This window comes from Selenomonas sp. ND2010 (genome assembly GCF_000702005.1).
Classification (GTDB): domain Bacteria; phylum Bacillota; class Negativicutes; order Selenomonadales; family Selenomonadaceae; genus Selenomonas_A.
The window spans coordinates 1-57,671 of the sequence record NZ_JNKI01000016.1 but is presented as its reverse complement, the minus strand read 5'-3'; the positions used below and the strand labels follow the sequence as shown (position 1 = coordinate 57,671).

General features: G+C 46.9%; 57 protein-coding genes. 2 read left to right on the top strand and 55 right to left on the bottom strand.

Annotated elements, in window-relative coordinates:
* Positions 1-145 precede the first annotated feature (145 nt).
* The 50 genes from T504_RS0107555 to T504_RS0107315 form a co-directional block, all read right to left on the bottom strand.
* Complete coding sequence (locus tag T504_RS0107555) at positions 146-532, bottom strand: HI0074 family nucleotidyltransferase substrate-binding subunit (RefSeq protein WP_033170459.1); 387 nt, start codon at positions 530-532, stop codon at positions 146-148.
* A complete protein-coding gene (locus T504_RS0107550; protein WP_033170458.1) occupies positions 519-809 on the bottom strand; it encodes a nucleotidyltransferase family protein in 291 nt (96 codons plus the stop codon). The genes T504_RS0107555 and T504_RS0107550 overlap by 14 nt, the downstream gene beginning before the upstream one ends.
* Before the next feature lie 5 nt (positions 810-814).
* Positions 815-1,198: an HI0074 family nucleotidyltransferase substrate-binding subunit gene (locus T504_RS0107545; protein WP_033170457.1), complete on the bottom strand. Its 384-nt coding sequence runs from the start codon at positions 1,196-1,198 to the stop codon at positions 815-817.
* 284 nt (positions 1,199-1,482) lie between these two features.
* Positions 1,483-2,691 carry an RNA-guided endonuclease InsQ/TnpB family protein gene (locus tag T504_RS0107540; RefSeq protein ID WP_197018695.1) on the bottom strand — a complete coding sequence of 403 codons (1,209 nt, stop codon included), beginning with the start codon at positions 2,689-2,691 and terminating at the stop codon, positions 1,483-1,485.
* Entirely contained in the window at positions 2,645-3,277 is a 633-nt protein-coding gene (locus tag T504_RS0107535) for an IS607 family transposase (RefSeq protein WP_156033494.1), read from the bottom strand. Before T504_RS0107535 ends, T504_RS0107540 begins: the two co-directional genes overlap by 47 nt.
* Positions 3,278-3,511: 234 nt before the next feature.
* Complete coding sequence (locus T504_RS14785; RefSeq protein ID WP_231473878.1) at positions 3,512-3,655, bottom strand: hypothetical protein; 144 nt, start codon at positions 3,653-3,655, stop codon at positions 3,512-3,514.
* 209 nt (positions 3,656-3,864) lie between these two features.
* On the bottom strand, positions 3,865-5,898 hold the full coding sequence (locus T504_RS0107530; protein WP_033170454.1) for an LTA synthase family protein: 2,034 nt from the start codon (positions 5,896-5,898) through the stop codon (positions 3,865-3,867).
* 44 nt (positions 5,899-5,942) lie between these two features.
* Complete coding sequence (locus tag T504_RS0107525; RefSeq protein ID WP_156033488.1) at positions 5,943-7,019, bottom strand: hypothetical protein; 1,077 nt, start codon at positions 7,017-7,019, stop codon at positions 5,943-5,945.
* 15 nt (positions 7,020-7,034) lie between these two features.
* A complete protein-coding gene (locus T504_RS0107520) occupies positions 7,035-8,405 on the bottom strand; it encodes an MBOAT family O-acyltransferase (RefSeq protein ID WP_033170452.1) in 1,371 nt (456 codons plus the stop codon).
* Between the two features lie 13 nt (positions 8,406-8,418).
* Entirely contained in the window at positions 8,419-9,120 is a 702-nt protein-coding gene (locus T504_RS0107515) for an acylneuraminate cytidylyltransferase family protein (RefSeq protein ID WP_033170451.1), read from the bottom strand.
* A 4-nt stretch (positions 9,121-9,124) separates the two neighbouring features.
* Positions 9,125-10,303 (bottom strand): UDP-N-acetylglucosamine 2-epimerase, encoded by a 1,179-nt coding sequence (gene neuC / locus T504_RS0107510; protein ID WP_033170450.1) that lies wholly within the window; start codon positions 10,301-10,303, stop codon positions 9,125-9,127.
* Positions 10,303-11,310 (bottom strand): N-acetylneuraminate synthase, encoded by a 1,008-nt coding sequence (gene neuB / locus T504_RS0107505; protein WP_033170482.1) that lies wholly within the window; start codon positions 11,308-11,310, stop codon positions 10,303-10,305. The genes neuC and neuB overlap by 1 nt, the downstream gene beginning before the upstream one ends.
* Positions 11,311-11,358: 48 nt before the next feature.
* Positions 11,359-13,572: an ATP-grasp domain-containing protein gene (locus T504_RS14430; RefSeq protein WP_197018693.1), complete on the bottom strand. Its 2,214-nt coding sequence runs from the start codon at positions 13,570-13,572 to the stop codon at positions 11,359-11,361.
* 28 nt (positions 13,573-13,600) lie between these two features.
* Positions 13,601-14,677 carry a nucleotidyltransferase family protein gene (locus T504_RS0107495; RefSeq protein ID WP_051635260.1) on the bottom strand — a complete coding sequence of 359 codons (1,077 nt, stop codon included), beginning with the start codon at positions 14,675-14,677 and terminating at the stop codon, positions 13,601-13,603.
* Positions 14,670-15,848 carry a LegC family aminotransferase gene (locus T504_RS0107490; RefSeq protein WP_033170449.1) on the bottom strand — a complete coding sequence of 393 codons (1,179 nt, stop codon included), beginning with the start codon at positions 15,846-15,848 and terminating at the stop codon, positions 14,670-14,672. Before T504_RS0107490 ends, T504_RS0107495 begins: the two co-directional genes overlap by 8 nt.
* A gap of 18 nt (positions 15,849-15,866) precedes the next feature.
* Entirely contained in the window at positions 15,867-16,955 is a 1,089-nt protein-coding gene (locus T504_RS0107485) for a polysaccharide biosynthesis protein (RefSeq protein WP_197018692.1), read from the bottom strand.
* A gap of 163 nt (positions 16,956-17,118) precedes the next feature.
* A complete protein-coding gene (locus T504_RS0107480; protein WP_033170447.1) occupies positions 17,119-18,318 on the bottom strand; it encodes a polysialyltransferase family glycosyltransferase in 1,200 nt (399 codons plus the stop codon).
* Positions 18,319-18,422: 104 nt separating this feature from the next.
* Positions 18,423-20,156 (bottom strand): phosphoethanolamine transferase, encoded by a 1,734-nt coding sequence (locus T504_RS0107475; RefSeq protein ID WP_033170446.1) that lies wholly within the window; start codon positions 20,154-20,156, stop codon positions 18,423-18,425.
* 167 nt (positions 20,157-20,323) lie between these two features.
* On the bottom strand, positions 20,324-21,040 hold the full coding sequence (locus tag T504_RS0107470) for a nucleotidyltransferase family protein (protein ID WP_033170445.1): 717 nt from the start codon (positions 21,038-21,040) through the stop codon (positions 20,324-20,326).
* Positions 21,037-22,041 carry a GHMP family kinase ATP-binding protein gene (locus T504_RS0107465; protein ID WP_033170444.1) on the bottom strand — a complete coding sequence of 335 codons (1,005 nt, stop codon included), beginning with the start codon at positions 22,039-22,041 and terminating at the stop codon, positions 21,037-21,039. Before T504_RS0107465 ends, T504_RS0107470 begins: the two co-directional genes overlap by 4 nt.
* Before the next feature lie 26 nt (positions 22,042-22,067).
* On the bottom strand, positions 22,068-22,967 hold the full coding sequence (locus tag T504_RS0107460; protein WP_033170443.1) for a VirK/YbjX family protein: 900 nt from the start codon (positions 22,965-22,967) through the stop codon (positions 22,068-22,070).
* Positions 22,968-22,985: 18 nt separating this feature from the next.
* The gene (locus T504_RS0107455) at positions 22,986-24,065 is read right to left on the bottom strand and encodes a glycosyltransferase family 4 protein (protein ID WP_033170442.1); all 1,080 of its coding nucleotides are present in this window, start codon (positions 24,063-24,065) and stop codon (positions 22,986-22,988) included.
* A gap of 13 nt (positions 24,066-24,078) precedes the next feature.
* Positions 24,079-24,840 (bottom strand): glycosyltransferase family 2 protein, encoded by a 762-nt coding sequence (locus tag T504_RS0107450; protein ID WP_197018691.1) that lies wholly within the window; start codon positions 24,838-24,840, stop codon positions 24,079-24,081.
* Between the two features lie 180 nt (positions 24,841-25,020).
* Entirely contained in the window at positions 25,021-26,523 is a 1,503-nt protein-coding gene (locus tag T504_RS0107445; RefSeq protein WP_033170441.1) for an ATP-binding protein, read from the bottom strand.
* A gap of 122 nt (positions 26,524-26,645) precedes the next feature.
* On the bottom strand, positions 26,646-28,184 hold the full coding sequence (locus T504_RS0107440; protein ID WP_051635259.1) for an L-lactate permease: 1,539 nt from the start codon (positions 28,182-28,184) through the stop codon (positions 26,646-26,648).
* 48 nt (positions 28,185-28,232) lie between these two features.
* The gene (locus T504_RS0107435) at positions 28,233-28,769 is read right to left on the bottom strand and encodes a D-glycero-alpha-D-manno-heptose-1,7-bisphosphate 7-phosphatase (protein WP_231473877.1); all 537 of its coding nucleotides are present in this window, start codon (positions 28,767-28,769) and stop codon (positions 28,233-28,235) included.
* Positions 28,750-29,739 (bottom strand): ADP-glyceromanno-heptose 6-epimerase, encoded by a 990-nt coding sequence (gene rfaD, locus T504_RS0107430; RefSeq protein ID WP_033170439.1) that lies wholly within the window; start codon positions 29,737-29,739, stop codon positions 28,750-28,752. The genes T504_RS0107435 and rfaD overlap by 20 nt, the downstream gene beginning before the upstream one ends.
* Before the next feature lie 18 nt (positions 29,740-29,757).
* Positions 29,758-30,732, bottom strand: a complete 975-nt coding sequence (rfaE1, locus tag T504_RS0107425; RefSeq protein WP_033170438.1) for a D-glycero-beta-D-manno-heptose-7-phosphate kinase — start codon at positions 30,730-30,732, stop codon at positions 29,758-29,760.
* Positions 30,733-30,744: 12 nt separating this feature from the next.
* On the bottom strand, positions 30,745-31,914 hold the full coding sequence (locus T504_RS0107420) for a glycosyltransferase family 9 protein (protein ID WP_033170437.1): 1,170 nt from the start codon (positions 31,912-31,914) through the stop codon (positions 30,745-30,747).
* Positions 31,915-31,929: 15 nt separating this feature from the next.
* Positions 31,930-33,960: an LTA synthase family protein gene (locus T504_RS0107415; RefSeq protein ID WP_051635257.1), complete on the bottom strand. Its 2,031-nt coding sequence runs from the start codon at positions 33,958-33,960 to the stop codon at positions 31,930-31,932.
* Positions 33,961-33,977: 17 nt separating this feature from the next.
* Entirely contained in the window at positions 33,978-35,000 is a 1,023-nt protein-coding gene (locus tag T504_RS0107410) for a glycosyltransferase family 9 protein (protein WP_033170436.1), read from the bottom strand.
* Between the two features lie 7 nt (positions 35,001-35,007).
* Entirely contained in the window at positions 35,008-35,478 is a 471-nt protein-coding gene (rfaE2, locus tag T504_RS0107405) for a D-glycero-beta-D-manno-heptose 1-phosphate adenylyltransferase (protein WP_051635256.1), read from the bottom strand.
* Position 35,479: 1 nt separating this feature from the next.
* Positions 35,480-36,469 carry a bifunctional heptose 7-phosphate kinase/heptose 1-phosphate adenyltransferase gene (locus T504_RS0107400; RefSeq protein WP_033170435.1) on the bottom strand — a complete coding sequence of 330 codons (990 nt, stop codon included), beginning with the start codon at positions 36,467-36,469 and terminating at the stop codon, positions 35,480-35,482.
* Positions 36,470-36,511: 42 nt separating this feature from the next.
* The gene (locus T504_RS0107395) at positions 36,512-38,053 is read right to left on the bottom strand and encodes an LPS-assembly protein LptD (protein ID WP_033170434.1); all 1,542 of its coding nucleotides are present in this window, start codon (positions 38,051-38,053) and stop codon (positions 36,512-36,514) included.
* Between the two features lie 179 nt (positions 38,054-38,232).
* Positions 38,233-39,156, bottom strand: coding sequence for a hypothetical protein (locus T504_RS0107390; protein WP_033170433.1), 924 nt, complete (start codon positions 39,154-39,156; stop codon positions 38,233-38,235).
* A 100-nt stretch (positions 39,157-39,256) separates the two neighbouring features.
* Entirely contained in the window at positions 39,257-40,189 is a 933-nt protein-coding gene (locus T504_RS0107385; protein WP_033170432.1) for a cation diffusion facilitator family transporter, read from the bottom strand.
* A gap of 49 nt (positions 40,190-40,238) precedes the next feature.
* Positions 40,239-40,712 (bottom strand): hypothetical protein, encoded by a 474-nt coding sequence (locus T504_RS0107380; RefSeq protein ID WP_033170431.1) that lies wholly within the window; start codon positions 40,710-40,712, stop codon positions 40,239-40,241.
* Between the two features lie 97 nt (positions 40,713-40,809).
* A complete protein-coding gene (gene hypE / locus T504_RS0107375; protein WP_033170430.1) occupies positions 40,810-41,817 on the bottom strand; it encodes a hydrogenase expression/formation protein HypE in 1,008 nt (335 codons plus the stop codon).
* Complete coding sequence (gene hypD / locus T504_RS0107370) at positions 41,807-42,916, bottom strand: hydrogenase formation protein HypD (RefSeq protein ID WP_033170475.1); 1,110 nt, start codon at positions 42,914-42,916, stop codon at positions 41,807-41,809. The genes hypE and hypD overlap by 11 nt, the downstream gene beginning before the upstream one ends.
* On the bottom strand, positions 42,909-43,166 hold the full coding sequence (locus T504_RS0107365) for a HypC/HybG/HupF family hydrogenase formation chaperone (protein WP_033170429.1): 258 nt from the start codon (positions 43,164-43,166) through the stop codon (positions 42,909-42,911). Before T504_RS0107365 ends, hypD begins: the two co-directional genes overlap by 8 nt.
* Before the next feature lie 11 nt (positions 43,167-43,177).
* The gene (locus tag T504_RS0107360; protein WP_033170428.1) at positions 43,178-43,777 is read right to left on the bottom strand and encodes a HyaD/HybD family hydrogenase maturation endopeptidase; all 600 of its coding nucleotides are present in this window, start codon (positions 43,775-43,777) and stop codon (positions 43,178-43,180) included.
* Positions 43,770-44,432 carry a hydrogenase nickel incorporation protein HypB gene (gene hypB, locus T504_RS0107355; RefSeq protein ID WP_033170427.1) on the bottom strand — a complete coding sequence of 221 codons (663 nt, stop codon included), beginning with the start codon at positions 44,430-44,432 and terminating at the stop codon, positions 43,770-43,772. The genes T504_RS0107360 and hypB overlap by 8 nt, the downstream gene beginning before the upstream one ends.
* A 1-nt stretch (position 44,433) precedes the next feature.
* Positions 44,434-44,775, bottom strand: coding sequence for a hydrogenase maturation nickel metallochaperone HypA (hypA, locus tag T504_RS0107350; RefSeq protein ID WP_033170426.1), 342 nt, complete (start codon positions 44,773-44,775; stop codon positions 44,434-44,436).
* Positions 44,776-44,875: 100 nt separating this feature from the next.
* A complete protein-coding gene (locus tag T504_RS0107345) occupies positions 44,876-45,118 on the bottom strand; it encodes a hypothetical protein (protein ID WP_033170425.1) in 243 nt (80 codons plus the stop codon).
* A 38-nt stretch (positions 45,119-45,156) separates the two neighbouring features.
* Complete coding sequence (gene cybH, locus T504_RS0107340) at positions 45,157-45,858, bottom strand: Ni/Fe-hydrogenase, b-type cytochrome subunit (RefSeq protein WP_033170424.1); 702 nt, start codon at positions 45,856-45,858, stop codon at positions 45,157-45,159.
* 35 nt (positions 45,859-45,893) lie between these two features.
* Positions 45,894-47,807, bottom strand: coding sequence for a nickel-dependent hydrogenase large subunit (locus tag T504_RS0107335; protein WP_033170423.1), 1,914 nt, complete (start codon positions 47,805-47,807; stop codon positions 45,894-45,896).
* Positions 47,808-48,902, bottom strand: coding sequence for a hydrogenase small subunit (locus T504_RS0107330; RefSeq protein ID WP_033170422.1), 1,095 nt, complete (start codon positions 48,900-48,902; stop codon positions 47,808-47,810).
* A gap of 301 nt (positions 48,903-49,203) precedes the next feature.
* The gene (locus tag T504_RS0107325; protein WP_033170421.1) at positions 49,204-49,707 is read right to left on the bottom strand and encodes an NUDIX hydrolase; all 504 of its coding nucleotides are present in this window, start codon (positions 49,705-49,707) and stop codon (positions 49,204-49,206) included.
* Position 49,708: 1 nt separating this feature from the next.
* The gene (gene larE, locus T504_RS0107320; RefSeq protein ID WP_033170420.1) at positions 49,709-50,533 is read right to left on the bottom strand and encodes an ATP-dependent sacrificial sulfur transferase LarE; all 825 of its coding nucleotides are present in this window, start codon (positions 50,531-50,533) and stop codon (positions 49,709-49,711) included.
* A gap of 24 nt (positions 50,534-50,557) precedes the next feature.
* Entirely contained in the window at positions 50,558-51,616 is a 1,059-nt protein-coding gene (locus T504_RS0107315; RefSeq protein ID WP_033170419.1) for an FAD:protein FMN transferase, read from the bottom strand.
* Between the two features lie 183 nt (positions 51,617-51,799).
* Here T504_RS0107315 and T504_RS0107310 point away from each other — a divergent pair, with 183 nt between their 5' ends.
* Positions 51,800-52,075 carry a hypothetical protein gene (locus tag T504_RS0107310; RefSeq protein WP_033170418.1) on the top strand — a complete coding sequence of 92 codons (276 nt, stop codon included), beginning with the start codon at positions 51,800-51,802 and terminating at the stop codon, positions 52,073-52,075.
* A gap of 74 nt (positions 52,076-52,149) precedes the next feature.
* On the opposite strand, the gene T504_RS0107305 is transcribed toward T504_RS0107310, so the two are convergent.
* The 5 genes from T504_RS0107305 to T504_RS0107285 all read right to left on the bottom strand — a co-directional run bounded on the left by T504_RS0107305 (position 52,150) and on the right by T504_RS0107285 (position 55,989).
* A complete protein-coding gene (locus T504_RS0107305; RefSeq protein ID WP_033170417.1) occupies positions 52,150-52,680 on the bottom strand; it encodes a 2-oxoacid:acceptor oxidoreductase family protein in 531 nt (176 codons plus the stop codon).
* Complete coding sequence (locus tag T504_RS0107300) at positions 52,677-53,501, bottom strand: 2-oxoacid:ferredoxin oxidoreductase subunit beta (RefSeq protein WP_033170416.1); 825 nt, start codon at positions 53,499-53,501, stop codon at positions 52,677-52,679. Before T504_RS0107300 ends, T504_RS0107305 begins: the two co-directional genes overlap by 4 nt.
* Before the next feature lie 2 nt (positions 53,502-53,503).
* Positions 53,504-54,646 carry a 2-oxoacid:acceptor oxidoreductase subunit alpha gene (locus T504_RS0107295; protein ID WP_033170415.1) on the bottom strand — a complete coding sequence of 381 codons (1,143 nt, stop codon included), beginning with the start codon at positions 54,644-54,646 and terminating at the stop codon, positions 53,504-53,506.
* Positions 54,643-54,843, bottom strand: coding sequence for a 4Fe-4S binding protein (locus T504_RS0107290; RefSeq protein WP_033170414.1), 201 nt, complete (start codon positions 54,841-54,843; stop codon positions 54,643-54,645). Before T504_RS0107290 ends, T504_RS0107295 begins: the two co-directional genes overlap by 4 nt.
* Before the next feature lie 279 nt (positions 54,844-55,122).
* Positions 55,123-55,989 carry a DMT family transporter gene (locus tag T504_RS0107285; protein WP_033170413.1) on the bottom strand — a complete coding sequence of 289 codons (867 nt, stop codon included), beginning with the start codon at positions 55,987-55,989 and terminating at the stop codon, positions 55,123-55,125.
* 230 nt (positions 55,990-56,219) lie between these two features.
* On the opposite strand from T504_RS0107285, the gene T504_RS0107280 reads away from it, so the two are divergent.
* On the top strand, positions 56,220-57,404 hold the full coding sequence (locus T504_RS0107280) for an iron-containing alcohol dehydrogenase (RefSeq protein ID WP_033170412.1): 1,185 nt from the start codon (positions 56,220-56,222) through the stop codon (positions 57,402-57,404).
* The last annotated feature ends 267 nt before the right edge of the window (positions 57,405-57,671 follow it).

Genomic DNA, 57,671 nt, shown 5'->3' with positions numbered 1-57,671 from the left:
CGTTTCCCATCACGCTGTCATGCACGGGAACCACCTTTGCCCCTAAACACGCCTAGACATACCGAATGGCAATCGGCACTAGTTCCTGCATGCTATGCACTACTTGATCCGTGTTGATTACATGAATCTTTTTCCCGTTTCGTATTTATCCATAGATACGTTTTATATTTTCGCCAAAATCTATAAACGCTGGAATATACTCTGCAATAATCTTATCTACCAGCCGCTTGGCCGCTTCGCCATCATAAATATGTGTCATATCATTCCGATCCCGAAGCATCGAAAGCCATACTTCCTCATCCAAAAAATCATAGATCACATACGCAGCTTTTATAATCGCTCGTGGCGATCCCGTCATTCCCTCACGACGCCCCTCATACTGCATAAGTTCCTTCATAAGTTTCCAGCCGAGCTCAAACTGAATAAAAAATTTATCAATCACACCGCTAATAATGAAGTCGTTAGTCAGATCCTGCTTCGATGCCTGTGCTAATACCCGCAAATTGCTACTATAATTTTCATACTTTTTCATAAATCGTCACCCCATCACGCGTAATTTCCTGAAGCAATTCCTGTGAGTAATCATACCTGTCCATATCTAAAATATCAAACATCAGCAAAGTCCAAACTTTCTCATCAACATCTAACGAAAAATTCGTAAAGTCTGCACAACCATAAACTGCTAAATCTACGTCACTTTTCGGATGGTTATCCCCCCGAGCTCGCGACCCGAACAAAACAACCCGCTGAACATCATACGCTTCAGCCAGTTCCTTTATCCCCGCAATAACCTTTTCTGGCAAATCCATTCCAATCACTCCGTCATCCGCCGATACCACAATTGCATAAACTGCTCATACTCGGGTATTTGCTCTGCTAATTTTATGGCCAATTCCTCATCATAAGTATGCGCAGTAAGATTGCGTGCATCGACCATCTTCAATGCCAACACCGTTTCTTCGTCTGAAAATACCTTCACATCACGCAACGCACGGATTACAGCCTTAGGCGAAGCAACATCCAAGCCCTCTGCATCACGCAAATAATCCCTGCCACACTTCCACATGATTTCAAAACAAAACGCAAACCGCTGAATCAAGCCGTCTCGTTCCATCTCTGAGAGTTGTTCCTTCGTAACAGCCTCGTGAAGTTTCGCCAATGCTCGTGAAGCAATTGCAAAACGCTTTGTTATTTCCATTGAATACCATCCTTCCGTATTTCCTGCAAAAGCGTTTGAGAAGCCTGTTGCATATCCACCACATCGACGCGGTAAGGAATCGTCGACTGCTACTAAAAACATAGACAAAAGTGTTTATGTCTTAGAAAAATTCCTTGTTCATTGTGCTCGCTCTCGCCGTCCCGAAGGGCAAGCTACTAGCGTTTGCATAGCACTCCGAAGGCGTTGCCATCACACTCCTTGCTACGCAAGGAGGAATGTCTGTTCCCGACTAGCCATCGGTACATTTATCGGAACTTTTGTTATTAAGCACCCCGATATTCTTTAGCATCCCGCAAATTAAGCGAAGCATTGTAATCTCTATCCGCCATATAACCACATTCAGGGCAAACATACACTCTGTCTTTGAGTTTCAGACCTTTGTGTATATGCCCGCAAGAATGACAGGTTTTTGAGCTGGGGTAGTATCTGTCAACTTCCCGAAATTCAATGCCTATTATCTCTGCTTTGCGTTTCAGCTTGGCTAACAGATGATTGAATCTCTGCGCCGCTACGGCTTTTGCCAGATGCCGATTCTTCATCATGCCTTTAACATTCAAATCTTCCACAGTAATGAAGCGTGGTTTTTGCTTCACGATTTCGTGGACAGTTTTGTTTTCGTAATCTTCTCGGATTCTTGTTATACGCTGATGAAGTTTTTGTACCTTTAGCTTTTGCTTTTCTATGTTTGCAGAGGCAGTAGCAGTCTTACCACCTTTCTTTTTCCTAAACTCATATTTACGGCTAAGGCACCTCTGCTCTCTCCGAAGCCGTTTCTCCAGTCTTTTGACCTTCGAACTCTTATTGATATTCTTGAAGACTTTCCCATCACTGACGATAGCAAGATCTTTCACGCCTAAATCTATGCCTACACCAGCTGTTACGGTATGATACGATGCTTCCAAATCCTTGTTATGCTTGGATTTTTCATCAATATCTACCACAACGGAGACATAAAACCGTCCAGCCACATAAGATACTGTACCATTGGTGACTTTAGCACCCACAGGCAAATAGCCAAACTCTTTAAGCCGGACTTGCTTTAGTGTAGGTATCATCAGCTTGTGCCGCCATATCGTCCAGTCCCCTTTGTTGTTTTTCGGAAAATACAGTTTCACATCCTGATTCGCCTTTTTCTTGAAGTTCGGATAGCCCGATATACCAGAGAAGAAACGCCGAAAAGCTTGATCGGCGTTGCGTAAGGCTTTCTTACGTGCCTTAGAGCCGCACTGGTCAATCCAAGGCAATTCTATCTTCAGCTTATGATTTACGTACTTGTCGAAGTCATTGGCAGTAACAAAATATTTCTGCTTCTCGTCAAGCATGCCACGCTGATACATCTTGTATAAGCGGCGGTTATAGGCTATGTACTGATTATATAAGAATCTAGCCACACCGATAGAACGAATGATTTTTATTTCTTGTTCTTTAGTTGGGGCTATCTCCGTTTTGAACGCCTTTAGCAATAGACTCATCCCCTTCAATCTGCTTTTTGTATTTCCGTAAGCCATACAGCCTGCAAGAAAATACGTGAAGAATACTTACTATATCCTGTACCAGTTCTTCGTGCGGAGACAGTTTCTCATTTTTCACGACAACTATTTCCACGTTGAACTTGTTGCAGAATTTCTCAAACCAGTCAAAGCCAAATCGTACAAATCTATCCTTGTGTGATACAAGAATCATTTTAATTTTGTTTTCCATGACTTCGTTTAGAAGCTGATTCCATTTCTTGCGGTTATAATTCAGGCCGCTTCCATAATCCCTGATAATTTCATCAACTATGAGTCCTTTGGCATTGACATATTGCTGAAGAAAGTCCACTTGATTCTCTAAGTCGTCAGTTTGATTTTTGGTCGACACCCTCGTATAAATGACTATCTTACGGGAATCAGCGTCTTTGCCAATACCTTTAAACTGTAAATACTGGTCGTAAGTATAATATCTTCGATTTGTGGGGGTTCTGTTTGCTACAAGCGTTTTCTCTCTGTCCCAGCGTTGAAGTGTCTTGACTGTGACATTAAGAAGTTCAGCAAACTCTTTAGGCTTGTAATTTGTGATATTTGATGTATTCATGGCTTCAATCCTCCATAAACACATTATGTCACTAATATACACTTTTGTTTATGAAATTAGTTACTTAAAGTTTCTCCCATTTGCGTCCTGACAAAACCACACATTCCCTGTCACAACGTATCGTAATTTACAAACGAAAATTCCCCTTGGCAATATTTACCGTGCGCATTTTACCTGCAAAATCATCCACATCCTAAAATAGATAGCCATGTATATCTTTTAACCCTGCAAAGGTTCCAACTTCGAAACAATCCAATATTTTTTGTCATATAATTCCAAATCCCGCTTTTTCGTCAAGCGTTTCTCTTCATGTGCCAGCTCAATAGAATCCATGATTCCCAGCTTATTTTGCAGAGCCATCATACGCCCCCACTTTCCTAATCCGTGTGATGATTCAATTCCACTTTTCTCGTATACGAATAGCCCCTGTACTCATAACAAACACAGGGGCTATCGTTTGTCTGGGGGTACGATCAAAAATCGATTCCCAGATTGCTCTATATTCATTATATCAAATAAATCGGCACCATCAAGGAACAAACATTTGTTGTGTATACGTTTGTGCTAGTTTATCACACTCTCTTACCTCTTCCAGCATCGTCAAGCAGTTCAGGATGACGCACAAGCCACCCCGTAAGCTCACACCAGGCATCACGTTCCTCACGGAACTGCTCTTTATCGCGCTCAAATGGCAACAATTCTTCTGCAACAGCCAATTGCTGAGCTAAACTATCCCGATAGTCACCAATCCTATCCCTAGTCATCCAACAATAAGGCGTAACTACATGATCTATAGGCTCCGTCAACGGCTTAGCAATAGAATAATACTCAAATCCTTTTGGGGCAATCAATTCCAAAATAGTCGGCATAATATTCATATGCCCACCAATCGTATTGCCAGCCAGCATATCCGTGGTAAGCTCCGGATGCGACATCGCAAAAGAGGTAAGAACCGTCTCTCGCAGATTGGGTTCCGTACGCTTTACTACACCGCACTTAAACGGTATAAGTCCTGTCGTATGGTCTCCAGTAACCACAAACAAGCTATCCGGATATACAGCCTGCATCTCTTCCACGAACTTAATCAGTGCCTGATCCGCATACCAAATGCCGGCCATCTGCTTCATCATCTTGCCATTTTTCAGTAAAGACTCCGGCGCATCGGACATGACTTTTGACGCATCAAAACCATACTTTTCATACGGCATATTATACGGACCATGGTTTGATGTTGTATAAAGAAAATGAAAAACCGGCTGTTCCCCATCGTCCTGACGTATCAATTCAGCAGCCTGCTCAAGGAAAATATGGTCATACACCCCAAGCCAAGTCTTTGGCGAACCCTGCGGACAGAAATCAGGGCCACCATGCCAAGCATCAAAACCAATAGCCGGCACAAAATGTTCCAAACTCCCCCAATTAAGCCCGCCACCATACCAAAATTCCGTCCGATAGCCAAGTCTTTTTAGCTGCAACGGCAACGATATAGGCATATTCCCATACCAAAACGCCTTGTTCTCGTTAAGCTCCATATCAGCATCATATACTCCGGCCAGCAAACTGACTAACGATGGCTGGGAAATCATCCCTGCTGGCAAAAAATTATCTATGGCCAGCGTATGTGCCTGACTACGGTAACGCCGGCTGGCTGACATCAGATTCAGGTACTCATATGGAGCATCAAACGGGGCTTGTCCATGACTCTCTGCTAACAAAAAGAAAATATGTTTAGGCTTGCTTATCCGTGCCCCTTTCGCATGATGTGAAAAAGGTGCCCACATGTCCTCCTGGAAAATCTGCGGCGACGGCATAATCGGATTCAATACTTCCATTGCCTCCGCATCGGAATGCCTCAGTGCATCGCTTACTTCGCGCTTGCACGCCAGTTCAAAAGCAATCAAATCATCAACCGTAGCCTTGCCCATAAACATATCATTTTTTACGATTGGCGGGACCTCATCCCACTCTGGTTTCTGTCGATGACGCAAAGTACCACCATACCGCAGCCAATAAAAAAACAGTACAGCAACCAAGAACACTACCGTATTAACTCCATACTGCAGCCATGATGACGAAACCGATAGGTACGGCAGACTCGGCAGCCGCAACAAGCAGCTGCCAGCCTCCCAGCTCAGCCAAGTATAAGGAATATAGCCTAGAAGAATCCAGGCACCATGGTTCTGATGGAAGAAAATATCAGCAAAATTCTTCTTATCTGCATTGCGTCCCAGCTTCATGGTCGCATTAAACGTATCATGAAAATGATAATAGAAAATCATCTTTCCCATAAATGCCGTATACAAAACCATCAAATACGCCGTCACACCTACCAAACGAACAGAGTCACTAAAAGCATAATAGGACGGTATAAATGCCGCTGGCAAAGAAACCAACACCAAAAGATACAGATACACATAAGCATTGAAATCCATGCCCCACCAAAAACCATAGCGGAAACACGTAAACCACTTACGCCACTCGCCTACAGGACTCTTTTTCGGCCCATAAACCAATATGAACGCCAACCGAAAAAGCGCACAAGCCGCTGGAGCCAACAGCACCAGCTTAATATCCTGCTGTATCCCTGCCCAAAACAACGAAAACATTAATAACCTCCTACCTTACATAGTAAGCACTAATCGAATACGTTTTACTTCATAACCGCATTATTGTTCATCAACCATTGTGTAAGTGAGTTTCTACGCAAATGCATCCCATCAATAAAATCTTTATCCTCCAACCCCATTTCTGATGGATTATAATTTCCTAATACAACAATACCATGCTCTTTCGCAAAATCAGTAAAGAACTCTTGCGCAGCAAATACCTCCGCATACTTTTGATTTTCTTGTAAACAATCGTATACATAAGGATGATATGGAGGAAAGAAAAAAACGACCCTATAACCTTGCTTAATAATATTTTCGATCCAAAGCTCAAACTGTTTTTTTAAATTTTCATCCAACTCGTTATAATTCTCTATCTGATAAATTTTCCCCGACACATATTTATGCGCTTCAGTTTTAGCATCTAATGCATTATCCTTTTGGGACCATATTCTTGAGCCATCAGGAAGCAACAAACTATCTCCAGCTGCAATATCATCTATGTCAACGCACACATTTAAGGATTTTCTTGCAGACCTCCATTTTTTATATGACTCTCTAGTATAACTTATAGAAAAAAGCTGATTCACTTTATTAAAATCTATAGAAGTCTTCTCTAATTCTCCCCAATCTTGTAACGCATCCTCATAACTATCAGCCAATCTTTTCCATCTGTCATCACCACTATTAGCATTTAACACCCAAGGATCTAGCCCAATGATAATCGTTTTGCTTTTTGAACTGACTTCGCTTTTTTGATAAAGCCACCACAACGCAATATCATCTTGCAACCCTGCTCCAGAAACCGCCAAGTTCATTATCCTGCATTTATTATCAAATGCTTCAACACCGATTCCCATAACACGGCTAGATCCAAATACCACCACTTCAGGATTATTCCGTTGTGTACTTATCATACTTTTCCTGAATAATCTTTCATCATAATTACCCGATACAACAATGTTATCGCCATCAGCCAAAGCCTCTGTAAATGCTTGATAATGATCTTCCTTAGAAAATATCTCTGCTGGATCCTGCCAATAATTAAACATACCTACTGCCGACAGTATCACTAATACTGACAATAGCGTACTCACAACATATGTTTTTTCCCTCATCAACAGCCTATCCTCTCCTTAAAACTGAAAATATAAGAATGGTGAATCCACAGTAATATACATAACTCCTGCTACAAATAAAATAATCGTAAGCACACTCCATTGCCAACTTGGGAATTTATATTTTTCTATGACAGCAATAGGATGAGGAGCTATTGCTAATACAAGTCCCATCCCCAATATAGCCCACATATGGTCTTTAGGTACTACCCCAAAATTGTAAACATCTGACATAGACAATAAAACCTGCCAAGCATTTCCAACGGAATTTGCCCTAAACAAAACCCAAGCAACAACCACGCATAAGAATGTTCCTCCCCAAGAAATAAATACAGGAAGTTTTAAGTTTAGCTTACGCCATCCATGATTAATCATCAAATATACACCATGCAAAGCGCCCCACAACACAAAATTCCACCCAGCACCATGCCATATTCCAATAATCAACATCGATGCAAACAAATTGCGCATTTTTTTTAATTCTCCACAGCGGTTCCCCCCCATGGGAATATACAAATAGTTTTTTACCCATTCTCCCAACGTCATGTGCCAACGTCGCCAAAAATCAATTATATTTCTCGCTTGATAAGGAGAATTAAAATTCAATGGCAACCGCAAATTTATCATTAATCCTAAACCAATTGCCATTTCACTATATCCAGAAAAATCAAAGTATAATTGAAACGTATAGCCGATAGCCCCTAGCCAAGCTTGTAGGAACGATAATTTATCAGCATGATTAAATATTTCATTCACCCACGGCGCAATACGATCAGCAATCAACACTTTTTTTGCCAACCCCATAGCAAAAATAGTTATACCCAATGCTAAATTTCGATTATTTATTTTAAATGTTTCCTCGGCAACAAATTGTGGAATCATCGTTTTATGATTGATAATAGGCCCAGCTATCAAATGTGGAAATATAGTAACAAATTCGCAATAAGTCAAAAAAGAAAAGTTTCTAGCTTCACCCCTATAAGCATCTACTAAATAAGCCGTTTGTGTAAAAGTAAAGAAAGATATTCCTAACGGTAAAACTATATGTAACATAGAAAAAAATTCTTCTCCACATATTTCATTACATGTGGTCAAAAAGAAATCCGTATACTTATAATACCCCAACAAAAGAACATTAAAAATTATCCCTAATATCAACCAACTTTTCTCTCGATATTTTTCCAATTTTCTACCGACTAAATAATTAACAACAATCGAGCAACATAGCAACGGCACGTATCTATAATCCCACCATCCATAAAAGAACAATGATACCATTACCAACCATCCAATGGCCCATGATTTTTGTTGTAATTTCCCTAAAGCAAAGAAAACCCCTATTGTAATCGGCAAAAACACAAAAATGAATTCGTATGAATTAAATAACATCTATTCTCCTCATTTATTCATAACATAAAAAATATTTTTCGCTTGATAATATTTTTGCTAACTCAAAATCAAATTCACTATCAATATCAACACTTCTTCTCTTGTCCATTATAAATGCACATTCTTTATCGTCCTTCACTCTAATGTTATCAGCATTATATTCTATTTTACGAATATAAATAGCTCCGTTAATCCGATAAAAGGTCTCAAGTTTTTGTCGTGGAACATCCGTATGACGATTTCGAAAATCTGTTAACATCCTATCGTCATCTAAAGTCATAGTCCATAGCGGCGAATGATCTACTTCACAGACAGATGTTACAGCATTTACATTCTTTTCTTGGAAAAGTTTATATGCCCCAACAATGTCATTACCAGTTCGTAAAGGCGATGTCGGTTGGAGCAAACATATCGTATCAAACTCTCTGCCCATCTCCTTATACTTCCCCAGTACCTCAAGCACCGTATCCCAGCTACTTGCATTATCAGAGCTATTTTCTGCCGAACGTAGGAATGGCACACTAGCACCATATTCTACAGCAATATCGGCATATTGCCGCGAATCCGTAGACACCATGATTTCTTCAAACAGCGCAGATTCCTTAGCAGCATCAATACTATACGCCAACAAAGGCTTGCCGTTCATTACTTTGATATTTTTATCCTTAAGTCCCTTTGAACCGCTTCGTGCGGTAATAATTGCTATATTTTTCACGCTTTCACCCCCGACTAGAAAACTCTATATCATAAAATTGCTTTTCATGATTGGACCTTTTCTCCTTCAAGAAAGCTATTATTCGTTCCACTATCTTATCCGATGTAGTTCCATCCCCAAATGGTGACACGACACGCATTGCTTTCTCTTGAAATTCATCCGCTAATGCCGTCTTCATCGCCTCGATAATATCGTCACGCTTCGGCTCACAGCAAATCACACTCTCTGCCATCATACGACCTTTTTGCCTATCACCTATATTTATTGTTGGCGTATGCATAGAAGGTGCCTCAACTATACCGCTTGAGGAATTTCCCACTACTAATTTTGCATATTTAACAGCAGATAAGTATCGTACTACCCCCAAAGATGGAACAACCAGCCAATTTTTATGTTTTTCAGCTTCACACTTCCATATGTCGTTTACCAATCGACCACCAGCATCAGCATTCGCCAAGGTAACAATATACCCTAAATCAGGCATTTGCTCCATAGCATGTATGAGCTCCTGCAATTGCCATTCTGCAGTATTACATTCCATCGTCACCGGGTGAAAAGTAACTACAGCATAATCGCGTTTGATATATCCAAACTGCAAATTCTCTGCCAAAACATCCCTTGTCATCAATTCACGATTAAGACAATTTTCTACACCTGGCTCACCCACATTGAATACAGTATCCGGCTGTTCCCCCATCTGAATAATTCGTTGTCTTGACTGCTCGCAGCCTGGGAAATGCAAAACACTCAGTTTTGTGATGCAATGTCTGATTGCATCATCCACAGCACCTTCTGTTACATCTCCTCCAGAAATGTGTGCGGTGGGTATACCTATCATATGCGCAGCTGCCGCCGCAGCAAAAATTTCAAATCGATCACCTAGTACTACCAAAAGATCTGGTTTGCTTTTGGCTAACAACTCTGCAAATTTTTGCAACGCTGCGCCAGTGGAAAAAGCCATGCCTTCTTTGCTATCATCATCTATCGGAATAGGCACCTTGACGTAATCCAAGAATCCATCTTCTTGAATCTCCTTCTGTGTATTGCCAAATTTTTCACTAAGATGGCTTCCTGTCACTACCAATTGCACATCGATATCATCATTTTCATTAAGCTTAACTAGCAAAGGACGTAGTAAGCCGTATTCAGCTCTTGTCCCTGTCACTACGCATACTTCATACATTAGATCTCAATTCCTTCATCCACGATATAGTCTTTTCTCGCCACAGACCCCACGATAATATCCCAAGCATTAGCTGGCACACCTACATCATTACGCTTTACACAGAGGTCATCTTCACAAATGACCTGCCCCGCTTTGATTCCCCGCTTGGCAACAATACGTTTTAGCACCACCTTCGAGATTTCCTGCTCTGCTGTGGTAGGCTGCTTCACACCACTTCCCAACGCAGATTCAATATGACGTATAGACTCAACCATCGCCTTAAACTCAGCCGGTTCTGTACTAGCTTTATGATCCGGCCCTTCCATATTCTTATCCAGTGTAAAATGCTTCTCGATAATACCCGCCCCCCTGGCCACAGCAGCTACAGCAACTTCAATCCCTTCCGTATGGTCGGAATAGCCTACAGGCAGTCCGAAAGCATTTTTTAATGTGTCCATGGCCTTTAAATTCACGGCAGCATAGGGACACGGATAATTCGTCGTACAATGAAGCAATGTTATTTCCGATGCCCCGCCATCTTGCAATGCTTTCAAAGACATTTCCACGTCCGCCAAGGTGCTCATGCCCGTACTTAATATAACTGGCAACTTCTTTTGTCCAATATATCTGAGGAACGGGATATTGCCCACATCTCCGGAGCCGACTTTGATAAAGGGAATTCCTAATTCCACTAGAAAATCAAGACTATCTTCCTCATCAGCAGTGGAAGCAAACGTAATGCCAATTTCATCGCAATACTTCTTGACCTCTGTAAACTCGTCATAGCTCAATTCCAATGACTTCAACATATTAAACTGTGACTCATCTCTTCCTGTATTTTCCCGCTGATATTCAGCCTGTTCTACATTCCGAGTAATAATTTTCTCCGTGATCCATGTCTGAAACTTGACTACATCAGCGCCGGTGTCCTTTGCAGCTTTACATAATGTTTTAGCAATATTAATATCACCATTGTGATTGACTCCAACCTCTGCTATAACTAACACCTTATTAAAATAATTCATCTTCATCGTCCCTAACTAAAAATCATTCCATCCTCAATACTATTAAATTTAATCATTATAGTCCCCAAGTAATTCACTTTCATGTGTCATAATAATATCATCATACATAATCATAATCGAACCATCATCATAACATCCCATTTCTGAACTATTAGTAATTCCATGAAGATTATTGCGGATCATTTTAGGTATATCAACCCCAGCAAAAAAGCCGTGCAAATATGCTCCACCAAACCTTGGATTAATCTCGCTCAAATAATATTCACCATCCTTATAAAAGAAATCCATATCAATAGGTCCATAAAAATCAAAATGTCGTACTATTTCCGAAATAAAGTTTAATAATTTCTGATCCTTAAATGCTATAGTTTTACTTGCACCGCCAATTCTTGTTTCTATCTTTTTTTTGCAAATCGCCGCTACTGCCTCATGAGAAATTGTATCAACATACACATCCGCATCGCAATCCTCACAATCCATAAATTCCTGGATTATGTACTCAAATTTACCGTCTATAATTCTCGTTTTTAATTCATCATAAGTACTAATTTTTTCTGCACCTACGCTTCCACTTCCCGTCCTTGGCTTAATAAATACAGGAAAGCTTATATTACCCATTTCTAATCCCTTTTCAAAACTACTAATATTATCATAAGTTAGGACTGTGTTTATCCCCTTTTTCTGCAAATACCTAAACATTTTATACTTATCAAAACAAAGCTCAGCTGTAATCTCACTTGGACATAATGGTAATATGCCACGTTCAATAAATCTATCCCTATTTCTCGATAGTAATTCTATTTCAGGATCAATACATGTAGTAATTACCTTCACATTCTCCTTCTCACAAATATTAAAGATATAATCTATATATTCAGGATCTGTTACTTTAGGTCCCAAATAATACTTATCTGCTTTAAATAAAGCTGGTGCAACACACCAATTATCTTCTGCTATTATCTTGGCAGATGCTCCCAAACTCTTTTTAAAAACTTGCATTAATGTTGCCCGTCGTCCAGCATTTGTAAAAAGAAATGTATCCGCTTCCGGAACAGCCTCTAATATCGTATTCTGACATACCTGTTCTGCACTCCATTTGTGTCTCACCAAGACATATTTAATCCCATCGTATACATATACATTAGGTTGATATCTAATAAAATTAGGCGTCAATCCCATGGTATAAGCACCTTGCCATTTAAATCTAATTTTATCGCCAACATGGAGTTGTTTTTCGTTAAAAAGCTCCGTAATAACATCATTTTCCAAGCACGTACATCCTGCGATTTTCTGGCATTCTACTTCTTTTGATTCATTTACATAACTAGAGATAGTATAATTATATTGTTTTTTATGAAAAAAAGGATCTACATCGATCCTACTACCATCACTAGTAAAAATAACTTTATCCTTTACAATCTTCTTATCAATAATGGAAAATAAATAATCTATTGGTGAAGCGACCAAACCATTACCAGGTTCAACAATAATTGTTGTATTGCTTGAAACATTAAGGTATTTCAAAAAGACTTCAACATAATCATTATATTGAGGTTTTCCTGGCATCTTACCGAAATATCCACCACCAATATCAACAAAATCTGGTTCTATTTTTAATTCATTAAGCACATAATTTGCATACTCTGATATTTTTTTATATACATTTAAGCTTCTTGTTCTTGATGTCCTATGTAAATGAATCCCCGATATTTTATGACCACAAGAATTTATTTTTTCTATCGCCTTCTTAAGTTCTCCATTTTCTATGTCAAAGCCAAACCTACTATTTTCTTCACCTTTTTTTACATCATCTGGTGCCAATCTTCCCAAATCAACATTTACACGAATTCCCAACTTTATATCATTATTTCCTTGATACGCTTTTAACCATTCTATTTCGCGCATTGTTTCGATATTTACATACGCCCCTCCAGATAATGCTTCATAAAAAGTATCTCTACTTTTCATAGGACCATTGTACACTATATGATTAATACTGTAACCAACACTTTTAGCTAACTCATATTCATCCGAAGAAACCACTTCTGCAAAACAATTTTCTGCACTAGCTACACTCAAAAGATATGGAAGTGAATTTGTCTTTACAGAATACGCTACTATTCTATTAGGAAAATGATTCTTCAAAGCATTTGAAAAATCTCTAATATTATTTTGAAATTCTCTTAAGTTTATAATAAAACAAGGTGTTTGAAGTCCATCAAAACTAACACCATTATTATTACTTGATACTAATTTTTTCATCATACATCTCCTATCATGCCAGCTTATGTTAATCCGAAATAATATTCAATTTCTTTTCCATTCTCTTCATTTCCTCGAACTCACCCATATCCAGAAACGAATCCTCGCTTATCGGATAAGTACCAACCTTGCCACCCTTAGCCATGACTTTTTCCACTAAATGCGTCATGTGGAACATCGTATCATCTGGTATCAGCGCTATCGTTCCCGGATTTATGACATACATACCTGTATTGATGAAATATGACAGTTTTGGTTTCTCCTCCATAGCGAGCAGTTCGCCCTGTTCGCCTGAATGCATCACTCCGTAGGGAATCGTAATATTTTTCAGCGCCGAAACTATAGTAATATCGTTGCCAGCTCTAGCATGATGATCATAAATATCCGCGTAATCTGCACGGATAAGGGCATCGCAGTTGGTGACGAATAGCGGCCAATCGAATTTTTCCTCAATCAGCTTGATGCTGCCACCTGTGCCAAGCGGCTTATTCTCTTCGACAAAAACCACTTCATAATCTGGTGCCAAATCATTGAAATACGACCGCATCATGCCTTTTTTATAGTTGACTGTCATAAAGTAGCGATCAATACCATACTCGACATAACAGTCAATGATCCGCTCCACAATCGGCGTATCACCAATCGGAATCAGCGGTTTTGGCAGGATCTTCGTATAAGGATAAAGCCTTGTGCCCTTGCCGCCAGCCATAATTACCACAGGCACCCCTTTTAGGCTTTTCTTTTCTTTCTGCACCTTGCTGACTTCTCGCAGCAAAACAATGTCAAGTATCCTCTTATCCTCATCGACTAGTGGGATTGCCGTAATAACCTTGTCCATCATCACGGACTTTGCTTTATACCTCTCATCTTCATAGAGATACACCGGCTTTTTGTGCATGACCGTTTCTACAGACGCACTAAGCTCGCCGCCTTTCAATATCCAACGCCGGATATCACCATCCGTTATGCAGCCAATAAGACTTTCGTTTTCATCCACAACAAATAATAAGCCACTAGCAGAAGCGTGTTTGTCGATCCGGTTCATTGCCTCCACCACGTTCAGCGGCAACTTGCCCGTAAACTCCCTGATTCGCTCTTCATTCATGAGCAAACGCCTCCAATACAGCCTTTACCTGCTCAACCACATACTCAATATCTTCCTTGGTAATCTGTGTACTCGACGGGATATTGAGAATTCGCTCCGCATAGTACGGAGCCTTTTCCAACTGATAGGTTTTCTCGTGCTGATAAGGAACCTGCTCATTGATAAGACCCCATATAGCTCTGGTCTGGACGCCCTTCTCTTCCAATGCCGTGATGATTTCCCGCATGCTGGCCTTGACCTTGTCACGATTGATTTCCAACGAATAAAACCACATATTCGAATAGGTATCCTCGCGGAACCCAATCATCTTCCCTAATCCAAAACCAGCAAACAGCTGACAGTAAAGCTCATAATTTACCTGCTTGCGACGGATAAACTCTGGCAACTCCTCCATCTGCGCCACGCCAAGAGCCGCCTGCAAATTCGTCATGCGATAGTTGTAGCCAATTTCATTGTGAATATAGTAATGAACATCATCCTTTGCCTGCGTAGACAGGTAGCGCAAATGATCTACCATCTTAGAATCATTAGCCGTGACTGCACCACCGCCACCAGTCGTGATGATCTTATTGCCGTTGAAGGAATAGCAGCCAAAATCACCAATGGTTCCCGCGTATTTCCCAGTATACGTCCCTTCTGTGTATCTCGTTCCCAAAGCCTCAGTTGCATCCTCGATGACCTTGAGGTTATACTCACGGGCAATCTCCATGATAGTTTTCATGTCTGCCATATTGCCAAACACATGTACAACTACAACTGCTTTTACTGTTTTCCCCTGGTATTTGAGCTGATTATCTTCAAAGTTGCATTCGTTCGCGCAAAACTCCCGCAGCTTTACCGGGTCCATACAGAAACTATCGTCACAATCAATGAATACCGGCGTAGCAAACTGGTACTTCACCGGATTGACCGCCGCAATGAAGGTCAGCGGCGGCACCAAAACAACATCGCCAGGACGGACACCTGCCTCCACCATCGATAGATGCAGTGCTGCGGTACCACTCTGGCACGCAGCCACGTTATCCGTATGCAGGAATTCCGCCAGTGATGCTTCCATTTTCTTGATGTAAGCACCACCAGTAGAAACCCACCCTTGCTCTACTGCATCAGTTACATATTTCTTTTCATTGCCTTCAAAGTTCGGTATAGATAAAGGTACAAATTTGCTCATCACCCAGTCCTCCAATGCTTACATTTTACTGTCCAGCGATTTCCCCGTCTCAATGTGCTCAAAGTTCGGCAAATAATCTGCCATGATTTCTACCACTTCTTCCTTAGTGGTATCCTCTTTGGCAAAGACAGCATGCAGTTTCTCAAACAACGTCTCAATCCGCGATACATCTGGTATCTGCTTACCAGTAACAACACCTAAAGCCTGCAAGCGATCAAGGTCAACAGTCTCACTATCCGTATAGAACTCCTCGTAAGCCTTTTCACCGGAAGTATTGGAGCCTGAATAATGTACCGGATATTTCTTGCTGCCATTTCGAAGTTCTGCTGCCTTCTCGATTGCCTCCTCATCGCTGGCACATTGCATAACCTCATAGCCATGCTCTTCCAAAAATGCCGTAGCAATCTTATCAAAGGTCATCATCTGAGCCTCTTCCAACCGCGGGAAGAAAATCTCGCGATTCTTGCCCAGCATACAAGCCAGCATACAAATCTGACCGCTCTCCTCTGGCGATACAAAATATCGTTTTACATCAGATGGGGCGCTGATAGGCTGCAATTTTTGCAGGCGGGCAATAAAGCCAGCCGGCAATGACCCATTGGAAAACGCAACATTAGCAAAGCGTGCCGTCTTGACTGGGAACTTATCCGAATAAGCAAAAATAACATCTTCCATGATGCGCTTGCTAGCCCCCATGATATTCACAGGATTTGCCGCCTTATCGGTAGAAACACAAAAATACTCCTCTGGCGGTATTTCTGCCAGCAAATCCAGTAACTTTTTAGCCTGCAGGACATTATTTTGCAAAAGTGCTTCTACGGAATAAATATCTTTTTCAGAACGCACATGCTTATGTGCTGAGAAATTTGCCACAACATCAAAGCCACCACGACTGCGAAACATCTTCTCGAACACAGGCGACGCAAAATTCATCGGATAAGGGACATAGTCCTCAGGTACATACATCCCCTTAGTAGAACGAAGATCACGCGTTAGTTCTGCTAAACTATTCTCATTCGTATCTACAACTACTAACGATGCAGGTTTAAAAGGCAATATTGACTTAATGAATGAAGAACCAATCGTTCCAGCTCCGCCTATAACCAAAAATGATTTTCCCCTAATCTTCTTACATAATTGTTCCCTATTATTCTCTATAGTCTCTAGAAACATACTACGTTCTCTTTTAGTTACATAACGGCCGATAAATTCGTCTAAATTAAACATAAGCAATCTCCTTACATCAATAGTTTTCCAGATAAACAATGTTTCACAAATCAACAATTTCTTTAAACTCTTCTAACGACTCCGGCACCAACACTGTATCTTTATATAGATCAGCCATATTATTTACAAAAGGATCAAACATATCACTTTCTTTTCTTTGAAATGCTTTATACAAGATTATACTTTTGTTATTATCCTTTTCATTAAAAACAGCTGCATACAAAATAACAGCACTTGATGTATCCGTGACCAATAGCGTATTATCCATATTTGAATTTAGAGCCATAACTTCCCAAGGAATATTATGTGGCAATATTTTTATATTTTCATTCAATCCCAAATAATAATCTAGCGTTGTCCCCGAAGATCTTGGATGTGGCTTTATATAAATCTTTTTCCCCTTAAAACGAGCCAATAAATCTTCCGTATTTTTCTTGCGTTGCTGATACTCTAAATGTTCTTTTAGATGTTTCTTATAGGCATTATGGAAAATAATTTTTGTAAGCACATTCTTTTTTCTCAAATAAGCCGGCATACATTCTTCGACACCTTGATCAAAAAAAATCACTGCGCTAGAAAAATCATCAAATTGCGTTTTTTTGACGTCAAATATACAATTCACTAATTGTATAAATTTACTATCACATCTGGATAATTTAGGCAGTTTTATCGCAGGTTTAGCAAAAATCATTGCCTTCGGTTCATAAAGCAAGCACATCTCAGCACAAGCAGTCCCTCCCACGTTTTCATAAATATATGAACCTACGCCCTCATCCATCTGTATAATTTTACATTTAGGATTGATTCTTTTCAGCAAAGATATCATATATTCCGTAACTGGTCTTTTGCCATAAGCAAATACAGCGTCATATTCCTGCCACTTTAAATTATTATAACTGTTTATACTTACGTTTAAAAAAGACTTTGGTCCAAATATTACGCCTCCCACTTTCCCTTTTATGTATTTGTACGTATTTATCAGTGCCTCTTTCAATGATACTTGCCTATTCTCTTCACTTATCCCTCGCAAATATGCATGAAGTGTTTTTTCTTCCACTCCAGAATTCACAGCGCATACAGCACGAAATAAATTTGTCGCACGAATACGACTGGCTAATAATTCTTCCTCTCCATGGTAATTCCCAACAATAATGTCAGCTTCATCATCTGGAAACAAATGACACTTAGCATTAAGTGCCGTCAAAAGTTGGAATTCAGTCATACATAAAAATAGTGTTTTCATTCTGTCTTTCTCTCTATATCATCAATGTAAAACATCCATAAAAAGAAATAAAACTATTGTTATTATTCACCAGCCTTAATCTTTTTATAACCCATTTTCCACAATTACTTTTTACGTCTATTTACTAAGTTAATTATAATTTTATCTTTGTTTATATAATCAAAATTCTCATCACCATTATCATCTGCAATAGATAGCTGACGATTAAACGCAAACAATGAGTCTTTAGTAAACATATATTGACTAGATGCCAAATCCTCACGATAATCATAATGATTAGACGGAATCCCCATCAAGCCACATACTGTATTAAAAATCATATCATTGGTAAAATATGCATCTCTGTGCCCATATAAATTTGCAGCTTCTTTTGGGAAATTAGATTTATACTCATCGGTCATATAAATCCACATAGGAATATGCAGCGTACTCCATTTTTTTGCTGCAGTACCATGTCCCAGCTTATAATCTTCGCCATGATCAGAATAATATAATACGGCTTGAAGATTCAGCTTTTCCTTTGCATAGTCCGTTACTTTTTGAGTAAATCTATCCGTGAAGTATACCGTATTGGCATAATCAGCCTTGACGCCCTTATCCATAAAAACTCTCTCTTCGGCAGGGAACCGACAATCATAACTAGCATGACTACCTGCCATATGTATAATAATAAGGTTTTTCTCCTCAGGATTTACCTCATCCAGCAATGGCAATAGACCATCATCGTATTTATTAGTAGAAATCTTCACCACATCAGCGCGATCCGCTATCATTTGAATGGGAACTTCACTAAATTGCTCGCCAATCTGATTAGAGAACCAATATGTTTTATAACCAGCTTTCTTAGCAATATCCACTAACGACATAGAGTCAGTAAAACTAGTATCATTGTATTGACTAGCCTCTGTAAAACCCATCCCCAAAGCGATCTTGGTAAGATTATAACAAGAATATGCATTGTTAAACAGTACCATATTTTTGTCATTCTTCATTTTAGACAACCAAGGTGTATTGGGATAACCACAACTGCTATTATATACGTCCATGTAGTCACGTGATTCAGATTCTCCCACCACTATAATGAAGGTGCCTTTAGTCAAATTATCCCTAGAATTTATTTGGATATTTTCATATCTTTCTGCGTAATTATCATTAAATCGCATTTCTTCCCTTTGCAGGAACTTTTGTTCATTCCATTGATCAACCACATTAACCATAGGAAACAACTTAAATATGGTTATTGACCAAACTACTATCGTCAGTAGTCCAATTCCTTTTTTGCTGACACTTACGGATGTATTTACCCTACTGATTCTGCAGAAACGGCACTCATAGATAGGTACCGCCACTTCTAACAGGAGAAAAAACAATCCTAATAGCATCAGCCCTGGGAGCCCAACATACGCTTTAAGCCACTCCAGTGACTCTTTAGGGTCTGTTTGCTGCAAAGCTATTATCGCCCCTGTAGAAATGAACTCACCGTATATCCCATGATATATAAACTGTCCTAGTGGCACTAACCAAACAGCTATATAAAAAAAGCCATAAAGGATATGTGCCGCTTTGCTTTTTAACCAATCAAACGCAATAACCCGCAGAAGTATCAATCCTAAAAGCGAGGCATTACCCAATAACACCTCTCCCTTAAAGCGAATAAAATCTTGCGCGATATTATATTCCATATACATAGCCAATGGCAAAAGCAATGTCCAAACCGACCAAATTATGTATTCAGGAATCCATCGCCTTGAAAATATACTTTGCTTCGTTACTTTTTGCACAAAATAAGCAATTGGTATAAAAGACAGCTGGGCAAACGCATTACGTATAACATGCATATCGGTAAACCCTTTAGCTGTTATACAATATACCAGTAGAGCTAATCCCCCAAACCATACGCTATGTAACAACTCTTTAGATCTAAAAAAAGATCTCAATACTATTGCACCCTTTCAATAATAATGCCAAAACTGTAATACAACCTAAGCGTAATATAATAAAACGATTAAATTTCCCCATTAACAAAATCTAACTTAGCTCGCGAATAATCAGCAGGAATCCCTATATCAATAAAATAGCTATTCGTTTTATACGCATGAATATGAAGCTGGTCTACCTTGGCTTCCAAAAAATCTTTTTCTAAAGAAAAAACATCTTCTCTCATATCATCAATCAAACCACGCCGCAAACAATATACGCCACCATTTATATAGCCATGCATACAATACTCTTTTTCACCAAAGTTAAGCACACGATTCGCCTCATCCAAAGCCAAAACTCCGTAGCGGTCAAAATTTGACATTTCCCGTGCCACCAACGTAAAATCAGCATTGGTGTGCTCATGCAATTGTTTTAATTCTGCCAAAGAAACATCTAAAAAAGTATCGCCATTTAAAACGAAAACATTATCCTCATTACAAATACCAAGTGCTTTTTTGACTGCGCCACCAGTTCCCAGCGGACTGTCCTCAATCACATAGTCTATAGTCATTCCCTCAAAAGTATTACCAAAATATTTTTGTATGACCTCAGCCATATAGCCAACCGACAATATTACTCGTGATATCCCCTGCTCTGCCAGCTTGTGCATTACTAACGCTAAAAATGGCGTCCCCTTGTCATCCATTGGTGCCATCGGTTTTGGCACATCCGAAACCACTTTGCGCAAACGAGTGCCAAAACCACCAGCTAATACTATAGCCTCTCCTGACGATTTCTTCACTTGTTTTCCTCCAGTTCATAATCTTCAGCCGTATAATGGACAATAGATGTCCCGCTGCTCTCAAACAAGAACGGAACATGAAGCAACCCCTTAAGGGCCGCACGCACAAGAGGCTGCTTCTCTGGTTCAACGAAAAAGAGCAGGAAGCCGCCACCACCTGCACCAAGAAGTTTACCGCCCAATGCACCAGCCTGCATCGCCTTTTGATAGACCTCATCAATAGCATTTGTCGAAATGCCTGCGGAAAGGCCTCTCTTCAACTGCCAGGATTCATGCAGCAAACGACCAAAATCATCCAGGCTGCCACGCGAAATAAGGATTTTCTCGGCTTCATTGACCATATCCTTCATATGTAGCAACTGCTTGATTTTCTCGGGCATACTCTGACTTGTCTTTTTCTGCACTTCTGCTGAAAAACGTGTGAACCCAGTGAAAAATAACATCAGTCGGTCATTGAGTTCGCGTTTACGCTGGTTCGAAATCACGATAGGTTTTACCGTATAACCGTAGCGATCCATATCGATACGATTCAAACCACCATAAGATGCGGCTATCTGATCCTGAATTCCACCAGCTTCCTTGCACATCTCACGTTCAAGATAAATTGCTTCATCTGCCAAACGTTTCTTATCCACCTGCTTGCCCTTTAGCGCATAAAACGCATTAAGCATTCCCACAGCAAACGAACTACTTGTTCCCAAACCAGTACGGGCTGGCAAATCCGCATCATAGAGCAACCGTATTTGCCGGATATCCAAAAAGCGCATTGCCTCACGAATCAACGGATGCTGTATTTCATCGACAGCATTTACTGTTTCTTTCTGTGAGTACGTTAAATGCGTACGATAATCAAAAAACGGTGGCAAATGACGAACATTCACATAACAATACTTGTCAAATGTTGTCGATAATACGGAACCACCATATTCCTCATAAAAGGATGCTAAATCCGTCCCTCCGCCAAAAAATGACATGCGAAACGGCGTCCTCGTAATAATCAAGAATTCCAACTCCTTTGAATCATATCTTAAAGTGACAATTTCTTTATCGTCTCAGCTATGCTCTGATCGATCTCATCTAACAATGCAAAACGGCGGCGATAAACAGCACGTTTTCTCGTAGGAACCTCATCCATAGTTTTTCGATACTCTACTAATGGCAATTCATAAAAACGCTTATCTTCGCAAGCTGTACCGCCGGATTCCTGCCAAAACTTACTAAAATCAGTCTTAAGCTTACGATCCATGCGGACATGATTATTCGCATAATACCCATAGTTCGTTACCGCATAAAGATGTTTAATTCCTAATCCTCTCACCACTTCCTGTGTCGCATGCAAAATAAGGTTCTTGGTCCGATACGCATGACATTGTTTCGTGATTTTCTTGATTACATCTTTAGCATTATCCATATTCGGCCCCTGCATGGCACCAATATATGCCGCCCATTCTCCCTGGGGATTTTTCTGAATCCAGAATATCATTTGGTACAAGGGCTTTTCTCCCAGTCGCAAAATAACGGACAACAAACCTTCCTTTCGCTGTCCTGGTTCATAGTATATTACCAGACGCAGTGGTTCTCCCTCATGTTCATTTTCCCATAATATCTGATCATTTTCACGATATATATCCAGTAATACCTCGGATTTTACCGTCTGTTCTAAAAAACTAAAATGTTCCTGAAGCAGACGCATCCGTTCTGTAAAATTCGATTTATTATAGAAAAAAGCACGTTGCGGCTGCTCATATACAAACGGATAGATCTCAGCCAAATCCCGCCGCAACTTACTCTGCTGATAAAATGCATCAATCTTCTTCATCCGGCTGTAGTTCAGCCAGCAACGCGCCACAAACACGGCACATCTACGCACCTCGCGCGGATTGCTCATATCATAAATCTTTTTTCCTAGGGAAATAAAACTTTCCACACTCATTGCCTCCAAAAATTACACGCGCTTTTTCCATAAGTCTACAACATGCGCAATATCTTGTTTCACCTGTTGGAAAATCGTTTCGTAGGATAATGTTTCCAATCGGTCTTTCCTGCCAGCCACCAATTGCGCCAATATATCCTGTGATGCCAATGTGTCATGGATAACCTGCGCAACCTGCGAGGGTGTCTTGTCTTGCAAAATAATTCCAGCCTTACCTACTGTCTCCGGCACCGCCGCCGCAGCATAGGCAAAGACTGGTTTATCAAATACCATTGCCTCTACTAATGGCACACAGAATCCCTCATGCTCACTCAGGCATAACAACGCATCAGCTACCCGATACCAAGTACAAAGTTCATCGTTGGATACACTGCCCGCAAATACGACGTCATTTTGCATCTTATATTGATCTACCATCCGATGAAGTTTCTTGGCAAAGGATGGTTTCATATTCCCCACAATAATCAAACGGACTTTGGCATCGATATGCTCCTTGTAATATCTTACAATCTCGATTGCTTCATCCTGTTTCTTATGCGGGACTCCACGCCCCACAATCAAAAGATTCAATCTTCCATCATGGTATTTATCGTAGATAGCCTGCACCACGGGGCGTTCCAAGAACTTTTCCGGTTCAACGATGGCCGCCAATGGTTTTGCCTCACGAATCCCCAAAGCACGCAGTTCTTCACAGGAATATTCCGAAGCCCCCCACGCATAGAAGGTATTCTTCACAATCGACTTGAGCTGTCGCCTTCCTTGGATACATTTCAACCATGACCCCCAGGCATTGCCAAAAAAGAATTTGGCTGGCGTAATGTTGTGATAGTATAGGACGATGCGATGCGGATAGTTTGCCACCCATTTATTGAACGACGTCCCCGTCGTCATATGGTAAATGACGATATCCTCTGCCGTCCCATCAAATTTGTCCATTGTCTGGATATGGTCATTCTGTATCCGTTCATCCAGCTTATGCGCGAATATTTCCGTATCATACCCCAATTTTTGAAACATTCCATCCAATTTTTGGACAAACTTACTCGCGCCATCGTGCAACGTAAGTGCATGGGCAATCTGTATCAAACGCAAAATATTTCCTCCATCAATTCTTTTCGTTTTCTAACCGATATAGGTTTTGCAGCTTCAGATATTTCATCATTGCTGCCACAGCCGCCAAGATTGACATAACCAACCCTAAATAGCCATCACGGAATCCTTGTTTCAAGATATACGATTTTATGAAAGCAAAAAAAGCATGCGATAACACACTTATGCTGCTGATTTTTTTACGTCGCGCAAACATGCTCTGCGCGGACAGTGAAGTATAATGATTGGTTTTCGCAAAATATTGCTGCCAAGTTGTATAGGTGTAATGATAAATGCAGTTTGGCAAATCCTTTATCGCCAAATCTGTATCTATCCCCTCATGAACGCGACCATGCCACTTTATCCCCGTACGCGGATAAAACCGTGCTACATAATCAGGCCGGTGTCCACCATGATGCATCATCTTTCCCATGACCACATTTTTCCGCTGCATCCGGTAAGCCATAGGAATATTTTCTGACACAATGCGGCCAATCGTTTCCACAGCACTCGGAACGATCCGCTCGTCTGCATCCAAAAACAACACCCATTCTGCCTCGGTCTGGGTAAGCGCGAAATTGCGCTGCCCCGCAAAGCCAGCTTCTCCCATGGGATGAACCACAAAGCGAGCGCCTAACGCTTCTGCTTTAGCCTGCGTCGCATCGGTGCTGCCAGAATCTATTACGACAATCTCATCGGCAAACGACGCGCTTTTGATACAATCCTCAATGTTATTCTCTTCATCTTTGGTCAGAATGATAACTGCAAGTCTCACCATCACACTTATTCTCCATACATTTCTTTTCGAAACCGATATCTTCCATTACCAGCCCCTGTTACAGGCTCTACAAGTTTTAACTCTTTCATTTTATCACTAACATCTAATTATACTATACCTAGAAAAAAAAATCCGCACTTTCGCGCGGATTTTATAGGTGGCTTTCGTTTTCCTTCTCCATTATGGCACAATCTTCGCACTTACATAGCGCTGCCGTGGACTTCTTGGCTTGTCAGGCATTGTGCGCAACAGAACCCCCTTATGAATCATCGGCGTGACAAAACGTGCCATGATGTTTTCTCGTGATGTTCCATATAAGTCTGCTATTTCCTGACTGCTCCGCGGCTGCTGGCAGAATGCCAACAACTGTTCTTCGGCCTTTATTTTTTCGGGACTTTTTTTCCGCCGGCTCCCGCCATATGCAGCCCCCACTGCTTCTTTTACGGCCAAAGGCTGGTTGTAGATATTGTTCCGGAACCGCACAATGAAATCCTCATGATTAACGGCAAACTCTGCCGGCGGCATATGGGCCTCAGCCAATTCTCGCTGTATCGTTGGGATTCCTGAATAACGATTTTCTGTAATCTGCAAGATTTCGAGCATATTCGCCAACGCCGCATTGCGCGTCTCCGGACGGACATGCCCCAGCGACTTCGTGGATATCCCTCCATACGGCACCCCACTGCTGCGTATTTCGAGACGATCCCGATACATTTCGATACGAACCGGCACCCCCTCGGTATATCGGCTGTAGTCCCGATGGATAAGTGCATTGATAATGGCTTCACGAACGGCTTTCAATGGATATTCATAGCGGTCACGCCGACGCCCATCCTCTGTGATGATCGTGCGAACGCGACTGTTCCGACGAACGAAATCCACCGCATCATCGATCATATCCGGAATAGCCCCCACAATCCGCTGATTATCGATAAATCGTTCTTCCTCGTCACCAAGCTCGCCCATCTGCACGCCCGGCAGTGATACTGCGGTAATACACAACTGCGGATAGTAGGCTTGCGGATATTGCGAAAAAACCAATGCACCTGCCAACGTATAGGCACCATTTTCGCATACCCCCATGAGTTCCAGCAATTGAGTCGTCTCGACATTGCGAAAGAGATTCGGCCGCTCCTGTCTGACCCGTTCAACATAGGCGTCCATTCGCTGTTGATTTAACAATTTCATTACGGAGCGTTCTACTGGGCGTAATTCTTCATGCATATTCCGCCGAAAAGCTTCAAAGCTGTAGATTTCATATTCTGTCATTCTTTCATCTGCATCGCCAATACGGATAAAAGAACCGGACAGCCTTCCTGCTCCTGTATAAAAAACAGGCCGAAGTGCATATTCTACCCCCGGAATCTCAGCTGCCAAAAGGACCTTTCCGTCAACCACCCCAACCGTGAGCAAAGGACGCACCTTCGGTTCCATTTGGTTACACGCTTCCATGATTTTCTTCTGAGCATCTTCTAAGTCATATACACCAACGACATTATAAGTCGGCTTATCCCCTACGCCAAAGATAATCACGCCGCCCATATCTTGGTTTGAAAACGACGACAATGTATCATAGATGCGATGAGGAAAGCCTTTTCCTGCTTCTTTCAATTCGATATTTTGGCGCTCACTACGCTGTTGACGAATTTCTTCCACTAATGCCACTAACTCTTCCGCCTGCATGTCATTCACCTCCAGCTTATAACCATTAACACAAACATATAACCTTTCACTTCACATTTTAACTGCTTATAAGTTATAAGTCAATAAAAAATGCCCTATCCTTCATCGATAGAGCATTTCCCTTACAACCATATTCGTCCAATATAAACCAAGCATCCCAACAGTAGGATAAATGGCAGGTAGATCTTGATTCCCAAAGCCAGCAGCCGGCTTTCACTGCCGCGGCCGGCGACGCCGATGGCGGCGACACCGATGGCGATGCTCTGCGGGGCGATGAGTTTACCCGCACAGGCACCCGTGGCATTGGCCGCCGCAATCCAGATTTGCGTATTATGCGATGCGCCAATAGCTAGGGCTGCATCCATCTGCAGCTTGCCTAAAAGGATGCAAGTGCTCGTTGCTGAGCCTGTGATAAATCCACCCACGGAACCGATGAATGCCGCGATAGCGGGATACATCAATCCAGTAGCGGCTACGGTATGATCGGCAATCGTAGTAGTCATCCCACTGTACCCCATAACCTTTGCCGTTGCGATGATACTGACAATGGTGATGAAGGTAAAGCGCAGACTCCAAAGGGTTTTGCGTAATACCTGAATCATCTCACGAAGCGGCGTCCGCTGCAAAAAACCACTCAAGAAGGTGGCAAAGAAAATCACCATTCCCGGTGTAGCAATCCAGTGAAACGTATAAGGGGTACCACCCTCGCCGCGATAGATGAGCACGGAAGTACGGATCTGTGAAATCGAATCATAAATCGCCGGCACTAATTTGCTCGTCAACAGGAGCAGAACAAAAATCAAGCCAAATGGCAGCCAAGCGAAAAAAGACTGCCGTCGACTTACTACTGGAGCCTCCTCACGCTGCAGCACATAAGCGAATTGTTGCGGGGGAAACAATCTTACCGCTGCGATGATAGCGCCCATTGTGCAGACAGCACCCGCTACACCAGCCAGCTCTGGTCCGAGAAAATACGATACCAACAACTGCGTTCCCACGTAACTTATCCCTGCAGCCAGACATGTCGGCAACATCCCCTGCAGTGCTTTATAACTACCACCAGCTATCGCCACCATCAGGAACGGACACATAAGCCCCAGAATGCCAATCTGCAGTGCCACATAGGTGGCCAACTGCCCGGCATCGGTTCCCATAATACTCGAAAGCGTCACGATAGGAATACCGATTGAGCCATAAGCTGATGGCACGAAATTCGCCACGAGACAGACCGCCACAGAACTCACCGGATTTATCCCCATCCCCGCCAACATACTGGCCGGAATAGCCACCGCTGTGCCAAAACCAGCCATTCCTTCGAGAAAACCGCCAAAGCCAAAGGCAATCAACAGGATAAGTACCCGATAATCACTGCTGACCGCTGTCAGCATCGCTTTTATATGTTCCATACCGCCAGTATGCACCGACAGATGATACGTATAGATTGTTGCCGTTATGATGAGCAGTATCGGCCAGCAGGCCAGGGCCGTCCCCTCAAGCACCGCACTAGCCATATAGGTAAGCGGCATTCTAAAATATACGACACTGGCAAACAGCGATAACAAAAGCGCTACGGCGCAAGCCCGCCAGGCTGCCATTTTGAATACCGATAACGCGATAATCAGCCAGAAGATTGGCAGGATAGCAAAACATAATAAGGTCACGAACAACCACCTCTTCTACTTCTTTCTTGACGGCTAATTCGACACACCTTATAGGAATTCCTCTAGGCGACCTAACAGACTGCCAGAGGTATATCGTATTCCCGTGAGATTAGCTCGCTTCGCACACTCCATATCCCCATCGCTGTCACCGACGAAAAAGGATTGTGACCGATCAATCTGGAACTGCCGGCAGGCTTCGTCCACCATACCCGTTTCCGGTTTCCGACAGCTGCAGGTTTTCGTATACAGGGGAATATTCCCCTGCGGGTGATGCGGGCAGTAAAAGAGCGCATCGAGATGCGCTCCAATCTTGGCAAGTTCCGCGTTCATCCAATCATAGACGTTCTTCACATCTTCTTCTGGATAATATCCACGGGCTACACCGCTCTGATTCGTGACGAGAATGGCCAGGTAACCCTTGTCATTGACGTATTTTATGGCCTCTTTCGCTCCCTCGATCCAGACGAAATCCTCTGGACGATGCAGATAATGGATGTCGACGTTGAGCGTACCATCGCGGTCGAAAAAGACCGCTTTAGGCACCTTCCCCTCTAGGGGAAGGTTATTAATTCTTGCCGTAGACAAAGTAACCTCCTGCATTGAGGAATTCCACATATTCTTTTACGGCATCGCTCATCTCATGGAAACCTTCGTCATAACCGGCAGCCAAGAGATTCGTCGGGTCCGCCTCGGTGTAGTTCTGGTATTTGCCTTTGAGCACTTCCGGGAATTCACGATAAGCGATCTCGCCCTTGCCCATCGCTTCGATAACGGCCTGTGCCACTTCGTTATAGGTATGTGCATGGCCCGTACCACAGTTATAGATACCGCTTTTCCCTTTATTCTCCCAGAACCAGAGATTGACGTTTACGACATCTTTGACATAGACGAAATCACGGCGCTGCTCCCCGTCTTTGACCGGAGTGCCGTTGATATCGCCCCAGCCTTTGAACAAGCGAACCGTGCCCGATTCATTAATCTGATTGTAGAGCTGATAGAAGATGGATGCCATCTTGCCTTTATGATGTTCCTGAGGACCGTAGACGTTGAAATACTTGAGCCCAACGATCTGGCTCTTAGCCTCCGGCATGACCTGACGGACGTAGCGATCAAAAGCCAGCTTCGAGAAAGCATACGGATTCAGTGCATCTTCGCACTCGTCTCCCTCGCGGAATCCGTTTTTGCCGCTGCCATAAGTGGAAGCCGAAGAAGCATAAAGGAACGGAATGCGGTGCTGCAGGCAGAAATGCAGCAGGGATTTGGAATACTCATAGTTGACCCGCATCATGAAGTTGACATCATACTCCATGGTATCGGAGCAGGCACCTTCATGGAACACCGCATCGATATCGGTACCATCAAAATCATCGTTTTCGATAGACTGCATGAAATCATCTTTATGCTGATAGTCGATGAACTGCAGTCCGCGCAAGTTCTTGTAGTTCTGCCCATCTTTCAAGTCGTCGACGATAAGGATATCCGTGCGTCCACGGCGATTGAGCTCCTTGACGATGTTACTGCCGATAAAACCGGCACCTCCGGTTACGATTATCATATTCGGTTCCTCCTAAGCTTACAATACTTCCAAAAGTTCCTCTTTGCTCACGGCATAAGTTCCGAGTTTAGCCACGACTACGCTGGCCGCCAGATTGGCCATCCGGGCACTTTCCACCGGCAAAATGCCGCCAGCAATCCCGGCTGTGAATACGGCGATAACGGTATCGCCTGCACCAGACACATCGTAGACCTCCTGGGCCTTGGTCGGAATATGCGTGATGCTCTCATTGGTCACCAGCGTCATACCATTTTCCGAACGCGTTACGATGATGTTCTTCAACTGGTATTTTTCCATGGCATAATGTGCGGCTTTTTCGACGGCTGCATCTTCATTTTTGATGCGCTCGGGCAGTATCTCATTGATTTCCTTGAGATTCGGCGTAATATAATCTGCTCCAGCATATTTATTCCAGTCGCTACCCTTGGGATCGATAACGACCGGCACATTCTGTTCGTGCGCGGCCGCAATGATCTGCTGGCAAGTCTCCGGCGTGCAGCATCCCTTACCGTAATCCGAGATGATGATAGCATCCACTCCATCGGACAATGCCCTGCGGACATAGTCATGCAGCTTAGCTGCCTCACTGCCAACCACAGGTTCTGCCTCTTCAAAGTCCAGGCGCATCATCTGCTGATGACCGCCAATGATGCGCAGCTTCGTAGTAGTCGGCCGGCCCGTACGAACGAGGCCTTTATGCGAGATTCCACGTTCGTCAAATTTATCCAGCAGGCTTTGGCAATGATAATCCTCACCAACAAAACCCGTGATGTCCGTAGCACAGCCCAACAACGCTAAGTTATGTGCCACATTTGCGGCACCGCCCAATGTCTCCTTGGACGACAGCACATGGGTGATTGGCACCGGTGCTTCTGGCGAAATCCGCGTGACCTCGCCATAGAAATATTTATCCAGCATGACATCGCCCACGACCAAGATCCGGCATGACGGCAGGCCAGTCGCGACAAAATCATGTATTTTCTGCTTGTCCATACTACACCTCTTTTATGCTTCCACAATCCGGCACTGATACTCGCCATAGTGTCTCGGCAATTTATATGCCGGTCGGCCCTGGTATTTATCCAGCAGTTCATCCACATACTTCATGACGATGGCAGGTTTTATCTGCTTCATGCAGGCGAGGTTTTCCTCGCCCTGATGCGGACATTCGTGAATGCCGCAGGGATGGCAGTCGACCGGTGCCTTTATGAGCACGGAACGCGCATCATAGGGATAAAACCCTGGCACTGGACTTGCGCCAAACATCGTGACGATGGGCACGTTCATGGCCACGCCAACATGCATAGGGCCGCTGTCCGTCGTCAGGAACAGACAGCAGCGGCGCAAAAGGCCAGCGAGTACGGAAAGGCTTACTTTACCGGTAAAAATATGAAGTGCTCTGCTATCCCGATTTTCCATCTGCGCGATACACGTTTCGACAATCTGGCAATCCATCGGACCGCCGAAGAAAGCGATTTGATAGCCACGGTCGATAAGTTCATCGGCGCATTGCGCGAAATAACTATCCTGCCAGCGTTTCGTCCGCCAGCTGGCGCCGATATTGAAGGCAATGACCTTGTCCTCGGAGGCAAAATGCTCAGCCCATAAAGCATCCGCTTCTTTTTCCGCTGCTTCCGGCAGCCACATTTCCAGCCCGCCATCGTCGATTTTCTCCACGCCAACTGCCTGTTTCAGCACCTCCAAATGAGCATGTACCTGATGTTTCCAGCCCGGCACATACCGATATGGCGGCAGCAGCTGAAACGGCCCGCGGCCGATGTGATGCGCCACCGACGGATTCTGCATGACCTCGTCAAACAGCAGAGAAAATCCCGGTTTGCTGTACCCGACGATGCGTTTCGCACCACTGAAGGCTGCGATAGCCGAGGCCCGTTCGTTGCGATGCAGGTTGATGACCAAATCGAATTTTTTCTTGCGAAGGCCCGCGATAAACTGCCAAAGAGAACCGAAATGGTCGTCCTTGCCCTTTTTGTCGATTAGCAGACATTCATCGATATGCTTATTGTGCTCCACGAGGTCGCGGAGCTTCTTGTCGGCCAGCAAACTGATGCGGGCATCGGGATAATTCGCCCGAAGGGTACGCAAGACTGGAGTTGCCAGCATCAAGTCACCGATATGCATCAAATTGATTACCAGGATATTCTTGTATTCCATGAGATTCCTTCCCACTTAATTCATAGTTGTTCCTTTTTCGAGCAGCCACCAGGATAGCGTACGCATCATCGGCAGGTAGGTATCCAGCTGTGCGCGTCCGGCGGCAGCATCGCCACCAGCCACTCCCGGCAGGGATTCCGTCTGGTCATTTTCTACCTGTCCCATTACCTGATTGCTGAGCCAGTAGCCACGATTAAACGCCACTGGCGCCTCACCGATAGCCGGGGCAATCGCATGATAGGTGAACCCCTTCGGTGCAATGAGGTTGATGAGCGTCGGCGCAATCCCCGTATGCCCACCCACTGCATTGGCCGGCAGAATGTCTTTGGTCACGCCTTGCCCATACAGAACAAACGGCACGCTCTGGAACTCGAACATTGTCGGTTTGGGGCCAGGGTTCGTACGGACCGCATGGTCACCCGTGATGACAAACAGGCTGTCCGGGTATTTCGCCATGGTTTCGCGGACAAATTCTGTGACCACTTTGTCCATGTACCAATAATGCCCGATTTCTAAAGCCAGCGTATCCGGATCCGAGGCATCCGGGATGATTTCCTGCACCACGGCCTTCGCTTTCTCCAGATCAAAGCCTTCCGCTGCCACATCGACATTATACGGCGGATGGTTCGACGTCGTCATGATGAGATGCACCGTCGGCGGTTCATCCCCCAGGCTCTTTTCCAGTGCCGCAAACAGATTCCGGTCATTTGTTCCCCAAGTATTCGTCTTAGGCGCCTGGAAATCCGGATACCCATAGAAATGGTCGAACCCTTGCGCCAAGGCCAGCTTCCGGATATTATCCCAGGAAGGCGTACCACCATACCAGAAATCGACCTGATAACCCAGTTCTTTGAACTGCGGCGCCATCGCCGTCGGATAGACTTCCTTGAAGCTTCGCGGCTGGTAATTCGCCCGGACATTGACCTCTGACAGGCCGGTAATCATGCCCGTGATGGCGATAGAGGTAAAATCCCCATTGGGCATGAACGACTGCGTGTAATATCCCTGCGGTGAGCTGGCAAGACTCTTGATGCCATCGGCGGCATGAAGCTGCTCGTATTTTTCCAGCATCGGCCACTGAGCCCAAGTTTCCCCCAGGATGATGAAGATATGCTTGGGCTTGGCAATTTTCGCACCTGGAGCCTGGCGCACAAGGTAGGCTCGGATATCATCTCCCGAAGCCGCTGTGTTGCCATTAAGCTTAGCTTCCTGTTCCGCCATTTCGCGAACATGGTCTTTGTTCACTCCGTAGATGGCACCGGCCTTCATCCGTTTTTCGGACTGGATGGCCCGATACATTCCCTGCACATCATCCAAAATGCATTCATTGAGAAATTCATCTTTCGTCACGCCAGCGTTTTCCCAGTTGATTCCCGTCGCATAGCTGACACCGCCACCGAAACGGGCCACAAAGGCAAAGGACACCGTCACCAGAAACAGCATGAGCATCGTCAAGATCTGCCGGCTGCGGGCAAGGCTAGGCAAAGCGGCTGTGCCAACACGGGTCAAAAGGGATCTGAGCACATACCAGCTGATACCCGTAAGGACGATGGCTATCGCCAGCCGCCAGGGCAGCCCGTACTCCTGCACCATCGTCATAAACAAAGCACTGCGATCATCGTGAACACCCTGCATGACCTGCAGTCCATACGTCATATGGAATTCTTCATAATAGGGAAACCGCGCTTCAAAAAGCACAGCCAGCAAAAACGAAGCGGCCGTACCAATCCCAAGGCGGATTTTCTCCAAGGACCAGCGCGGGTTCAAAATCCCCGGCAAAGTGACCAGCACAAAACTAAGCAAAGTGAAACCGCCGGCACTTTTGAGCGACAGCCGCAGCCCTGTCCAATTCGCCTGCAGGATGTCTCCTGTCCCCACATCGCTTCCCATGAAATTGGCCAACAATCCCATAAACGCGACACGGTAAAGGCAAAGCAAGAACAGCAGGAAGAAGAAGAGCTTCAAATCCTGCTGGATGTTGCGAAAATATTTTTCCAATCGCCCCTGCGGGCGATTTCCATTCGTATCATAGCGACTAATCCGCATCGATAATCTCCTTACCGTCAAATCGTCAGTAATTCCTTGATTTTCTCCTCAACCTGATTCACCTGGATATTGGCCAGGCAGTCGAGTTTTTTCGGGCAGGCCCGCTTCCAGCAGTATTTGCAGGTGCGGTCAACCTCGATGGCATTAGCCAGCTGTCCATAGGGGCCGTTGCGATTGGCGTCGGTCGGCCCCATAAGCATGATGGTCTTGGTACCGACACCTGCCGAGAGATGGACCGGTCCCGTATCGCCACCTATCACCAGCTGGGCATTCTGCAGGATGTAGGTCAGCTGTTTGAAATTCGTCCGTCCAACCAGATTGATGGGTGGGATCTCCGTCTTGGCACAGATTTCAGCCGCCCGTTGCTCATCGACAACACCGCCGCCCACGATTACGGGAATCAGCCGCTGTTCATAGAGCCAGTCGCTAAGCCCAGCAAAGGATTCCACGGGCCAGCGTTTATTCGGCCAATTGGCGCCGATGGCAAACACCACATAGGGATTTGCCATATTGGCACCGGCCTGGCTGAAGATGCGCTGGGTCAGTTCCGCTTCGCGCTCTGGCACCTCCAGGGGAAATACCACCTTATCCACACGGCAGCCGATGGCCCGGGCCACATCGAGATAACGCTCGACGATATGACCATTGGCATTAGGGCCGATGACCGGTTTGGAGATTTTATCGCTAAACTCGCGCATGTTGCACATGCCAAGCTTCACCGGCGCCTGCCCGAGGCGGGCAATTGCGGCGGATTTGAACAGCCCCTGCAGGTCCAGCACCGCATCGTAATGACGCTGCTGAATCTTGCGTTTCAGGGGCCCGTAATTTTTAAGGAAACCGCCGATGGATTTAAATTTCTTCTTCTCAAAGAGAATAATCTCATCGATATAGGGATTCATCGTGAGCAGGTCGTAGGCCGGCGGCTCTACCACCCAGGTCAGATGGGCATCCGGATAGGTTTCCTTGATGGCATAGGCCACCGGCAGGGCATGGATGACATCGCCGATGGCGCTTAGTTTTACTACAAGTATATTTTTCATCGAGGCCTTAGTCCTCTCCCTGCTTAATTTTCTGGATCACATTCGTCGTCGAACGGCCCTCCACCATGTTTACGAATTCCACTTTGCCGCCATAGCCCATGACAATCTTGGCCTCCGGCAAAGTGTCGAGGGTATAGTCGCCCCCCTTGACGTAAACGTCAGGCTTAACCTTGGCAATCAGTTTTTCCGCAGTCTGCTCACCGAACAGAACCACATAATCCACGGCCTTAAGGGCCCCTACGACTTTGGCCCGGTCCAGCTCGCTATTGATGGGACGGGTTGGTCCCTTATTGGCGCGAACCGAAGCATCCGTATTGAGCCCCAGCACAAGGCAATCGCCAAAGGAGCGGGCCTTTTCCAGGTACGTAACATGGCCCGCATGCAAAATATCAAAACAGCCATTGGTAAAGACAACCTTTTGGCCTCCTTTGCGAAGCACTTCGCAAAAAGCGGCGATATCGTCACGCGAAATCAGCATATCATTTCTCCAATACTTTTTTCAATTCATCCTTGCTAACCGTACTCGTTCCCAATTTGCGAACGGCGATGCCGCTGGCGATATTGGAAAGTTCGGCAGCCTTTGCCGGCTCCACGCCAGCAGCCAGGGCCAGAATGACCGTTGCCACGCAGGTATCTCCGGCACCGGATACATCGAATACTTCACTCTTATCCGACACAGGGATGTTGTGGATAGCACCGTCTTTTTCCAGCAGTACCATGCCCAGTTCCCCGCGGGTGACCAGAACGCCATCGGCATCCAACTCTTCGAGGAGTTCCTGTCCGGCCGCGTAGATATCTTCTTCCGTCGGCAGTTCCCGGCCCACAGCCGCCGCAATCTCAGCATCGTTCTGCTTGACATAGCCAATATCCTTGAACCGATGGATATCATAGCGCGAATCCACGATACTCGGGATATCGTGGGTCCGGCAGAAGCTTATGAGCTGCTGCTGTATCTTCGCAGTTACCGTACCAGAGCCATAGTCGCTGATAACGACACCGTCGATATCCGGCAGCAGATTCTTGATGTACTGCATGATTTCCGCCTCAAAGGCCGGTGCCATGGGGGCATCGCTTTCTTTGTCAATACGCACAATCTGCTGGCTGACCGTCGCCCGGCCGCCAGCGATGACCCGGGTCTTAGAAATCGTCGGACGCTTCTCATCGCAGAAAAGGCCCTCGGTATTGGCACCGTTCTGCTCTAAGGCCGCTTTGAGTCCCCGGGCTGCATTATCGAGGCCCAGAAGTCCCACGGCAAAGACGTTGCCTCCCAGCGTCGCCACGTTGTTGACGACATTGGCCGCACCGCCGGCGACAATTTTCTCGCCAGCCTGCTGCAGCACCAGTACCGGCGCTTCCCGGGAAATCCGGGAAATGCGCCCATCAAGATATATGTCGGCAACCATGTCGCCAATAACCAGGATATTCTTGCCTTGAATTTCCTCAAGGATAGGTTCTAGTTCTTTTTTCATCGTATTAAACCTTCTTCGGAAATATTTTCGCGGTCTGGGGAATTACCACGGCGTAAACTGCCAACGGACACTCCAGCGGTTCGACATGGACTTGTACCGCAGGATGATTTCCGAGCAGTGCAGGTCGTGGAACCAGTAATAGTCGACATTCTTCCATTTGCTATGGTCAAGGTCGTACTTCGTGCCAACGGCCAGACGATTCCGGTCATCGATACGATAGCTGAAACCGCTCTGCAGCTTCTTGCTGAAATCATCGGTATCGTAGTTAAAGAGCGTATTCTGGGAGTTCTTCTTATCATAGTGGTAACCCGTATAAGCCGCCCAACGATCATTGAATTCCTTCGTCAGTACGGCTGCCCCCTTCATGCCCGATACCCTTGATTTATCATAGGACTCACGGGTAATGGAATAGCCCGTATTGAGATAGAGCGTATAGCGATGGAATTTAATCGGGTCATAGCCAAGGCCTGCCCCGTACTCGCCATGATTGCTGTGGATTCCATTTTCATACCAGCGCCCATATTCGCCCCCGACATTGTAGGTAAAATGCGTGCCGGCCAGATGGTCACTGTAATTCAGGAAATACGACGGTTCTTTCTTGAGCCATTTGTCGTCATCGTCCTCAAAATAGCCATAACTTACGCCAGTGCGCAAATACCCATTGTTGAAGGTCAAATCGTAATTGCTGCGCCAGCCGTCAGCGGAAGTCACCAATACGTTAGCATTGGCACTCAGATTTTTCTGTAAGGGGAACTCCAAGTCCCATTTGAGGTACAATTTATCATCGTTGTTGTAGCCGATTCGCGGCAGGAAGTTCTCTTTTCCCGCTGCGCCTGGGGTGATATCCTTCTCATAGTGCTTGCGCGAAAAAATCGGCGTCCCTTTGAGATAGAGCTTGACATTATCCATCATCATTTTCTGCTGCGGATAGATGGTAATTTTCTTCGCCGCAAAATGATAATCCGGCTTCTTCGCACTACACTCCGTCTCCGTGGCATCATAGGCCACGAAATGATCCGGATAGAACTCAAAGCGCTTAGCCGTGATGAAATGCCCATCGGCCTTTCCCTTGACATCCACCATCGTACCGGTCTTCTTGCCATAGTTATAGTGTGCCTTATATCCATCGAGGGTAATCCGCATCTGCCCCGGCGTCATCTGCAGGACATGGGCCTTCTCGGGAATCTCAACGTCCTGGGTCTTTACGTTGCCCGTGACATTCTCGCCCTGAAAGCGATGGGCATCCAGCTGCAGGATGTCGACCTTGCCCTTGGCGATAAAGCTGCCATCGCGTTCATCATAGGTGAGGTCATCCCCCTCAAAAGCCACTGGTGACGGTTTCGTCTTATCCAGCGGATGACGCAGATGCTTTTCCATGTCTTTGGCATCGGCCAGCAGTTTTTTCTGCTCATCGGTCAGCCGGTTTTTGCGCGCCTGCCGATGCTCGTTTTCAATGTAATCCAAAACCTGGATCCCCGTATCCGAATCCGCATGATAGGTTTTCGCCGATACGGTGCCAGAAGCTGCCGGCATTACCACAGCAGCTGCCATAAGTCCCGCCAGGATTTTCTTCTCTCTATTCATCAAAAGGTGCTCCTTCTGTATAATCTCTAGCTAAAACCAACAAATCGCTTTAACTTTACTATTATAACGCCATTGCCGAGATTTTGTCGACAGACAAAATCTTATCGGTTGTCGTCAACTGATTCAACCATAAGAGAAGCCTTCCTCGAAGAGGAAGGCTGATACTTTCTATTTACTTTTTACTGAACCGTCGTGGCCACACCGTAGAGAACCGTATCCGACTTCGTCTGCACGTAGAATTCCGTACCTTCCGGCAGCTCGATGTTCTTGCCGTTGATGAAAGCACCGCCGATGATGCCGATTGGTCCCAGCACCGCGATGCCGGCCAGACTGGCTCCAGCAGCCATAGCCATATTCTTCATCTCTTTCTTGGATTCCTCACCGATAAGCGTCTCGACATAAGTACCATCGATTGCCTTGGTCTTTTTGAAGTCAATCTGAACTTCCGCGTTGCGGCCAAAGTTCTTCGCCTGTTTCACTTTCGTGACCACGCCCTCGCCCGGCTCACCCTTGGCAAAGACCAGACGATTGTTGACAATAACGTCGCTTGCTACCTGGAAGCGGATCGTATCGCCCTTTTTAAGTTCTTTGGAGTTCACCGGGTCAACCAATGCCACTTTGATCAGCGTGTTGGCCGGCACCTCTACCTGCGCGATGGGCAGCGTCTCGGTTCCAAAGGAGACCTTGGACAGGCTGGAAATGCGTTTCTGGTACGTGCCCTCGGAAGTCTTACCGCTAATCGCCATCTCCATATCGGCAATGCGCTTTTCTACCGAATTCATGCTGACCTTATGATCGACATTCCACTCGATTGCATTGAGGTCTGCCATAACCGACGTCTTGCCATTATTGGTGTAAAGCTCATCATAGATGGCATCGACGCGGGTCATCATGCTGCCCGTGCGATGCGTGCCAGTATAATCTTTCTCCAATCTATTGATGCGGTCGGTCAGCGCACCAGTCTGCTCCGTACCATAAGTGTCCTTCTCGATTGCGGCCAGTTTATCCTGAACCGTTGCCGGGGTAGCTGCCGCCGCCATGCTTACCGACGATGCCAGCATAATCGTGCTAAGGAAGACACTGCACAATTTCCGGAATTTCATGTTTAATCTCCTCCGTTTCATTATTTGACTATGTTCCCTATTGTATCATAAAAATTCTTTCAATACTTGAAATCCTGCTGAAATACAGATTAAGGAAATCTTATTCTTCGCTCCGCCGATGCGAATCTTCATATTGACTCGATTTGGTCTCCGGATCGTGCGCCCCGGCGGGTTCCGGATGAATCAAGATATCAAATGTTCCCAGTTCCGCGCGAATCTTTTCTTCCAACTCATCGCAAACGGCATGAACGCGGGAAAGGTGCATATTGCCATCAAAGAGGACATGAACATCGAGCAGCTTATAAGAGCCCGATTTCCGCGTTCGCAGGCAATGACAGCTCTCCACCTCAGGAACGCTTTCAATGATCGCAACAATACGGTTCTCCTGTTCCTCCGGCAGGCTGGCATCGGTAAGTTCCATTGCCGATTCCATAACCATGCGCCAGCCAGCCCGAAAGATAATGCCCGCGACAAAGATGGCGATGACCGAGTCAAGCCAAGCCCACCCCGTAAGCTGCATCAACGCCAGTCCCACGAGTACACCCACCGATGTCCAGACATCCGACTGCAGATGCAAACCATCGGCTTCTAATGCCTGAGAGCCCGTGAGCTTCGCCACGTAAATCAAGCGCCGCGACACCAACACATTTACCACGATGGATACGACCATGATCGCAATACCATATTCCAGGCTCTCGGGCACCTCCGCCTCTTGAAATTTCAGTACCGATTCATACAAAATGCCGCCAGCCGCGCCAACGATCAACAGCGCTTCCACGGCAGCCGAAAGGTTTTCATATTTTCCATGACCGTAGTCATGCTCTTCATCCGGCGGTACCAAAGACTTTTTTATCGCCCAAAAGGCAATGAGCGCTGCCACCAGATCCACACCGGAATGCAATGCCTCCGATACCAGACTTACAGCCCCGACATAGAAGCCAACGATCAGTTTTAAGATTACCAGCATGGTATTCGATATAATCGAAAAATAAGCGGTCCGTTTTTTTAGTGCTGCCTGTTCCATCACAACCATCCCTCTTTATACGATAAGCCTTCCCCAACAGAGGAAGGCTGTCATTTTCCTATTGCTTTTTCTGCTCATAAATGAAGTCGACAATTGCCCGATACGCAGACTCCGGCCCATACTTCATCACGGGCTGCGGTGTCTCACTTTTGTCCAGCTGTTTGCGCGTATCATACTGCTGCGTCTTCGACGCTAAAATCTGGTACTCACTGCGAGCCGGATCGAATTTCACATACTGAAGGTACCGCCGATTCGTATACGCTTTGACAACGGCAATGCGTGCCTTGACAATCTCACGGGTCTCTTCCCGCGGGGGCAATATCACCGGCGGTTTTGACGGGTCATCCGACAAAATCGGTTCGGGATAAACCTTTTCCGTAACCTCTGAAAACGCGATGGAATCCACATCGACATAATAGCCGGTGCCACCGTCTGCATCGACGAACTGCATATTCTCCTCCTCTGCCTGGCAAATACTACTAAACAAAAGCAGTGCCAGCAGGCAAAGGGATAACAAGCGTTTTATTTGCATTGGTTTCGCTTCCCTTTATATAACCATAACTCGTCTAAACGGTTACTATTATAAAGTAGGACATCCTCTGACGCAAGCAATTTAACGGAATTCTAAATCAACAGATACGCGGAACGATATTGCCCAACGGCATGTCAACGACGCGGATACCGCCGATAGCCGTGCGCAGTCCAACCTGCCCCTTAGCCTGCTCCGTGACCTCGCCGATGATGCGGGCATCACGGCCGTATTTATTCGCCTGCATGACCGCGAGCACGCCCTGCGCTTCATCTGCCGGTACAAACGCCACGCATTTGCCCTCATTGGCCAAATAGAGCGGGTCAAAGCCAAGGATATCGCAGACGCCCTGCACTTCTTCATGAATGGGGATTGCATCCTCATCGATGAGGATGCCACAATTCGAAGCGGCCGCAATCTCATTGAGCACGGCGGCTACGCCGCCGCGGGTCGGGTCGCGCAGCACGGCGATATCCGGCGCCGCTTCCAGCATCGCCTTCGTCATATGGCAGAGCGGTGCACAATCCGTCTTGACCGTATCGGGAAGGGTAAGTCCATGGCGCCCCGCCAAAATAGCCGCTGCATGGTCGCCAATATAGCCTGACAGGATGATCTTCATGCCTGGCTTGACATTCTGCGGTGCGATATGCGTTCCGCGAATAACATCACCGATACCAGCGGTATTGATAAAGATGCCATCGGCCTTGCCCTTCTCGACGACTTTGGTATCGCCCGTGACGATATAGATGCCAGCCTCATCGGCCATCTTGCGCATCGTTGCCACGATTTCCTTGAGATCTTTGATCGGAAAACCTTCTTCGATGATGAGACCCGCCGACAGATAGCGGGGCACCGCGCCAGTCATGGAAAGGTCATTAACCGTCCCGCAGACTGCCAGTTTGCCAATATTGCCGCCTGCGAAGAAGAGCGGCTGCACGACATACGAATCGGTGGTAAAGGCCACCTGCCCGCCCATCTGCACCTGCGCGCCATCATGAAGTTCGTTGAGCAGCGGATTGCCATAGGCCGGCAGAATGACTTCTTCCATGAGTTCCTGACTTAATTTTCCGCCAGCACCATGCGCCAGCGTTACTTTATCACTTACCATATTCGAATCTCCCCTGACCATATTTGTACCAAGCGGCACATACTCCTTCCACCGAAACCATGCAAGGTCCGATTGCATGGGTGGGTACACACGCTTTGGCAAAAAGTGGGCACTGCGGCGGCGTCACGATACCGCGGAGCACTTCGCCACAGCGGCAGGCCGTCTTCTTCGGTGCCGGAAGTTCTGCCACCGCCAAGGGCATGACCGCTTCGATATCGTAGGACTTGTACGCTTCCCGCATCTTGAGTCCAGAACGCGGTACAACGCCCATACCACGCCAGCCTGTGTCAACCGGTTCATATACCGTATCGGTAATGCGCTGAGATACCGGATTCCCCTCCGGCCGCACGACCGCTTCATATTCATTTTCCACCTTCGCCTCACCGTTTACCACCTGTTTGACCAGCCGGTAAAGCGCCCGCAGGATCTGCAGCGGTTCAAAGCCCGTGACAACGCCCGGCACATGATACTTGGCGACGATTGGCTCGTAAATTCCCGTCCCGGTCACCACCGAGACGTGTCCCGGCAAAATGAAACCGTCCACCCTCACCTGCGCATCGCTGAGCAGTGCCTCCATAACCGGCGGCACGAGTTTTTGCGCCGACAGCATGAAGAGATTCTTTACGCCCTGCTGCTCAGCTGCCAGCACCGTGGCCGCCGCCGTTGGAGCTGTCGTCTCAAAGCCGACGGCCAGGAATACGACTTTTTTGTCCGGATTCTCTTTCGCAATCGGAATCGAATCCAAAGGGGAATACACGATGCGGATATCTGCGCCATTCGTCTTGGCTTCCCCCAGGCTTGACTTCGTTCCTGGGACCTTCAGCATATCGCCAAAAGTCGTGATGATGACATCGGGATGCTGAGCATAGGCGATAGCCTTATCCATGTAATCATCGGGCGTTACGCATACGGGGCATCCTGGGCCTGAAACGAGCTCCACATTATCCGGCAGCAGCTGACGAATGCCCGCCCGGAAAATGGAAACCGTATGCGTTCCGCAAACCTCCATAAAACGAAGTTTACGCCCCGCCTTGTCGGCCATTGTTTTTATTTCTGTGACCAGCTTTTGTGCCAGTTCACGTTCCGCATTCTTATTCATGAGCCACCGACTCCTCAATCGTATCTACAGTCCGTGGCGCGCCCTTCATCTCCGCCAGCAGGGCGTTGGTTTCCTCCGCATCTTTCTCATCGACAATCTGCATGGCAAACCCCGCATGTACGAGAACGAAATCACCGACCTTCGCCTCGGGCAAAAGCATCATGGAAACTTCACGGCTGACCCCTGAAATTTCTACCTTGCCAATGGCATTTTCTATTTCAAGCACTTTTGCTGGTACTGCAAGACACATATTACCGCTCCTTATCCTCTAGTCCTGATAACCTCTTCCGCTACGACGCCGAAATCCATCGCATCGGGAACTTTCTTTTTCACCGGCTCGATTCCCCAGCCGCGAAGTTTTTCCAAGGCCGTTTCCACCACCTGTGGCAGCAGTTTTTGCATGCCTGCCGACAGCTCTACTCCAGCCTCAAGGTCAAAGGGCTGGGCACCGATTACGATTACCTCGGGAATCTTATGCCCCGTTACCGTCAGCAGACCGAGGACATCTTGAATCCCCACTTCATGCGCTGACAATTTATCCTGAAAATGTTCCATGACGTCGTCGTTATGGAAGCAGAACAGCGTGCCCGGTTCGGCCCCGCCATTGATGGAATCAATGACCAACAACTTGTCCGTTCCTGTTACATACTGCGTAAGTTCAATGCCCAGCGTCCCGCCATCGACCAGCTGGACATTCTCCGGAAATTCATAATGGGCATCGAGATATTCCATCACGCGGACACCGAATCCTTCATCGCGCAGGATTACATTGCCTACCCCCAAGATCGTTACTTCCGACCGGTGCAGGACGTTATCAATGCTCGAAACGCCGTCCGAGCCATTACCAAATATATCAGCCATTTTTCTTCTCCGCCACTTTTTCTTTCAGCCACTCACACCACGCATCGATTCCCTGCTCCGTCGTGCAGGAAACCTCCAGCACTTTCATTCCTGGATGAAGAGTCGTAATATCCTCTTTGGCCGACTCCATATTGAAATTGCAATACGGCAGAATATCGACTTTATTTAGTATGGCAATCGCCGACTCTTTGAAGATAAGCGGATACTTCAACGGCTTGTCATCGCCTTCGGTAATCGAAAGCACCACTGCTTTGTCATCCTCGCCAACGGCAAACTCTGCCGGGCAGACCAGGTTGCCGACATTTTCGACAATCAACAAATCCAACTGGTCCAGATCCATCTGCTGGGCAACCTTCTGTACCATTGGCGCATCCAAATGACAGCCGCCCGCGGTATTGATCTGGATGACTGGAACGCCATGGCGTTCGATGCGGTCCGCATCTTTGCTTGTGAAAAGATCGCCTTCAATGACTGCCATCTTGAGCACATCTTTGAGTTTTTCCATCGTCTTTTCGAGCACCGATGTCTTGCCAGCGCCCGGCGAACCCATTAAATTGACGACATATACCCCTTTCGCGGCAAACATCGCCTGGTTTTCCGCTGCAATGCGGTCGTTCTCTCCCAAAATATTTTTCATGACCTGAATCTCTGCCATGTCAGTCCACCTCCAAATACTCTACCTTCATTTCGCGGCCGGAAATCGTCGTCAGGACACCGTCCTTGCATTCCGGGCACCAGAAATCATAATGCTCGATATGAAACGTTCTGCCGCATTTGCTACATTTCCCCATCAGAGGCACATCCTTGATGACGAGTTTTGCGCCTTCGGCAATCGTCCCTTTCACCAGCATATCAAACGAAAACCGCAGCGACTCCTGTTCCACGCCAGACATCTCGCCGATCAGCAGGCCGACTTCAGCGATCCGCTTGGCTTCGTTTTGTTTGGCATAATCCAGGGCAATATCTAAGATGCCCTCCGCCAGCGCCATTTCATGCATAGTTTTTCCTCCTGCACCTCAAGGCCTCCTGCAGCCTATCTGTACATAACAAAGGGACCGCCGCAGTATAGCAGCGGTCCCCCTCATACTAACGCATCAATTACAAAGCAGCCTCAAGACCACGTGCGCTGAATACACCGATGATATCCATAAGCTTCGTCTTGGCCGGTGCATAATCTACCACCGTTTCGCCATCATGTGCATGGATATGGACAAAGAGCACGCCCGGAAGGCCCAGCAGAGCTTTCTCAACCTCTTTGGCGTTTTCTTCCGTATAGCCTTTTACAAAGAACTGGAGACGCGTATTGCCATTCGTCTCACCACAGCCGCATTCTTTACACATAATCTGATTCTCCTTTTGTCTGACTGATTGGTTACGTTTTATTTTGCCTCTTTCGGTGGCTCTACCTCATTGGCATCCTTCGGAACATGCTCCAGGAATTTCACCCCAGAGAACATCGACGAAGCTTCGCCCTCGGCCTCCATGATATCTGCCCGCAGTACCATGTAGACATGACCGATGGCAAACAGCATGATGAGCCATGCGACGATATGATGTACCCAATGGGTCATCATCTCACCGCCCAGAACCACATTGACCCAGCCGAAAAGCAGGCCGCCGATTTCCGACGGTTCCGTCATATAGTACATAGCAAAGCCCGTGAGGATCTCCACCAGTACCATTGCGTAGAGGCCCGCATACGAGGAGCGTGCCAGCGGGTTGCGCAAAAACGGCGCATGCTTCGGTTTCAAAAGCATGTAGTGAAGGGCCACATCAATGGTTTCACTATAAAAATGACCTTCCCATACGCGTGGGAAAAGACGATCTCCCTTGTTCACGATGAAGCCATAAATGCGCAGGATAAAAGCCGCACAGAAGGCAAATGCCGCGATAAAGTGGATATTTCTTACCCAGTCCATGGACATGGATGTGTAGGTCGGTTCAATGCCCAGCACAGTCACCGGTTTTGTGACCAGTAGCCCCGTGATGAACAGCACGACGATAGCCAGCACCATGATCCAATGGAAAATCCGCAAATACGGACTGAACAGGTAGTAGATTTTACGCTTTTCTTCTTTCATTCTACTGTTCCCTTCCTTTCCATCCGGTATCCGGCTTATTTCTCAACGTGCGTGCCAGAATACGGATCCGTGGTGATGACGTTTATCTTCTCGCCTTTCGCATTGAACATATGCGTTGCACAAGCCATGCACGGGTCGAAGGAACGGACGACCTTGACAATCTCCAGCGGTTTATCCGGTACTTTGACCGTCGTGTCCATCATAGCCATCTCATAAGCGCCGTGGCCGGCCTTATCATCACGCGGGCAAGCACTCCAGGTCGTCGGAACGATGCACTGGTAGTTGTCCGTCTTGCCATCCTTGATGGCAATATAGTGGGACAGTGCCCCGCGCGGAGCCTCGTAGATGCCAACGCCTTCGCACTCTTTCGGCCAGGTTGACGGGTCCCATTTCTCGTTGCTCGCGACTTTCGTATCGCCAGTCTTGAGGTTGGCAATGAGCTTGTCGAAGAAGTACTTGTTGATCTCGGCAGCCAGCTGGCAGTCGAGTGCACGGGCAGCCGTACGGCCGACCATCGTCGGGAGCCAGACTTCCGGAGCCAGGCCGAGGACCTTCGATACGGCATCGATCTGATCCATCATCATTTTCTCCGCCCAAGTCAGCTCGCCGAGCAAGCCCTTCTTAGCCTTGACATAGATAATGATATAGCGGGCCAGCGGACCGACCTCGCAGAGCTTGCCATTCCATTTCGGCGTCTTGAGCCAGGAGTACTTGCCCGTCTCATTGAGAGCCTTCCACTCGGTAGCCGAGCCCTCTTTCGGCCCCGTGTATTTCGGCGAGGTGACGCCATCCCACGGGTTCAGTGCAGCTTCGCTCTTAGCCGGATACTCGTACCAAGAGTGATCGACGCTCTCGGTAAATACCTTGCGGTCCGCAAAATCCTCGCCATTGACCTCGGTGACTTTGCAGCCAGCGAGCCCCTTACCGAAGTCTTCAACAACACCATTGCAGCGGATCAGCAGGTTCTTGAAGAAGCCACCGTTCTTCGTGCCGCTGAACGGCTCTTCCGGATAAGCACCATAGCCGAGCACGCAGGTCTTGGCCATACCACCGCCATCGACACGGCCAGCTTTGACGTAAGCAGAGCCAATCGCCAGAAGATCCGGCAGATAATAGTTGTTGACCAGCGAACGGCCCATGTTGATAGCACGATCGACGATGTCGAGGCGGGCCGTATTGACCGGTGCATTGCCGTCCTCCAGCGAGATGGAGCACGGCATACCGCCGACAACATAGTGCGGATGCGGGTTCTTGCCGCCGAAGATGACGTGCGGCGTAACCAGCTCACGCTGCTTGTCGAGCATCTCGAGATAGTGAGCCACAGCCATGAGATGAACCTCAGGCGGCAGCAGTTTGTAATCCGGATGATCCCACCAGTTGGCCGAGAAAATACCGAGCTGGCCGCTCGCAACGATGGCTTTGACCTTTTCCTGGATTTGCGCAAAATACTGCGGCGTAGCAGCCGGGAAATCATGTTCAAAAGCCTCCGTTACCGACGTGCCCGGAGCACGGAAGGGAAGCTTATAGGTATTCAAGACAGTATTCTGCAGGTTAGCGGTAGCAATGGGGTCAGCGGCAGCTGCCTCCAGCGGACTTACCCAGTCCAGGGCATGCAGATGGTAAAAATGGACAATGTGGTCCTGTACCGTCAGCGTAGCTGCCATGATGTTGCGGATATAATGAGCGTTCTTCGGAATCGTGATGCCCAGAGCATCCTCCACCGCGCGGACAGCCCCCAATGCATGGGCCGTCGTGCAAACGCCGCAAATGCGCTGGATATATGCCCAAGCATCACGCGGATCACGGTCCTTCATGACGAGCTCAAGACCGCGCCATGCTGTACCGGACGAAAGGGCATCGGTTACCTTGCCCGTTGCTTCATCTACCTGAACCTCAACACGAAGATGACCTTCGATACGGGTTACCGGATCTACTACTACGTGTTTCATTTATTCTTCACCTGCTCCCTCGTTCTTCTTTTCATCAGCAATGCGTTTTTTCTTCTGAACAACGCTTGCCGCGGCATGACCGGCGACACCGACTGCCGTAGCGGCAGCCATGACAGCACCGATCTGATCGACATCACCGATTGGCTGGCCGAATTTCGGCAGACGCTCGGTCATCGCACCATCATCCCAGAAGTGCGCGTTGGAGCAGCCGATGCACGGAGCACCGGACTGGATGGGATAGCTCATGCCCTGGAACCAGCGCAGATTGCCGCAGGAGTTGTACGTCTCCGGGCCACGGCAGCCCAGCTTGTAGAGGCACCAGCCAGCCTTAGCGCCAGCATCATCAAAGCTTTCTGCAAACATGCCGGCATCAAAGAACGGACGGCGATAGCAAGTATCATGAATACGGTTGCCATAGAACTGTTTCGGGCGGCCTTCGCCATCAAGGGGCGGAACCGTCCCAAACAGGGCGATATGCATGACGACACCCGTCATGACTTCCGGAATCGGCGGGCAGCCCGGAACATTTACCACCGGCGTGCCGCCAGTGAAATACCCGATCCCCGAAGATCCCGTCGGATTTGGTTTTGCAGCCTGGATACCGCCAGATACGGCACAGGTGCCATACGCGATAACTGCTTTCGCATTCTGAGCCGCATGCTGAAGCAGATGCGTGAAGGTGTGTCCGCCGGACATGCAGTACACCCCGTTGTCCTTCGTGCAGGCAGCACCCTCAACGCAAAGGATATAGTTTCCTTTGTACTTCTCAATAGTCTCCTCAAGATGCGCTTCAAACGGAGCACCGGATGCAGCGCTCAGCAGATGGTCATACTCCAAAGCAATCTGGCTCAATACCAAGTCAGATGCCAGCGGTGCACCGGAACGGATGAACGATTCATCACACCCCGTGCACTCATGACCATGAATCCAAACGACTACCGGCAGCGGTTTCTGTTCCGCAGCCTCAACGACCTTCGATACCTGATCTGTGCTGAGTCCCATTAGCGACGTCAGCGCGACGCAGCTCTTGACGAACGTGCGGCGGCTCATGCCTTTTTTGAGATATAAATCCCACATACTCTCCCGTTTGTCCACTTTTTTACCTCCTCATTATTATCCGTATGGATACTTGCATATTGAATCCCTCAGGCTGATGGCTCAATATCAGCCGGCAGAAGGCACCCCACAAGATACTTTCATTATACGCTTATAGCAAATAAAAAACTATAATATATAGCTTATAGCCACTATAGATATTATTAATCTAGTTATAGGAAAAGCTAAAGAATTACCCTCCCCGGGGGATCCATACTTGTTCTATCTATTTTCGCCATTCCGGATAACTTCTCCTGCTTATAGCAATAAGAAATAAAAAAAACCGCACATAAAGAATAACTCAATTCGTCCCAGGAATCAGCGTTTCCCCATCGACGGTCTTGCCATCCAAAAGGACTTCCACCAGAGCTTCGCCCGCATAACGAAGCTTTAGTGAAAAACAATCCTGCCGCGTTTCAAGCAGGCGAAAGAAAATCTTATCCCCTTCCCAAACGGGGAGTTCATAGACTTTGCGTTTATCAATCCATTCCAAGGTTCCCTCGTCGCACTCGCCAACTTCGCCTTCAAAACCAGTGGCCGTATAGAGAAACATGTACTCCGTCTGCCAACGGTCGGAAATAAAGGTGATGATGCCACGCAATTTATAGTCGGTCAGCTTGAGACTCGTTTCTTCCCGACACTCACGCAGCAAGCATTCCTCAGGGCATTCATCGGCCTCGAAATGGCCACCGATACCGACCCATTTATCCTTGTTGATATCCTTTTCTTTCTTCACGCGATGCATCATGAGATACTTTCCCGCGCGTTCAATGTAACATAAAGTAGTCTGATTGCTTTTTGCCAACTTATTTTCCCCCAACCTTCAAGCTTTCATTCATGCTTCCTGTCCGATACCCTTGCAAATCCATAGTCACATAGTCAAACCCGATTTCTTGGAACGCGGCTGCGATTTCACGACGAAGCTCCGGCTCCATAAAGCGGCAGATTTCCTCGGGCAGCAATTCGATGCGGGCCAGGCTGCCATGACGACGCACGCGGAATTGCCGGACGCCCTTGCTCATGAGATATTCTTCCGCCCGATTGACTTCTGCCAATTTCTCAGCCGAAAGCTCCTCCCCATAGACGAAACGGGATGCCAGGCAGGCAAAAGACGGTTTATTCCAGGTAGGAAGACCCATTTCTTCGGACAGCTGACGAATATCCTGCTTGGTCATCCCCGCATAATAAAGTGGGCTCTTTATCGCCAGCTCTCCTAGCGCCCGCCGTCCCGGCCGGTAATCGCCATCATCATCGCGATTGGAACCATCCACCACATAGGCCAGTCCATTTTGCTCAGCCAATTCCTTAAACTGGTGAAACAGCGCATATTTGCAGCGGTAGCAGCGGTCTTCCGGATTCATGCGAATGCCCTCAATAGCCAGGACATCAAACGTTTTAATCACATGCCGCACGCCCTCTTTTTCGGCAAACGCCTTGGCCTCCTCCACATCACGCCCCGGCACAAATACCGAAGCGGCAGTGACGGCTACGCACTTATCGCCTAGGGTTTCATGTGCCACCCGCAGCAAAAACGTCGAGTCAACGCCGCCGGAAAAAGCCACCATTACACTGCCTAATTCCTGCAAATATGCCTTCAACTTCATCAATTTGTCGTTCAAATCATTTTTCATAAATCGTCATCTCCTATTCCATCGTCATTCCATTACCGAAAAATCCCGCTGAACCTGCTGCAGGAAGTCCTTGAAATCATGTGCCGGCCAAAGACGCAACTTACGGTCACAAATCATACCACGCACCTCCGGCGGCTGATTGTCTAGGAATTTTTGTCCTGCTTCCGGCCCCAATACAAAGACTGTAGTGGTCAACAAGTCCGCGATCATGCCAGCATCCGGCAACCTGCCATCTACCACAATCGTGTCACTGACCGCGCCGTTATCCGCCGGTCTGCCCGTCCTGGGGTCAAGGATATGATGGTAGCGAACACCGTCCTGTTCAAAAAAACGCTCATAATCTCCCGATGTGGATAGCGCTGCATCGGAAAGTGATACTACCGCCAGCCGATCATCCTTTTCCTCACTGCGCGGATGGCGGATACCTACCCGCCAGGCTTCGCCTTTGGCATTTGCTCCCAATGCATAAATAGAACTTGCCCCAAGATTTATCAGACCATTTTTTACGCCGTATTTTTCATAAATCTTCCGAACTTCATCAGCGGCAAATCCCTTAGCTATGCCGCCGAGGTCAAGCTCCATCCCCGTCGCACGCAAACGCGCGCACTGTGTTTCCGGGTTCAATTCCAATTTCTGCCAGCCAACTTTCGCCTTAGCGCTTGCCAGCTCCTCCGCAGTTGGTACTTTTGCCCGCTCTGTCCCTATGCCCCAAAGCTTTACGAGCGGCCCCGCAGTCACATCCCAGGCGCCATTGCTGCGCTGACTGTATTCCTGCGACACCTCCAGCATGTGAAACACTTCCGGATGAAGCGGGATCCAGGTCCCATCGCCAGCGGCATCCGCCAGCTTTTTTAAATCGCTCTGCTCGCCCTCCGTGCTGGCCATCGCATCGATTTCCTTGAGGCGTTCGATGCTTTCCCGTACGGCATCATCGGCCTTTTCTCCTGACGCGGTCAACGTTACCACGGTATCCATGACCATGACCGTCTTTTGGACCTCCTCCGTCCGTCTGCAGCCTGCCGGCAAAGCCGTAAAAAACACCAACAGCAAAATAATTCCTGCCGCCGCACCAAAGCTCCGCATATCCATTTACCTCCTAAGCCCCAGATTCTGAGTCAATATTTTTATTATAACGCCAATGCTTCATTTTCGTTAATACAAAATATCGCAAAGAATCTTATCTGCATCGAGAAATGCGGCAGGATTTTCCTCATAGCGAGCGAAATATTAATACTATCATAAATAATAATATAAGGAAGTGATGATATGAATGCTCGCCTGCACGCTGATAAATTAGCTTATTTCTTTATCGCCTTTGCGATTTATCTTTTGATTCGCGCGTTTGCTACCGCACTTATAATTCCGCTGGTCAATGTACTCTTATATGTCTCAATTGCCACGTCGCTGCTCGCCAGCAATGTTCCTCGTGTCATCGATATCCCTTTGCATTACGCCTATCCGATCCGTTGCGTTGAATTTTTCACCTTTGGCATAGCAATCGTCTGCTTCATCGTACTTTGCCTAAAACATATTTGGACGTAACAGCCTATGCATAAATAATAGTACGCCCCGTTGACTCCAGTTTAAGTCAACGGGGCGTACTATTATTTTATGCGTTATGCCTTTGCCGCGGCATCCCAGCCCACCTGCAGAGCCTTCATATTCTGCTCTACCGTATGCGGCGGTACGCGGTTAGCAACCGATTTCTTGATCGTGTCAAACGATACGATTCCGGTAAGGTGCACCAACGCTCCCAAAGCTACGATATTGGCAAAGAGTGGTTTCCCCACTTCTTCGACAGCCAGTTTCGTAATGGGGATACGAACCACCTGCGGAAAGTCCGGCGTTTCTGGAACCAGACTGTCATCTAATACCAGCAGTCCCTCGGGATTGAGGTCCTGATAATATTTATCCGCAGCTTTCTGCGTCATTGCCAGCACCAAATCCGGCACCAATACATGTGGATGAAAAATCTTTCCATCATCGATGATTACCTCAGACTTCGAGGCTCCGCCACGCGCTTCCGGTCCATAGGATTGTGACTGAACCGCCTCTTTCCCTTCCATAACCGCAGCTTCCGCCAGGATGATGGCAGCCGTAATGACGCCCTGTCCGCCGGAACCGGATAATCTCAGCTGTTTTCTCATTTTGCTGCACCTCCTGCCCGCTCGATAACCTGGTCATAGGCCGTATCATAATCCAGTGCTTCTGCTTGGTAGAAGCAGCCGATGGGGAATTTCTCACCGGTCTTCTTGTCCGCCGGCAGCTTGTCCCAGGCCGCCTTCATCACGGCATTGTCACGCATCCACATCATCATGTTGGCAGGGCTTCCCAGCTTATTCTTGCGGCCATAAGCCGTAGGACACTGAACCAACGCCTCGATGAACGAGAAACCTTTATTGTCAAAGCCACCGGCAATCATATCCACTAGATGTTTCTCATGAAAAGCCGTCGAGCGGGCGACATAAGTCGCTCCCGCCGCCTCGGCCAGATGGCAGGCATCGAAGGGACGATCCACCGAGCCATACGGCGCTGTGGTGGCCTTCTTGCCCAACGGCGTCATCGGGGATGCCTGACCACCGGTCATACCGTAAATATTGTTGTTGAAAAGTACCACCGTCAAGTCGATATTCCGACGGCAGCCATGGATAAAGTGGTTGCCGCCAATAGCCGTGCAGTCGCCATCACCTGTGATAACCACGACGTTGAGATCCGGATTGGCCAGCTTGATTCCCGTCGCGAACGGAATTGCACGGCCATGGGCCGTATGCAAAGTATCAAAATCCATGTAGCCCGAAGCACGTGACGAGCAGCCAATGCCAGAAACGATGACGGTATTATCCTGCGACAGCCCTTTTTTCTCGATAGCCTCTACAATGGCCTTCATAGCGATTCCATTGCCGCAGCCCGGACACCAGAGGTGTGGGAGACGGTTCTGACGGAAATATTTTTCGTAACTTCTCTCCATAGTTATGCCTCCCCACAAAGTGCATCGATACCAGCCTCAATCTCCGCCGGCTCAAAAGCCTTCATATTGTATTTGCCGCAAAGCTCTACCTTGCACTGTCCTTTTGCTGCCCGGCGAACTTCATGAACCACCTGCCCGTAGTTGAGCTCTGCTACCATAATCCCCTTGACCTTAGCAGCCAGCCGTTCAATCGCTTTATCGGCAAACGGCCAGATGGTCATAAGGCGGAGCAGGCCAACCTTCTGCCCTTTCTTGCGAGCATTTTGCACCGCCTCATAAGCGGTACGAGCCGTACCACCAAAGGAGACAACAGCATATTCCGCATCTTCCATGAAGTATTCTTCCGTATGGATGATTTCCTCCCCAACGCGGGCAATTTTCTCATGCAGGCGATGGATAGAATGTTCCGTGACTTCCGGGCTGCCTACGGGGAACCCGGTATTATCGTGGATAAGGCCCGTCACATGAATGCGATATCCCTTGCCAAAATCAGCAACATTCGGAACGAGGTCCTCATCCGGTTCAAAGGGCTGATAGCCCTCGGCGCGGGTCTTCTTGGGCGCACGGCGCGGATAGATCTCAAGTTCACCGGCCTCCGGCAACTCTACCTTTTCGCGAAGATGACCTACTACCTCATCCATCAGCAGAACCACGGGGGTGCGAAAGCGTTCCGCGTAATTGACCGCCATTACCGTCGCATCATACGTCTCGCGAACGCTCCACGGGGAAAGCGCAATAACTGGGTGATCTCCATGTGTTCCCCAACGAGTCTGCATGACATCTCCCTGTGACGGTGCCGTCGGCTGTCCAGTGGAGGGACCGACACGCTGAACATTGACCAGTACACAGGGAATCTCCGCACAAGCCGCATAGCCAATAAGCTCCTGCTTCAGCGAAAAGCCCGGTCCGGAAGTAGCATCCATTGCCTTCTGCCCAGCCAGCGAAGCACCGAGAATCGCCCCCATGCTGGCAATTTCATCTTCCATCTGGACAAACTTGCCCCCAACTTTCGGCAGAAGTTTTGCCATCGTCTCTGCCACCTCAGTAGACGGGGTAATCGGATACCCTGCGAAGAAGCGGACGCCAGCGGCAATAGCACCTTCTGCGCAAGCCTCATTCCCCTGCATCAATCTTGCCTTGCTCATGCTTCTGCCCCCTTATCCACAAAAATCGCATAATCCGGGCAGCGCAGCTCGCACTGACCACAGGCGATGCATGCATCGCCATTTGCTACCTGTACCTTGCCGAGCTCATCGAGCGCCAGCACCTGTTTGGGACAAAATGCAACGCAAATTCCACAGCCTTTGCATCTGCCCATCTTGATGGTGATTTCTGACTTCATCGGGGTCCCTCCTAGTAACAACACACCATAGGGTCATCAAATACACTAATATGCCATAAATATATAGAAGCTATATATAATTGCAATATACTTTTACATCATAGCAGATACCCGTATAAAAATCCAGCTTTTATGTAAATTAAATATATGTATACAAAAAACACCATTCTTTTCCATCTCTGTTTTCGCGCATCAACCGCCCCCTGATATCCCACGATACAAAAAAGGAGTTCGCCACAAATGGACGAACTCCTTTTTTGTATCGTATAAACAGACCTATCACGCTTCTGCCGTCTGTTTTTTTCCCACTCTTCCCGACAAAATAACTCCGGTCAAAACCAATACCGCCCCTACAAAGCTGCTCAGGCTAAACGGTTCGTGAAGATAAATTACACCAATCATAGCTGCAAAAACCGGCTCCAGGCAAAAGAGAATCCCCACCCGTTCCGCAGAAGTGTATTTTTGCGCCACCATCTGCGCAATAAATCCAAACGCCGAGCAGACAAGGCCAAGATAAAGCATCGCAAACCAGCCAGAACCACCAGCCGGCAAAGCCGGCGTCTCCAACAGGATTGAGAGAATCACGCCCCAAACTCCTGCTACGCCAAACTGAATAACCCCGAGTGGCAGTGGATCAAGTCTTGTGAGCAATCGACTCATATAGCAGACCTGCCCAGCATTTATCACCGCGCCGGCGAGACATAAAACATCGCCAGGATTGACCCGCAGCCCATCGTGCAGCGTCAAAAAACCTATTCCCACAACCGAAATCGCCGATGTTCCCAATATCTCACGCCGAAGCGGACGCCGGTAAACGTATCGTTCTACAAAGGGAATAAATACGACCATCAAACTCGTAATGAATCCCGCATTGGAAGTCGTCGTCGACTCCAGTCCGATAACCATAGCCCCAAATGACACCACTACAATCGAACCAATAATAAAACCAGCCTTCAGCAGTTCCCAATTGACATGACGCCAGGCCTTCCCCAAGAACAGCGCCGATGCGGCAAAGGCGATGAGAAAGCGATAGGCAATCAAGGTGAAAGGACCGATCGACGCGAGTCCTTCCTTCATAAATAGATAAGAAGAACCCCAGCAAAAGGTTACCAATAACATGAGCATCTCTGCACGTTTTGTATTCATTCAGAATTCTCCCTTTTCCTTACTAAGATTTCAAACAGCCAGCCAGTCGTTCTCTCCAAGGAAATCGACGCCGACAAAACTAGATTTTAACAGAAAGGCTTTTCTTTGGCTACACCTTCGTAAAATTTTGGTGAACACTATTACAAGCGGCATCGCGCAATTTATCTTTGGCAAAATTAAAACAATCGCGTTATAATTAAAAGCGAATGAAAATTAAAGGAGGTTCTTCCATGCAGAATTTCAATTTTAAATGCCCAACCGAGATCGTCTTTGGCCGCGGTGCCGAAGAACAAGTTGCCGATAAACTGCGCGCTTATGGCGCCAGCCGGATTTTCGTTCTCTATGGCGGCGGCAGTGTGGTAAAATCCGGTCTGCTCTCCAAAGTGGAGCGCATCCTGCTCGCCTCCGGACTAGCCTTTCAAGTTATGGGCGGTGTTCAGCCCAATCCCCGCCTGTCATTGGTACGTCAGGGCGTGCGCATGGCCACTGCGTTCCAGGCAGATTTTATTCTGGCTATCGGCGGTGGCAGTGTCATCGACTCCGCCAAGGCAATCGCTCACGGTACCGCCAACCCCGGCATTGACGTTTGGGATTTCTGGAGCGGACGCGCCCAACTGACGAAATCCATGCCAGTTGCCAGCATTCTGACCTTGGCAGCCGCTGGCAGCGAAACCAGCGACTCCGCAGTCATTACGAACGAAGAAACCGGCAAGAAAGCTGGCCTCAACACGCCGTTCAACCGGCCAGCCATCGCGTTCATGAATCCGGAACTTACCTATACGGTCCCCAAAAAGCAGTTAGTATGCGGCAGCTGCGACATTCTCATGCACACGCTCGAGCGCTACTTCACCAATGTCAAAGAAACCAACGCCTTCACGGACATGGTGGCTGAATCCCTCATGAAAAATATCATCGCACAGACAAAAATAGCAGTCGAAGATCAGACCAACTACGATGCCATGAGCGAAATCATGTGGTGTGGCAGTGTTTCCCATTGTAACTTCACCGAACTCGGCCGCTGCAAGGATTTCACCTGCCACAAACTCGGCCATGAGCTCAGCGGCAAGTTCGATGTCACTCACGGCGCATCACTAACCACCATCTGGCCAGCCTGGGCAAAGTATGTATGGCAGGATGACCCGGAGCGCTTTGCCACCTACGCAGAACGCATCTGGAATATCACCACCGGCACTACCGCCGAGAAGGCTAAAGCCGGCATTGAAAAAACGGTCGAATACTTCCGCTCGCTGGACATGCCGACCAACTTCACCGAACTCGGCATCGGCATCCAAGACAAGCGAAGCATCGAATACTTGGCGGACATGGCTACTGCTGAAGATACCAAAAAACTCGGCAACTTCCATCCTCTGGACAAAGCTGCCGCCATCGAAATCTATCAGTTGGCCAATCACTAAATATGCCTTGTAAAAGGGACTGAGAAATTACAGTTTGCAGGGGAGTATTACCCAGTTCGTGTTCGAGGTAAGTCGCCGGCGGCGGGGGCCCCAGTACCAACGCTCCACTCGGTGACAACCCGCTACAAGAAATTTTTGCCTTTTAATTAAGAGTTGGAAAACAGTTAAACGCGCTTCGCTTGGACGAAACTGCTTTTCCAACGAGAACGCAGGCAAAAATTTCTTGCTTCACGCGGAACGTCAAGGCTACGCTTATGGTACTGGGCC

Coding starts and splice junctions, on each gene's coding strand:
- T504_RS0107555 (WP_033170459.1), bottom strand. CDS start 532: ATGAAAAAGTATGAAAATTATAGTAGCAATTTGCGGGTATTAGCACAG.
- T504_RS0107550 (WP_033170458.1), bottom strand. CDS start 809: ATGGATTTGCCAGAAAAGGTTATTGCGGGGATAAAGGAACTGGCTGAA.
- T504_RS0107545 (WP_033170457.1), bottom strand. CDS start 1,198: ATGGAAATAACAAAGCGTTTTGCAATTGCTTCACGAGCATTGGCGAAA.
- T504_RS0107540 (WP_197018695.1), bottom strand. CDS start 2,691: ATGAGTCTATTGCTAAAGGCGTTCAAAACGGAGATAGCCCCAACTAAA.
- T504_RS14785 (WP_231473878.1), bottom strand. CDS start 3,655: ATGATGGCTCTGCAAAATAAGCTGGGAATCATGGATTCTATTGAGCTG.
- T504_RS0107530 (WP_033170454.1), bottom strand. CDS start 5,898: ATGTTTTCGTTGTTTTGGGCAGGGATACAGCAGGATATTAAGCTGGTG.
- T504_RS0107520 (WP_033170452.1), bottom strand. CDS start 8,405: ATGTTATTTAATTCATACGAATTCATTTTTGTGTTTTTGCCGATTACA.
- neuC (WP_033170450.1), bottom strand. CDS start 10,303: ATGTATGAAGTATGCGTAGTGACAGGGACAAGAGCTGAATACGGCTTA.
- neuB (WP_033170482.1), bottom strand. CDS start 11,310: ATGAATTATTTTAATAAGGTGTTAGTTATAGCAGAGGTTGGAGTCAAT.
- T504_RS14430 (WP_197018693.1), bottom strand. CDS start 13,572: ATGAAAAAATTAGTATCAAGTAATAATAATGGTGTTAGTTTTGATGGA.
- T504_RS0107495 (WP_051635260.1), bottom strand. CDS start 14,677: ATGAATGAAGAGCGAATCAGGGAGTTTACGGGCAAGTTGCCGCTGAAC.
- T504_RS0107490 (WP_033170449.1), bottom strand. CDS start 15,848: ATGAGCAAATTTGTACCTTTATCTATACCGAACTTTGAAGGCAATGAA.
- T504_RS0107480 (WP_033170447.1), bottom strand. CDS start 18,318: ATGAAAACACTATTTTTATGTATGACTGAATTCCAACTTTTGACGGCA.
- T504_RS0107475 (WP_033170446.1), bottom strand. CDS start 20,156: ATGCATGTTATACGTAATGCGTTTGCCCAGCTGTCTTTTATACCAATT.
- T504_RS0107450 (WP_197018691.1), bottom strand. CDS start 24,840: ATGGTGAGACTTGCAGTTATCATTCTGACCAAAGATGAAGAGAATAAC.
- T504_RS0107445 (WP_033170441.1), bottom strand. CDS start 26,523: ATGCAGGCGGAAGAGTTAGTGGCATTAGTGGAAGAAATTCGTCAACAG.
- rfaD (WP_033170439.1), bottom strand. CDS start 29,739: ATGATAATCGTAACCGGAGGTGCCGGTTTTATCGGCAGTAACATCGTC.
- rfaE1 (WP_033170438.1), bottom strand. CDS start 30,732: ATGGACAAGCAGAAAATACATGATTTTGTCGCGACTGGCCTGCCGTCA.
- T504_RS0107420 (WP_033170437.1), bottom strand. CDS start 31,914: ATGGAATACAAGAATATCCTGGTAATCAATTTGATGCATATCGGTGAC.
- T504_RS0107415 (WP_051635257.1), bottom strand. CDS start 33,960: ATGCGGATTAGTCGCTATGATACGAATGGAAATCGCCCGCAGGGGCGA.
- T504_RS0107410 (WP_033170436.1), bottom strand. CDS start 35,000: ATGAAAAATATACTTGTAGTAAAACTAAGCGCCATCGGCGATGTCATC.
- rfaE2 (WP_051635256.1), bottom strand. CDS start 35,478: ATGCTGATTTCGCGTGACGATATCGCCGCTTTTTGCGAAGTGCTTCGC.
- T504_RS0107400 (WP_033170435.1), bottom strand. CDS start 36,469: ATGAAAAAAGAACTAGAACCTATCCTTGAGGAAATTCAAGGCAAGAAT.
- T504_RS0107395 (WP_033170434.1), bottom strand. CDS start 38,053: ATGAATAGAGAGAAGAAAATCCTGGCGGGACTTATGGCAGCTGCTGTG.
- T504_RS0107390 (WP_033170433.1), bottom strand. CDS start 39,156: ATGAAATTCCGGAAATTGTGCAGTGTCTTCCTTAGCACGATTATGCTG.
- T504_RS0107385 (WP_033170432.1), bottom strand. CDS start 40,189: ATGGTTGTGATGGAACAGGCAGCACTAAAAAAACGGACCGCTTATTTT.
- T504_RS0107380 (WP_033170431.1), bottom strand. CDS start 40,712: ATGCAAATAAAACGCTTGTTATCCCTTTGCCTGCTGGCACTGCTTTTG.
- hypE (WP_033170430.1), bottom strand. CDS start 41,817: ATGGTAAGTGATAAAGTAACGCTGGCGCATGGTGCTGGCGGAAAATTA.
- hypD (WP_033170475.1), bottom strand. CDS start 42,916: ATGAATAAGAATGCGGAACGTGAACTGGCACAAAAGCTGGTCACAGAA.
- T504_RS0107365 (WP_033170429.1), bottom strand. CDS start 43,166: ATGTGTCTTGCAGTACCAGCAAAAGTGCTTGAAATAGAAAATGCCATT.
- T504_RS0107360 (WP_033170428.1), bottom strand. CDS start 43,777: ATGGCTGATATATTTGGTAATGGCTCGGACGGCGTTTCGAGCATTGAT.
- hypB (WP_033170427.1), bottom strand. CDS start 44,432: ATGGCAGAGATTCAGGTCATGAAAAATATTTTGGGAGAGAACGACCGC.
- hypA (WP_033170426.1), bottom strand. CDS start 44,775: ATGCATGAAATGGCGCTGGCGGAGGGCATCTTAGATATTGCCCTGGAT.
- T504_RS0107345 (WP_033170425.1), bottom strand. CDS start 45,118: ATGTGTAAAGAATGCGGCTGTGGTGAGACGAATGGCAATACGCGTCTC.
- cybH (WP_033170424.1), bottom strand. CDS start 45,858: ATGAAAGAAGAAAAGCGTAAAATCTACTACCTGTTCAGTCCGTATTTG.
- T504_RS0107335 (WP_033170423.1), bottom strand. CDS start 47,807: ATGAAACACGTAGTAGTAGATCCGGTAACCCGTATCGAAGGTCATCTT.
- larE (WP_033170420.1), bottom strand. CDS start 50,533: ATGAAAAATGATTTGAACGACAAATTGATGAAGTTGAAGGCATATTTG.
- T504_RS0107315 (WP_033170419.1), bottom strand. CDS start 51,616: ATGCGGAGCTTTGGTGCGGCGGCAGGAATTATTTTGCTGTTGGTGTTT.
- T504_RS0107310 (WP_033170418.1), top strand. CDS start 51,800: ATGAATGCTCGCCTGCACGCTGATAAATTAGCTTATTTCTTTATCGCC.
- T504_RS0107305 (WP_033170417.1), bottom strand. CDS start 52,680: ATGAGAAAACAGCTGAGATTATCCGGTTCCGGCGGACAGGGCGTCATT.
- T504_RS0107300 (WP_033170416.1), bottom strand. CDS start 53,501: ATGGAGAGAAGTTACGAAAAATATTTCCGTCAGAACCGTCTCCCACAC.
- T504_RS0107295 (WP_033170415.1), bottom strand. CDS start 54,646: ATGAGCAAGGCAAGATTGATGCAGGGGAATGAGGCTTGCGCAGAAGGT.
- T504_RS0107290 (WP_033170414.1), bottom strand. CDS start 54,843: ATGAAGTCAGAAATCACCATCAAGATGGGCAGATGCAAAGGCTGTGGA.
- T504_RS0107285 (WP_033170413.1), bottom strand. CDS start 55,989: ATGAATACAAAACGTGCAGAGATGCTCATGTTATTGGTAACCTTTTGC.
- T504_RS0107280 (WP_033170412.1), top strand. CDS start 56,220: ATGCAGAATTTCAATTTTAAATGCCCAACCGAGATCGTCTTTGGCCGC.